The organism is Streptomyces hydrogenans (assembly GCF_014656075.1).
Classification (GTDB): Bacteria; Actinomycetota; Actinomycetes; order Streptomycetales; family Streptomycetaceae; genus Streptomyces; species Streptomyces hydrogenans.
Window position 1 is genome coordinate 564 of record NZ_BNBS01000068.1, and the last position, 45,207, is coordinate 45,770.

At 73.9% G+C, this 45,207-nt stretch carries 42 protein-coding genes; 32 read left to right on the plus strand and 10 right to left on the minus strand.

Translation table 11 applies throughout. The features are described from left to right. Window positions 1–1,165, plus strand: a 1,165-nt coding sequence (locus tag IE321_RS42900) for a hypothetical protein (RefSeq protein ID WP_268257423.1), incomplete at its 5' end; no start/stop codon positions are given. Further along, a complete protein-coding gene (locus IE321_RS25545) occupies window positions 1,105–1,932 on the plus strand; it encodes a tetratricopeptide repeat protein (protein ID WP_194735962.1) in 828 nt (275 codons plus the stop codon). The genes IE321_RS42900 and IE321_RS25545, both read left to right, overlap by 61 nt. 66 nt (window positions 1,933–1,998) lie before the next feature. Here the strand turns inward: IE321_RS25545 and IE321_RS25550 are convergent, their stop codons facing one another. Continuing rightward, window positions 1,999–3,291: a DUF1015 family protein gene (locus IE321_RS25550; protein ID WP_190224680.1), complete on the minus strand. Its 1,293-nt coding sequence runs from the start codon at window positions 3,289–3,291 to the stop codon at window positions 1,999–2,001. A gap of 83 nt (window positions 3,292–3,374) precedes the next feature. On the opposite strand from IE321_RS25550, the gene IE321_RS25555 reads away from it, so the two are divergent. The 4 genes from IE321_RS25555 to IE321_RS25570 all read left to right on the plus strand — a co-directional run bounded on the left by IE321_RS25555 (window position 3,375) and on the right by IE321_RS25570 (window position 7,693). After that, complete coding sequence (locus IE321_RS25555; RefSeq protein ID WP_190224681.1) at window positions 3,375–4,448, plus strand: HAD hydrolase-like protein; 1,074 nt, start codon at window positions 3,375–3,377, stop codon at window positions 4,446–4,448. 253 nt (window positions 4,449–4,701) lie between these two features. Next, a complete protein-coding gene (locus IE321_RS25560; protein WP_107063205.1) occupies window positions 4,702–5,757 on the plus strand; it encodes a FecCD family ABC transporter permease in 1,056 nt (351 codons plus the stop codon). Next, window positions 5,754–6,788 carry a FecCD family ABC transporter permease gene (locus IE321_RS25565; RefSeq protein WP_190224682.1) on the plus strand — a complete coding sequence of 345 codons (1,035 nt, stop codon included), beginning with the start codon at window positions 5,754–5,756 and terminating at the stop codon, window positions 6,786–6,788. The genes IE321_RS25560 and IE321_RS25565 overlap by 4 nt, the downstream gene beginning before the upstream one ends. Window positions 6,789–6,835: 47 nt before the next feature. Next, entirely contained in the window at window positions 6,836–7,693 is an 858-nt protein-coding gene (locus IE321_RS25570) for an ABC transporter ATP-binding protein (protein ID WP_063766001.1), read from the plus strand. Here IE321_RS25570 and IE321_RS25575 read toward each other — a convergent pair. Continuing rightward, complete coding sequence (locus IE321_RS25575) at window positions 7,682–8,029, minus strand: SCP2 sterol-binding domain-containing protein (protein WP_043223779.1); 348 nt, start codon at window positions 8,027–8,029, stop codon at window positions 7,682–7,684. The genes IE321_RS25570 and IE321_RS25575 overlap by 12 nt on opposite strands. Before the next feature lie 42 nt (window positions 8,030–8,071). Here IE321_RS25575 and IE321_RS25580 point away from each other — a divergent pair, with 42 nt between their 5' ends. The 5 genes from IE321_RS25580 (at window position 8,072) to IE321_RS25600 (ending at window position 13,219) form a co-directional block, all read left to right on the plus strand. Then, the gene (locus tag IE321_RS25580) at window positions 8,072–8,380 is read left to right on the plus strand and encodes a hypothetical protein (RefSeq protein ID WP_043223780.1); all 309 of its coding nucleotides are present in this window, start codon (window positions 8,072–8,074) and stop codon (window positions 8,378–8,380) included. A 7-nt stretch (window positions 8,381–8,387) separates the two neighbouring features. Next, window positions 8,388–9,203: a TlyA family RNA methyltransferase gene (locus IE321_RS25585; protein ID WP_043223781.1), complete on the plus strand. Its 816-nt coding sequence runs from the start codon at window positions 8,388–8,390 to the stop codon at window positions 9,201–9,203. Continuing rightward, the gene (locus tag IE321_RS25590) at window positions 9,200–10,117 is read left to right on the plus strand and encodes an NAD kinase (RefSeq protein WP_051841971.1); all 918 of its coding nucleotides are present in this window, start codon (window positions 9,200–9,202) and stop codon (window positions 10,115–10,117) included. The genes IE321_RS25585 and IE321_RS25590 overlap by 4 nt, the downstream gene beginning before the upstream one ends. A 52-nt stretch (window positions 10,118–10,169) precedes the next feature. Continuing rightward, window positions 10,170–11,921 carry a DNA repair protein RecN gene (recN, locus tag IE321_RS25595; protein ID WP_190224683.1) on the plus strand — a complete coding sequence of 584 codons (1,752 nt, stop codon included), beginning with the start codon at window positions 10,170–10,172 and terminating at the stop codon, window positions 11,919–11,921. A 206-nt stretch (window positions 11,922–12,127) separates the two neighbouring features. Further along, window positions 12,128–13,219 (plus strand): glycosyltransferase family 4 protein, encoded by a 1,092-nt coding sequence (locus IE321_RS25600; RefSeq protein WP_190224684.1) that lies wholly within the window; start codon window positions 12,128–12,130, stop codon window positions 13,217–13,219. Window positions 13,220–13,250: 31 nt separating this feature from the next. Here IE321_RS25600 and IE321_RS25605 read toward each other — a convergent pair whose 3' ends face one another. Next, window positions 13,251–14,873, minus strand: a complete 1,623-nt coding sequence (locus IE321_RS25605) for a PucR family transcriptional regulator (protein ID WP_190224685.1) — start codon at window positions 14,871–14,873, stop codon at window positions 13,251–13,253. 159 nt (window positions 14,874–15,032) lie between these two features. Here IE321_RS25605 and IE321_RS25610 point away from each other — a divergent pair, with 159 nt between their 5' ends. Next, complete coding sequence (locus IE321_RS25610; RefSeq protein ID WP_043223786.1) at window positions 15,033–16,556, plus strand: APC family permease; 1,524 nt, start codon at window positions 15,033–15,035, stop codon at window positions 16,554–16,556. Between the two features lie 32 nt (window positions 16,557–16,588). Continuing rightward, window positions 16,589–18,229: a flavin monoamine oxidase family protein gene (locus IE321_RS25615; protein ID WP_190224686.1), complete on the plus strand. Its 1,641-nt coding sequence runs from the start codon at window positions 16,589–16,591 to the stop codon at window positions 18,227–18,229. A gap of 4 nt (window positions 18,230–18,233) precedes the next feature. Here IE321_RS25615 and IE321_RS25620 read toward each other — a convergent pair whose 3' ends face one another. Together IE321_RS25620 and IE321_RS25625 are read right to left on the minus strand one after the other, a co-directional pair. Then, window positions 18,234–19,631 (minus strand): FAD-binding oxidoreductase, encoded by a 1,398-nt coding sequence (locus tag IE321_RS25620; protein ID WP_190224687.1) that lies wholly within the window; start codon window positions 19,629–19,631, stop codon window positions 18,234–18,236. Window positions 19,632–19,722: 91 nt separating this feature from the next. Continuing rightward, window positions 19,723–21,525, minus strand: coding sequence for a glycoside hydrolase family 15 protein (locus IE321_RS25625; protein ID WP_190224688.1), 1,803 nt, complete (start codon window positions 21,523–21,525; stop codon window positions 19,723–19,725). 562 nt (window positions 21,526–22,087) lie between these two features. Here IE321_RS25625 and pyrG point away from each other — a divergent pair. The 14 genes from pyrG (at window position 22,088) to IE321_RS25695 (ending at window position 37,222) form a co-directional block, all read left to right on the plus strand. Next, the gene (gene pyrG / locus IE321_RS25630; protein WP_043223791.1) at window positions 22,088–23,740 is read left to right on the plus strand and encodes a CTP synthase; all 1,653 of its coding nucleotides are present in this window, start codon (window positions 22,088–22,090) and stop codon (window positions 23,738–23,740) included. Between the two features lie 109 nt (window positions 23,741–23,849). Further along, window positions 23,850–24,476 (plus strand): NUDIX domain-containing protein, encoded by a 627-nt coding sequence (locus IE321_RS25635; protein WP_043223793.1) that lies wholly within the window; start codon window positions 23,850–23,852, stop codon window positions 24,474–24,476. A 162-nt stretch (window positions 24,477–24,638) separates the two neighbouring features. Then, complete coding sequence (locus IE321_RS25640) at window positions 24,639–26,624, plus strand: AAA family ATPase (RefSeq protein ID WP_229916536.1); 1,986 nt, start codon at window positions 24,639–24,641, stop codon at window positions 26,622–26,624. 146 nt (window positions 26,625–26,770) lie between these two features. Continuing rightward, window positions 26,771–27,886 carry an alanine dehydrogenase gene (gene ald, locus IE321_RS25645; RefSeq protein ID WP_043223795.1) on the plus strand — a complete coding sequence of 372 codons (1,116 nt, stop codon included), beginning with the start codon at window positions 26,771–26,773 and terminating at the stop codon, window positions 27,884–27,886. A gap of 453 nt (window positions 27,887–28,339) precedes the next feature. Then, window positions 28,340–29,383, plus strand: coding sequence for a ParA family protein (locus tag IE321_RS25650; RefSeq protein ID WP_226651714.1), 1,044 nt, complete (start codon window positions 28,340–28,342; stop codon window positions 29,381–29,383). Beyond that, entirely contained in the window at window positions 29,380–29,883 is a 504-nt protein-coding gene (locus IE321_RS25655) for a hypothetical protein (protein WP_190224696.1), read from the plus strand. The genes IE321_RS25650 and IE321_RS25655 overlap by 4 nt, the downstream gene beginning before the upstream one ends. A 47-nt stretch (window positions 29,884–29,930) precedes the next feature. Further along, a complete protein-coding gene (locus tag IE321_RS25660; protein WP_190224690.1) occupies window positions 29,931–31,103 on the plus strand; it encodes a segregation and condensation protein A in 1,173 nt (390 codons plus the stop codon). Then, window positions 31,100–31,702: an SMC-Scp complex subunit ScpB gene (scpB, locus tag IE321_RS25665; RefSeq protein ID WP_043223798.1), complete on the plus strand. Its 603-nt coding sequence runs from the start codon at window positions 31,100–31,102 to the stop codon at window positions 31,700–31,702. The genes IE321_RS25660 and scpB overlap by 4 nt, the downstream gene beginning before the upstream one ends. Continuing rightward, window positions 31,702–32,832, plus strand: coding sequence for a pseudouridine synthase (locus IE321_RS25670; protein WP_043223799.1), 1,131 nt, complete (start codon window positions 31,702–31,704; stop codon window positions 32,830–32,832). Before scpB ends, IE321_RS25670 begins: the two co-directional genes overlap by 1 nt. A gap of 123 nt (window positions 32,833–32,955) precedes the next feature. Continuing rightward, complete coding sequence (gene pnuC, locus IE321_RS25675) at window positions 32,956–33,609, plus strand: nicotinamide riboside transporter PnuC (protein ID WP_190224691.1); 654 nt, start codon at window positions 32,956–32,958, stop codon at window positions 33,607–33,609. Next, window positions 33,606–34,688: an AAA family ATPase gene (locus IE321_RS25680; protein WP_190224692.1), complete on the plus strand. Its 1,083-nt coding sequence runs from the start codon at window positions 33,606–33,608 to the stop codon at window positions 34,686–34,688. The genes pnuC and IE321_RS25680 overlap by 4 nt, the downstream gene beginning before the upstream one ends. Beyond that, complete coding sequence (locus tag IE321_RS25685; RefSeq protein WP_043223802.1) at window positions 34,685–35,416, plus strand: NUDIX hydrolase; 732 nt, start codon at window positions 34,685–34,687, stop codon at window positions 35,414–35,416. Before IE321_RS25680 ends, IE321_RS25685 begins: the two co-directional genes overlap by 4 nt. Next, the gene (locus tag IE321_RS25690) at window positions 35,413–36,426 is read left to right on the plus strand and encodes an ADP-ribosylglycohydrolase family protein (protein ID WP_190224693.1); all 1,014 of its coding nucleotides are present in this window, start codon (window positions 35,413–35,415) and stop codon (window positions 36,424–36,426) included. Before IE321_RS25685 ends, IE321_RS25690 begins: the two co-directional genes overlap by 4 nt. A 25-nt stretch (window positions 36,427–36,451) precedes the next feature. Then, window positions 36,452–37,222: a nucleotidyltransferase domain-containing protein gene (locus tag IE321_RS25695; RefSeq protein ID WP_190224694.1), complete on the plus strand. Its 771-nt coding sequence runs from the start codon at window positions 36,452–36,454 to the stop codon at window positions 37,220–37,222. Here IE321_RS25695 and IE321_RS25700 read toward each other — a convergent pair. Genes IE321_RS25700 through IE321_RS25710 form a run of 3 tightly spaced genes read right to left on the minus strand, consistent with a single transcriptional unit; the run spans window position 37,202 to window position 38,766 of the window. Beyond that, window positions 37,202–37,891, minus strand: coding sequence for a nucleotidyltransferase domain-containing protein (locus IE321_RS25700; protein ID WP_190224697.1), 690 nt, complete (start codon window positions 37,889–37,891; stop codon window positions 37,202–37,204). The two genes, IE321_RS25695 and IE321_RS25700, sit on opposite strands and share 21 nt — an antisense overlap. A 16-nt stretch (window positions 37,892–37,907) precedes the next feature. Next, window positions 37,908–38,366 (minus strand): Rieske (2Fe-2S) protein, encoded by a 459-nt coding sequence (locus IE321_RS25705; RefSeq protein ID WP_043223806.1) that lies wholly within the window; start codon window positions 38,364–38,366, stop codon window positions 37,908–37,910. Between the two features lie 55 nt (window positions 38,367–38,421). Next, window positions 38,422–38,766 carry a DUF952 domain-containing protein gene (locus IE321_RS25710; RefSeq protein WP_043223808.1) on the minus strand — a complete coding sequence of 115 codons (345 nt, stop codon included), beginning with the start codon at window positions 38,764–38,766 and terminating at the stop codon, window positions 38,422–38,424. Between the two features lie 110 nt (window positions 38,767–38,876). On the opposite strand from IE321_RS25710, the gene IE321_RS25715 reads away from it, so the two are divergent. The 5 genes from IE321_RS25715 to der all read left to right on the plus strand — a co-directional run bounded on the left by IE321_RS25715 (window position 38,877) and on the right by der (window position 43,505). After that, window positions 38,877–39,320, plus strand: coding sequence for a YidB family protein (locus tag IE321_RS25715; protein WP_043223810.1), 444 nt, complete (start codon window positions 38,877–38,879; stop codon window positions 39,318–39,320). A gap of 126 nt (window positions 39,321–39,446) precedes the next feature. Then, entirely contained in the window at window positions 39,447–40,535 is a 1,089-nt protein-coding gene (locus IE321_RS25720; RefSeq protein ID WP_043223811.1) for a prephenate dehydrogenase, read from the plus strand. 130 nt (window positions 40,536–40,665) lie between these two features. After that, the gene (gene cmk, locus IE321_RS25725; protein WP_043223813.1) at window positions 40,666–41,340 is read left to right on the plus strand and encodes a (d)CMP kinase; all 675 of its coding nucleotides are present in this window, start codon (window positions 40,666–40,668) and stop codon (window positions 41,338–41,340) included. Then, window positions 41,295–41,981 carry a lysophospholipid acyltransferase family protein gene (locus tag IE321_RS25730; RefSeq protein ID WP_370531583.1) on the plus strand — a complete coding sequence of 229 codons (687 nt, stop codon included), beginning with the start codon at window positions 41,295–41,297 and terminating at the stop codon, window positions 41,979–41,981. The genes cmk and IE321_RS25730 overlap by 46 nt, the downstream gene beginning before the upstream one ends. A gap of 75 nt (window positions 41,982–42,056) precedes the next feature. After that, the gene (gene der / locus IE321_RS25735; protein WP_043223815.1) at window positions 42,057–43,505 is read left to right on the plus strand and encodes a ribosome biogenesis GTPase Der; all 1,449 of its coding nucleotides are present in this window, start codon (window positions 42,057–42,059) and stop codon (window positions 43,503–43,505) included. Between the two features lie 91 nt (window positions 43,506–43,596). Here the strand turns inward: der and IE321_RS25740 are convergent, their stop codons facing one another. Then, on the minus strand, window positions 43,597–43,875 hold the full coding sequence (locus IE321_RS25740; protein WP_306313407.1) for a hypothetical protein: 279 nt from the start codon (window positions 43,873–43,875) through the stop codon (window positions 43,597–43,599). Window positions 43,876–44,054: 179 nt separating this feature from the next. Continuing rightward, entirely contained in the window at window positions 44,055–44,837 is a 783-nt protein-coding gene (locus tag IE321_RS25745; RefSeq protein ID WP_043223818.1) for a DUF8842 C-terminal domain-containing protein, read from the minus strand. Window positions 44,838–45,207 lie beyond the last annotated feature (370 nt).

The window sequence follows — 45,207 nt, forward strand, 5'->3', positions numbered from 1 at the left end:
GGCGACCAGCGCGGTGGCGGCTTCCGCCGTGACGACAACCGTGGCGGTGGCGGTGACGACCGTGGCGGGGACAACCGTGGTGGCGACCAGCGCGGTGGCGGCTTCCGCCGTGACGACAACCGTGGCGGTGGCGGTGGCTACCGTGGTGGCGACAACCGCGGTGGCGACCAGCGCGGTGGCGGCGGCTACCGCCGTGACGACCGCGGCGGCGACAGCCGTGGCGGCGACAACCGCGGTGGTGGCGGTTTCCGCCGTGACGACCGTCGGGACGAGCGGCCCTCGTCGTTCCGTCGCGACGACCGTCCCTCCTTCCCGCGTGACGACCGTGGGGGCGACAACCGCGGTGGTGGCGGCTACCGCCGTGACGACCGCGGTGGCGACAACCGTGGTGGCGGTGGCTTCCGCCGTGACGACAACCGTGGCGGTGGCGGTGGCTACCGGGGCGGCGACAACCGCGGTGGCGACCAGCGCGGTGGCGGTGGTTTCCGCCGTGACGACCGTCGGGACGAGCGGCCCTCGTCGTTCCGTCGCGACGACCGTCCCTCGTACCCCCGTGACGACCGGCGTGACGAGCGTCGGGACGACAACCGCGGCGGTGGCTTCCGTCGGGACGACCGCGGTGGCGACCAGCGCGGTGGTGGCTTCCGCCGTGACGACAACCGTGGCGGTGGCGGTGGCTACCGGGGCGGCGACAACCGCGGTGGCGACCAGCGCGGTGGCGGTGGTTTCCGCCGTGACGACCGTCGGGACGAGCGGCCCTCGTCGTTCCGTCGCGACGACCGTCCCTCGTACCCCCGTGACGACCGTCCCTCGTACCCGCGCGACGACCGGCGTGACGAGCGTCGGGACGAGCGGCCCTCGTCGTTCCGTCGGGACGATCGCGGTGGCGACCAGCGCGGTGGTGGTTTCCGCCGTGACGACAACCGTGGCGGTGGCGGCGGTTTCCGCCGTGACGACCGCGGCGGCGACAGCCGTGGTGGGTTCCGTGGGCGGGACGACCGGGGTGGCGACCGCGGTGGGTACCGGGGCCGGGACGACCGTGGCGGCGAGCGCGGTGGGTACCGCGGGGACCGGGAGCGGAGCGACCGCGCGCCCCTCAAGCGGCTGCCGATCCCGCCGGAGGTCACCGGCGAGGAGATCGACCCCGATGTGCGCCAGGAGCTGATGAGCCTGCCCAAGGGGCTCGCCGACGACGTCGCGCGCAACCTGGTCATGGTCGCGCAGCTGATCGACGAGGACCCGGAGAAGGCCTACGGCTACTCCCGCGTCGCGCTGCGGCTCGCCTCGCGCGTCGCCGCCGTCCGCGAGGCCGCCGGCTTCGCCGCGTACGCCAACCAGAAGTACTCCGAGGCGCTGGCCGAGTTCCGTGCCGCGCGCCGTATGAGCGGCGGCGTGGACCTGTGGCCCGTCATGGCCGACTGCGAGCGCGGCCTCGGCCGGCCCGAGCGGGCGCTCGCCATGGCCGGCGAGCCCGAGGTGCAGAAGCTCGACAAGGCCGGGCAGGTCGAGATGCGTCTCGTCGCCGCCGGCGCCCGCCGGGACATGGGGCAGCTGGAGGCCGCCATCGTGACCCTGCAGAGCCCCGAGCTGGCGTCCAACGCCCACCACCCGTGGACCGCGCGGCTGCGGTACGCCTACGCCGACGCCCTGCTCGCCGCCGAGCGGGAGCAGGAGGCCCGCGAGTGGTTCGCCAAGGCGCTGGAGGCCGACAAGGACGGCGTCACGGACGCCTCCGACCGGCTCGCCGAGCTCGACGGGGTCGAGTTCGTCGACGCCTTCGACGAGGACGACGAGGACGAGGACCGGGCCGACGACGCGGCCGGCGACCGTGAGGACGAGCGGGACGTCACCGACGTCGCCGACGAGGACGACATCACCGATGAGGACGTCGTCATCGACGACGAGGACGACGACGAGGACGACCGGAGCTGAGGCTCGGTGATCTGAGGAAGGGGCGGCACCCATCGGGTGCCGCCCCTTTCGCGTCGGGTGCCGGGGTCAGTCCAGGGCCAGGCTGCGGAGGACCAGGCCCGTCGCCGGCTTGGGGCCGAAGGACGTCGACTTGCGGGGCATCGTGACGCCCTGGCGGGCCAGGTCGCGGACGACCTCCTCGCGGACCGGATGCATCAGGACCGCCGTGCCGCCCCGGCGTTCGGCCTGGGCGACGGCCGCCGCCGTGTCGTGGATGTAGGCGATGTCCTCGGGGGCGTCCGGTACGTGCCAGACGTGCTCCAGGAGCGTGGCGTGCAGGACCGTCGCGTCCAGGGTGCGCCAGGCCTCCGGACGGTCGGCGCGGACCGTGCGGGCCAGCAGGGCCGGGTCGGGGCGGTCCAGGAGGTGGAAGGCGCCGTCGCCCGCGAGGAGGAAGGCGTTGCCCTCGGCGGCGGCCCCCGCGAGGACCTCCAGGGCCTCCGGGAGGGGGCGCTCGACGCGGCGGACCCGGAAGGAGTCGCCGACCGCTTCGAGGGCGTCCGCGACCGGCAGCCGGCTCAGCAGGCGGTGGATCGCGCGGACCCGCAGGGGATAGCGGACCGTGTCGATGAGGAGGACCAGGCCCTGGTTCCACGGACCGGGGGAGGCGTGCTCGTCGCGGAGCCGCAGATAGGTCGCCCAGCGGTGGTGCCCGTCCGCGATGAGCGCCTGGTGGCGGGCGAGTTCGGCCGCCACGGCCGCCTGCTCGGCCGGGTCGGTCACCGCCCACAGGCGGTGGTGGAAGCCGTCCTCGGTCGTCGTGGCGAGCAGCGGCTCGCGCAGCACGGCGGCCTCGATCACCGTGTCCGCGCCGTCGCCGCCGCCCGGGTAGGTGAGGAGCAGCGGCTCCAGGTTGGCGGCCGTCGTGCGCATCAGGGCGGCGCGGTCCTCGACCACGTGCGGCATGACGTCCTCGTGGGGGAGGACGATCCCCTCGTCGGGCGTGGTGAGTTCGAGGGCGCCGATGATGCCGCGCTGGAGGATGCCGTCGCCGCGCTGCTCGTACACGTACAGCGCCGGGCTCGGGTCGGGGGCGAGGACGCCGTCGGCCAGCCAGCGGTCCATGGTGACGGCGGCCTTGCGGTGGCGGGTGCCGGCCGTGACCGCCTGCGGCAGGATCAGCCGGACGATGTTGTGCGGGTCGGCGGACTCCAGGTGGAGCAGCCCGTCAGGTCGTACGACGACGTCGTAGGGCGGGGACGTGACGGCCGCGAGGCTGCCGACCCGCTCGGGGACGTACCGGATGCCGCGGAAGGGATGCAGGCGCAGCCCCGCCGTGTCGTCGCGGACGGCGTCGGCCGCGTGACCTGAGGTGTTCATCTCGTCATCGTAGGCGCGCGGCGGCGATGAGCGATGATCGGGGGAGCGGGGGATTTACCGGCGGTGAGTGAGGAGCGGTGGTCATGGCGCGAGACGGCCAGGAGCGGCGGACGGAACGGAGCCGGCCCGGCGGCAGCGCGGCCGCGCTGAGCGAGGCGTACGACACGGCCCTGCTCGACCTCGACGGGGTCGTGTACTTCGCGGGCGGGGCGGCGATCCCGTACGCGGTGGAGGCGCTCGGGGCGGCGCGGGACGGCGGGATGCGGCTCGCGTACGTGACGAACAACGCGCTGCGGACGCCGGACACGGTGGCCGCGCACCTCACCGACCTCGGCGTGCCGACGGAGCCGGGGGACGTGGTCACCTCGGCGCAGGCGGTCGCCCGGCTCGTCGCGGAGGACGTGCCGGAGGGGTCCCGGGTGCTCGTCGTCGGTGGCGAGGGGCTGCGGGTGGCGCTGCGGGAGCGCGGACTGGTCCCCGTCGAGTCGGCCGACGACGAGCCGGTGGCCGTCGTACAGGGGTACGGCGGGCCGGACATGGGATGGGGCCGGTTCGCGGAGGCGGCGTACGCGATCGGGCGGGGCGTGCCCTGGTACGCCTCCAACACCGACCTGACGATTCCGGGCGCGCGGGGGATCGGGCCCGGGAACGGTGCCGCGGTCGAGGTGGTGCGGATCGCCACCGGCGGCCGGGTCGAGCCCAAGGTCGCGGGGAAGCCGCGGCCGCCGATGCACCGAGAGACCGTGCTGCGGACCGGGGCGGAGCGGCCGCTGGTCGTCGGGGACCGGCTGGACACCGACATCGAGGGCGCGTTCCACGGGGGTGTCGACTCGCTGCTGGTGCTGACCGGGGTCACCGACGCGGCGAGGCTGCTGTCGGCGGTGCCGGAGCACCGGCCGACGTACGTGGCGGCGGATCTGCGGGGGCTGCTGGTCGGTCAGCCGGAGGTCGTGGCGGACGGCGACGGCGGTTTCCGGTGTGGGGGGTGGCGGGCCTCGGTGAGCGGGGACGCGCTCGTGCTGGACGGCACGGGCGAGGCGGGGGAGTCCGAGGCGCTCGACGGGCTGCGGGCGCTGTGCGGGGCGGCGTGGACGTGGGCCGGGGCCGGCGCGTGCGGGCTCGACGCGGGGAAGGCGCTGGCGCGGCTCGGGCTGTAGGGACCGGGCGGGGCGGGGCCCACGCGGGGACGGTGGGCCCGGTGGGCGCCCGCTGGGCCGGGTGGCTCGGCACGCGGGCAGCGGCCGGCAGTAGGCGGCTCGGGTGGCGGCCGGGGCCTGGTGAAGGCCGGGAGCCCGGAGGCCGGAGGTCGGAGCCCGGAGGCCGGAGGTCGGAGCCCGGAGGCCGGGTGGCCCGGGGGATTCCGGGCCCCGACCCCTGCTAGATCAATATTGGGTAGGCTAACCTAACCGGGTGTTGGTCGAGAGTCCCTCCCGTACGAGCGCGGAGCCGGCGAAGGCCGGGCAGACCCCGAGGCGCCGGAACTCCGTGCGCGCCCTCGGGCTGCTCGCCGCCGTCTGCGTCCTGCTGCTTGTCTGTGTCCTCAGCATCATGATCGGCGCCAAACCGGTGCCGGTCGGCGACGTGTGGCACGGGCTGTTCCACAACAGCGGCGTCGGCAACGACGTCGTCATCCACGACGTGCGGGTGCCGCGCACCCTGCTCGGGCTGCTGGTCGGCCTGGCGCTCGGCCTGGCCGGCGCGGTGATGCAGGGGCTGACCCGCAACCCGCTGGCGGAGCCCGGACTGCTCGGGGTGAACGCGGGCGCGGCCGCCGCCGTCGTCTCGGCCATCGCCTTCCTCGGCGTCACCGACGTCCGCGACTACGTGTGGTTCGCCTTCGCCGGTGCCGCCGTCGTCTCCGTCGTCGTGTACGTGCTCGGCGGCAGCCGCAGCTCCACCCCGGTGCGGCTCGCGCTGGCCGGCACGGCCGCCACCGCCGCCCTGTACGGCTTCGTCAACGCCGTCCAGCTGCTCAACTCGGCCGCCCTCGACCGGCTCCGCTTCTGGACCGTCGGCTCGCTGGCCTCCGCCGACATGGACACCGTCGGCCGGGTCGCGCCGTTCATCCTCGTCGGCGCCGTGCTCGCGCTCGGCATCGCGCGGCCGCTCAACGCCATGGAGATGGGCGACGACGCGGCCCGCGCGCTCGGAGTGAGCGTCAACCGGACCCGGGTTGTCGCCATGCTCGCCGTCACCCTGCTGTGCGGCGCGGCGACGGCCGCCTGCGGGCCGATCGTCTTCCTCGGCCTGATGGTGCCGTACATGGTCCGGGCGATCACCGGCCCCGACATGCGGTGGATCCTGCCGTACGCGGCCGTGCTCGCGCCCGTGCTGCTGCTCGGCTCCGACGTCCTCGGCCGGGTCGTCGTCCGGCCCGCCGAACTCCAGGTCGGCATCGTGACGGCCCTCATCGGCGGGCCCGTCTTCATCCGCCTCGTCCGCCGCAAGAGGATGGCCCAGCTGTGACCACCAAGACCCTGCGGACCGGCGGGGGGCTCTCCCTGCGGTACGAGCCGCGGGCCGCGCTCTGCGGCCTCGGGCTGATCCTGCTCACCCTCGGTCTCGGCATCGTCCTCGTCGGCACCGGCGACTTCCCCATGACGCCGGGCGAGGTCGTGGACACGCTCCTCGGCAGGGGCACGGTCGTCCAGGAGTTCGCGGTGCTGGAGCTGCGGCTCCCGCGGGTCCTCGTCGCGATCCTGGTCGGTGGCGCGCTCGCCCTCGGCGGGGCCGTCTTCCAGTCGGTCTCGCGCAACCCGCTCGGCAGCCCCGACGTCATCGGCTTCGGCCAGGGCGCCACCGTCGGCGCGCTGACCGTGATCGTCCTCTTCCAGGGCAGCGCCGTCGCCACCGCCCTCGGGGCCGTCGTCGGCGGTGTCGTCACCGGCGTCGCGATCTACCTGCTGGCCTGGAAGCGGGGAGTGCACGGCTACCGGCTGGTGCTCGTCGGCATCGGCGCCGCCGCCATGCTGACGTCCGTCATCCACTACCTCATCACCAAGGCCAACCTGACGGACGCCACCCGCGCCACGGTGTGGATGACGGGCTCCCTCGAAGGCCGCGACTGGACGCAGTTCTGGCCGCTGCTCGCCGTCTGTTGCGTCCTCGTGCCGCTGGTCCTCGGCCACGGGCGGGCGCTGCGGATGCTGGAGATGGGCGACGACGCCGCGTACGCGCTCGGCGTGAAGGTCGAGCGCACCCGGATCGTCCTGATGGCCTCCGCCGTGCTGCTCGTCGCCGTCGCCACCTCGGCGGCCGGGCCCATCGTCTTCGTCTCCCTCAGCGCCCCGCAGCTGGCCCGTCGGCTCACCCGCGCGCCCGGCCCCAACCTGGCGGTGTCGGCCCTGATGGGCTCCGCGCTGCTGCTGGGCGCCGACTGGATCGCCGGGAACGCCTTCGGCGAGCGGCAGCTGCCCGTCGGCGTCATCACCGGCATCCTCGGCGGCTGCTACCTGCTGTGGCTGCTCGTCAGCGAACGCAAGGCGGGCCGGATATGACCCCCTCACCCCCGCACGCACCCGTACCGGACACCAGGAGCACCCCCATGAGCGATCGGCAGCAGCAGCGGCTCGGGGCCGAGTCGGTCACCCTCGCGTACGAGCAGCGGGTCATCGCCCGCGACCTGTCCGTCGAGATCCCGGACAACTCCTTCACGGTCATCGTCGGCCCCAACGCCTGCGGCAAGTCCACGCTGCTGCGCGCCCTGTCCCGGATGCTCAAGCCCGCGGAGGGCCGGGTGCTGCTCGACGGCCAGTCGATCCACTCGATGCCGGCGAAGAAGGTCGCCCGGACCCTGGGTCTGCTGCCGCAGTCGTCGATCGCGCCCGACGGGATCACCGTCGCCGACCTCGTCGCCCGCGGCCGCTACCCGCACCAGGGCCTGCTGCGCCAGTGGTCGCCCGAGGACGAGCGGATCGTCCAGGAGTCGATGGAGTCCACCGGGGTCGCCGAGCTGGCCGACCGGTTCGTCGACGAGCTGTCCGGCGGTCAGCGCCAGCGCGTGTGGATCGCCATGGCCCTCGCCCAGCAGACCCCGCTGCTGCTGCTGGACGAGCCGACCACGTACCTCGACATCCAGCACCAGATCGACGTCCTCGACCTCTGCGCGGAGCTGCACGAGACGCAGGGGCGGACGCTCGTCGCCGTCCTGCACGACCTCAACCACGCGGCCCGGTACGCCACCCACCTCATCGCGGTGCGCGGCGGCGAGATCGTCGCGGAGGGCCCGCCGTCCGAGGTGGTGACCGCCGAGCTGGTCGAGCGGGTCTTCGGGCTGCGCTGCCAGGTCATCGACGACCCGGAGACGGGCACCCCGCTCGTCGTCCCGGCCGGGCGGCAGGCGCGGGCCCGGCGGAACGTCCCCGCGCAGGAGGCCGTCGCGGAGTCCGTCCTACAGAAGTGACCGGAGCCGCAGCAGGTCGCGGAAGCCGGCCTCGAGCCGGACCCGGCCGGAGGCCCACGCCTTGGCGAAGTTCAGCCGGCCGTTCACCATCGCGACCAGGTCGTCGCCGGTCATCGCGAGGCGGATCTGCGCCTTCTCGCGGGGCGGGCCGTCCGCCGTGGACTCGACGACCATGCGGCCGCCGGTGAGCCGGCCGGTGAAGGTCGTGTCGAGGTCGGTGAGGTGGCAGCTCAGGGTGCGGTCGAGCGCCGCCGCGCCCCGGACGGAGCCGTCCGCTCCCGCCAGGTCGCCCGCCAGCTTGTCGAGTGCGTCGCGGCACTCCGTGATCGTCGCCATCGCCGTCGACCGTACCCCAGGGCTTCGCGATAGCGTCGGGGCATGAGCGAAGTGATGACGGAGCCGGATTCCGGCCCGGGGACGGCGGCGGACGCCGGTACGGGCTCCGCCGACGCCGGTCCCGGAGCGGTGGACGCGCCCGCCGCGGCCGCGCCGCTGGGGGTGGAGCGGGAGCCCACCGGGCTGCCGGCCGTCGACGCGCTCCTGGAGCGGCTGGCCGAGGCCGACCACCTCACGGCGGACGGACACCTCGCGGTGTACGAGGATGTACACCGAGGACTGCGCGCGGAGCTGACCACGCTCGACGCGCACCCGGCCTCCGCACCCCGTCCGCACGACCCCAGGAGCTGAACCCAACGTGGCAGGAGTGGCACGCCGCCGACTCGACGCCGAGCTGGTCCGGCGCAAACTCGCCCGCTCGCGCGAGCACGCCGGCCAGCTGATCGCCGCGGGCCGGGTGACCGTCGGCAAGACCGTCGCCACCAAGTCCGCCACCCAGGTCGAGACCGCCGCGGCGATCGTCGTCTCCCAGGACGACTCCGACCCCGACTACGTCTCGCGCGGCGGGCACAAGCTCGCGGGCGCCTTCGCGGCCTTCGTCCCCCTCGGGCTGGAGATCGCGGGACGGCGGGCGCTCGACGCGGGCGCCTCCACCGGCGGCTTCACCGACGTGCTGCTGCGCTCCGGCGCCGGACACGTCGTCGCCGTCGACGTCGGCTACGGACAGCTCGCCTGGTCGCTCCAGAGCGACGAGCGGGTCACCGTCAAGGACCGCACCAACGTGCGCGAGCTGACGCTCGACGCGATCGACGGCGTCCCCGTCGACCTGGTCGTCGGCGACCTCTCCTTCATCCCGCTCGGGCTCGTGCTGCCCGCGCTGGCCGCCTGCACCGCGCCCGGCGCGGACCTCGTCCTGATGGTGAAGCCGCAGTTCGAGGTGGGCAAGGAGCGGCTCGGCTCCGGTGGTGTCGTCCGCAGCACCGAGCTGCGCGCCGACGCCGTGAAGAACGTCGCCCGGCAGGCGGCGGAGCTCGGGCTCGGGGTGCTCGGCGTCACCGCCAGCCCGCTGCCCGGGCCCTCCGGGAACGTCGAGTACTTTCTGTGGCTGCGGGCCGGCGCGCCCGCACTCGATCCGGCTGACGTCGACCGCGCCGTGGCGGAGGGACCTCGTTGACAGCATCAGCGGCACCACAGGCACCACGCACCGTCTTCCTGCTAGCGCACACCGGCCGGCCGGCCGCGGTGCGCAGCGCCGAACTCGTCGTCCTGGGGCTGCTGCGCAGCGGCATCGGCGTCCGCGTCCTGGCGGCCGAGGCGGCGGACCTGCCACTGCCGCCGTCCGTGGAGAAGATCCCGGACGACTGCCCCGAGGCGCTCGACGGCTGCGAACTGATCATCGTCCTCGGGGGTGACGGGACGCTGCTGCGCGGCGCCGAGTTCTCCCGCGCCTCCGGGGTGCCGATGCTCGGCGTCAACCTGGGGCGCGTCGGCTTCCTCGCGGAGGCGGAGCGCGACGACCTCGACAAGGTCGTCGACCGGGTCGTCACGCGGGCGTACGAGGTCGAGGAGCGGATGACCCTCGACGTGGCCGTCTACCAGAACGGCGACGTGCTGCACAGCGACTGGGCGCTCAACGAGGCGGCCGTGCAGAAGGTGTCCCCGGAGCGGATGCTGGAGGTCGTCCTCGCCATCGACGGGCGGCCGGTCACCGGCTTCGGCTGCGACGGGGTGATCTGCGCGACGCCGACCGGCTCGACGGCGTACGCCTTCTCGGCCGGCGGTCCGGTGATCTGGCCCGAGGTGGAGGCGCTGCTTATGGTGCCGATCGGGGCGCACGCGCTGTTCGCCAAGCCGCTCGTCACCACGCCCGAGTCGGTCCTCGCCGTCGAGGTCGAGCCGCACACCCCGCACGGGGTGCTGTGGTGCGACGGGCGGCGGACCGTGGAGCTGCCCGCGGGCGCCAGGGTCGAGGTCCGGCGGGGTGCGGTGCCGGTCCGGCTCGCCCGGCTGCACCACGCCTCGTTCACCGACCGGCTCGTCGCCAAGTTCGCGCTGCCGGTCTCGGGCTGGCGGGGCGCGCCGCACTGACCGGCGCCCCTCTCACGGGGGGTGATGTCGCGTCGCGGCACGGAAACCTCGTATGGTCTGGGGCGTGCTGGAGGAGATGCGGATACGGTCGCTCGGGGTCATCGACGACGCGGTGGTCGAGCTGTCGCCCGGCTTCACCGCGGTGACCGGTGAGACCGGCGCGGGCAAGACCATGGTCGTCACGAGCCTGGGGCTGCTGCTCGGCGGGCGGGCCGACCCGGCCCTGGTGCGGATCGGGGCCGCCTCGGCGGTCGTCGAGGGGCGGATCAGCATGCCGCCCGGGGCGCCGGCCGCGGTGCGGGCCGAGGAGGCGGGGGCGGAACTCGACGAGGGTGCCCTGCTGGTGACCCGTACGGTCTCCGCCGAGGGGCGCTCCCGGGCCCACCTCGGCGGGCGTTCGGTGCCGGTGGGTCTGCTGGCCGAGCTGGCCGACGAGCTGGTCGCCGTGCACGGCCAGACCGACCAGCAGGGCCTGCTGAAGCCGGCCCGGCAGCGCGGCGCGCTCGACCGGTACGCGGGCGAGGCGGTGTCCGGGCCGCTCGCCGCCTACACCGGGGTGTACCGCAGGCTGCGGGCCGTCACCGCCGAGTTGGACGAGATCACCACCCGGGCACGTGAGCGAGCCCAGGAGGCCGATCTGCTGCGCTTCGGGCTCGCCGAGGTGGAGGCCGTCGCCCCGCGCGCGGGCGAGGACGTGGAGCTGGCCGCCGAGGCCGAGCGGCTCGGGCACGTCGAGGCGCTGGCCTCCGCCGCCGCGCTCGCGCACGCGGCGCTGGCCGGGAACCCGGAGGACCCCGAGTCCGTCGACGCGACCACGCTGGTCGGCGGGGCGGGCCGGGCCCTGGAGGCGGTGCGGGCGCACGACCCGGCGCTGGCCGCGCTCGCGGACCGGACGGGGGAGCTCTCGATCCTGCTGGCCGACGTGGCGCAGGAGCTGGCCGGGTACGCGGACAACCTGGACGCCGATCCGCTGCGGCTGGCCGCGGTGGAGGAGCGGCGGGCGGCCCTCACCCAGCTCACGCGGAAGTACGGCGAGTCCGTCTCGGCCGTCCTGGCGTGGGCGGAGGAGAGCGCGGCGCGGCTCGGGGAGCTGGACGGCGACGACGAGCGGACCGGGGAGCTGACCGCCGAGCGGGACCGGCTCCGCGACGAGCTGTCCGTCCTCGCGCAGCGGCTCACCGACGCGCGCACCGAGGCGGCGGACCGGTTCGCCGGGGCGGTCACCGCGGAGCTGGCCTCGCTGGCGATGCCGCACGCGCGGGTGTCCTTCGACATCCGGCAGACCGAGGCCGCCGACGAGGAGTCGGGCGTCGAGGTCGGCGGGCGGTGGGTGGCCTACGGGCCGGCCGGCGCCGATGAGGTCGAGCTGCTGCTCGCGCCGCATCCCGGTGCCCCGCCGCGGCCGATCGCCAAGGGCGCGTCCGGGGGCGAGCTGTCCCGGGTGATGCTCGCGGTCGAGGTGGTCTTCGCCGGGGTCGACCCGGTGCCGACGTACCTCTTCGACGAGGTCGACGCGGGGGTCGGCGGCAAGGCGGCGGTGGAGATCGGCCGCCGGCTCGCCAAGCTGGCCCGGACCGCGCAGGTCGTGGTCGTCACCCACCTGCCGCAGGTGGCGGCCTTCGCCGACCGGCAGCTGCTGGTGGAGAAGACCAACGACGGCTCCGTCACCCGTTCCGGGGTGACCGTCCTGGAGGGCGAGGAGCGGGTCCGGGAGCTGTCCCGGATGCTCGCCGGCCAGGAGGACTCCGAGACGGCCCGGGCGCACGCGGAGGAGCTGCTGGCTACGGCCAGGGCCGACGCCTGACCCGAACCGGGTCCCGAGCCGGGGCGGCGTCCCGGGTGGGCCCGGCGGACGGGAGAGGGGCGCGCGCGGTGGTCGCGCGCGCTCACCCGGGTGGGTGAACTCGGGGGCGGGATCAGGACAGCGGTGCCCGTCGGCGCGGGGAACGATGCGGTGTCGGTGCCGGAACGTGCGTACGGTCGCCCGCCGGGGCTGGCATCCTTGGGCGCGTGACACAGCTCCGTACGGTCCAAGTGCTGGGCGGCGGCAGCGCGGGCAGCAGCGCTCACGTCCGATCACTTGCCTCGGGGCTGGTGGCGAGGGGCGTCCGGGTGACCGTGTGCGCTCCGGCCGAACTCGACCGTCTCTACGACTACTCGGGGGCCGGCGCGCACGTCGTGCCGCTGCCCCGCCGCAACGACCCGGCGACCGTCGGCGTGCTCCGCAACGCCTGCATCGGCGCCGACGTCGTCCACGCGCACGGACTGCACGCATCCGTGCGGGCCGCGCTCGCCGTCTCCGGCGGCGTCGGACTCGCCCGCACCCCGCTCGTCACCACCTGGCACGGCCGGCCGCCGGCCGACGGGGCCCGGGCCGGGATCGTCCGGCTCCTGGAGCGCCGGACGGTACGGGCGGCGGCCGTCGTCCTCGGCACCTCCTCCGAACTCGTCGACCGGGCCCGGCGGCGCGGCGCCCGCGACGCCCGGCTCGCCCCCGTCACCGTGCCCACCGCCGGCGGGCCCGTCTGCCTCCGCGACGGCAAGGCCCGGGCCGAACTCGGCGCCGTCGACCGGCCGCTGCTCATGGCCGTCGGCGCGCTCGAACCCGGCCGGGGGTACGGGACGCTCCTCGACGCGGCGCGCGAGTGGCGGGAGCTCGACCCGCAGCCCCTGCTCGTCATCGCCGGCGAGGGGCGCGAACGGGCCGCGCTCCAGCGCCGGATCGTCGCCGAGGGACTCGCCGTCCGGATCGTCGGGCGGCGCGACGACGTCGCCGAACTCCTCGCCGCGGCGGACATCGCGGTGCTGCCCTCCCGCTGGGAGGCGCGGTCCCTGCTGGCGCAGGAGGCGCTGCGGCTCGGCGTGCCCCTGGTGGCCACGGCGGTCGGCGGCGTGCCGGAACTCGTCGGCGACGCGGCGGAACTGGTGCCGTACGGCGACCCGGCGGCGCTCGCGGCGGCCGTGCGCGGGCTGCTGGAGGACGCCGAGCGGCGGATGGACCTCGCGGCGGCGGGGCGCGTACAGGCACGCACCTGGCCGTCGGAGGACGACACCATCGCGCACGTCCTGAGCGTGTACGACGAGCTCGCGGCGACGCGCTAGACCCGCCGCCGGAGGTGCGCCGGGCCCTTACTTACGGGGTGTGCCGGCGGGCCCGCAGCGCCAGGGAGAGGGCCAGGACCGTCTGGGGGTCGTCCAGGTCCGTGCCGAGGAGTTCGGAGATCCGGGCCAGGCGGTTGTAGAGGGTCTGGCGGTTGAGGTGGAGCTCGCGGGCCGTCTCCGCCTTCCGGCCCGCGTGCGCCAGATACGTCTCCAGGGTGGGCAGCAGCGGCGGGCGTGAGGTGCGGTCGTGGTCGCGGAGCGGGCCGATCGCCCGGTCGACGAAGGCCGCCAGGTCCGGGTGGTCGCGCAGCCGCCACAGCAGCAGGTCGATGTCGAGGCGCCGGGCGTCGTACCAGGGGCGGTCCGTCAGGCCCTGCGCCGCCGTCGCCGTCTCCGCCGCGTGCCGCAGCCCCGCCGAGGCCGCGGCCCAGCCGCCCGCCATGCCGACCACGACGACCTGCGGGTGCGCCCCGGCGCCCTCCACGCCGGCCCGCTCGACGCCGGCCCGCAGCGCCGCCGCGACCCGGTCGGCGACCGCCGTCCGCTCCGACTCCGAGCGCAGGCCCAGCAGCAGCGGGACCCGGCCCTCGACCGGGCGGACGCCCAGGAGGGCGGGGACGCCGACGGAGGACAGCTCCTCGTGGACGGCGCGGGCCAGCAGCGCCCAGCTGCCCGAGGGGGACAGCTCGGGGGCGAGGCGCATGACGACCGGGAGCAGCGGGCCCTCGCCCGGCTTGAAGCCGAGGACGCGGGCCTGCGCCGGGGCGTCCTCCGCCGAGATCCGGCCCTCCGCGAGGTCGGTGAGGAAGTCGCCGCGGCCGCGGGCCGCCAGCTCCTCCTCCTGACGGGCCTGCATGAGGACGACCGCGAGGAGGCCCGCGGCCCGCTCGGCGGCCATCCGGTGCAGGGGGGAGAGGGCGCCGGAGACCGCGAGGAGCACCAGCCGGGCCCGGACCGAGCCGGTGCCGGGGCCGCCGCCCGGGACGTCGACGAGGACCGTGCCGACCGGGGGGCCGGACTCGCGGGCGGCGCGCTGGCCGCGGAGCCCGTCCCAGACCTGGAGCGGGTCGGCCGGTCCCGACTCGGTGCCCGCCGCGTACAGCAGCTGTCCGTCGGCGGTCTCCAGGAAGACCGGGTTCGCCGCGAAGTCGGAGAGGATGCGGAGCACCTGGGGCACCCCGCCGCCGCCGAGCAGCGCCTCGGTGCACTGCCGGTGGACCTCCTCGGCCTGCCGCTGGAGGGCGTAGTGGCCGTTGACGATCTCGGTGTGGATCTCCTCGGTGACCGCGACGAACGGCACCTCGCGGTGGAGCTGGACCAGCGGCAGTCCGGCGGCGCGGGCGGTCTCCACTATGGTCGCCGGGAGGCGGGCGAAGCGCGGGCCGAGCTCGACGACGAGGGCAGCGATGCCCCGGTCGGCGAGGCGGCGGACGAAGGCCCGCTGCTCGGCCGGGCGGGTGCCCAGGCCGAGGCCGGTGGTCAGCAGCAGCTCGCCGCCCTTCAGCAGGGAGGCGATGTTCGGCACCTCGCCGGCGTGCACCCAGCGCACGGTCCGCTGGAGCCGGTCGGCCCCGGCGACGACCTCCGGGAGGCCGCTGCGCAGCCCCGGGAGTTCGAGTGCCCGTTGTACGGTGATGCCGCCCTGCGTGTCCATGGGCGGACCGTATCGTCCACGGTGTTTCCTGGACATCTCCCCACGGTCACGGGCGGGGTCCGTTCGCACGGGAGGGCGACAACTCGTCGTGGCGCGGCGGGATTTGTACGACCGAATGTCGCTTGTGGCCTACGTCACTCAGGTGGATGCTCTCCCGCCATGGCAGACACCTCCACTCCACAGCCGGCCCCGCGCGTCGACCGGCTCAAGGCGAACTCCGTCGGGCTCGTCGGCGTCGTCTTCATGGCCGTGGCCACCGCCGCCCCGATCACCGCCATGACCGGCAACCTCCCCATCGCCGTCGGTTTCGGCAACGGCACCGGGGCCCCCGCCGGATACCTCTTCGCCACCCTCGTCCTGACCGTCTTCTCCGTCGGATACGTGGCCATGGCCAAGCGGATCACCGCCGCCGGCGCCTTCTACGGCTACATCTCGCACGGCCTCGGCCGGATCGCGGGCATGGCCTCCGGCATGCTCGCCGTCCTCGCCTACATCGTCTTCGAGGCGTCCATCGTCGGCGTCTTCGCCTACTTCGCGCAGACCACCGTCGCCGACCAGCTCGGCGTCGACCTGCCGTGGATCCTGTACGCGGCCGCCATGCTGGCCGTCACGGCCGTCCTGTCGTACTTCGACATCAACCTGACCGCCAAGGCGCTCGGCGTCATGCTCATCGCGGAGATCGCCGTCCTCTTCGCGGTCGCCACCGCCGTCCTGATCCACGGCGGCGGCCCCGACGGCATCCCCGTCGAGCCGATCAACCCGAAGAACGCCTTCACCGGCGCCTCCGCCGGCCTCGGCCTCTTCTTCGCCTTCTGGTCCTGGGTCGGCTTCGAGTCCACCGCCATGTACGGCGAGGAGTCCCGCGACCCCAAGCGCGTCATCCCCCGCGCCACCCTGATCTCCGTCGTCGGCGTCGGCCTCTTCTACATCTACGTGTCCTGGATGACGATCGCCGGCAACGGCCTGGCCGGCTCGGTGAAGCTGTCCTCCTCCGCCTCCCCGCTCGACCTCTTCTTCGCGCCCACCCAGACCTTCATCGGCGCCTGGGCCGTCGACGCCTTCCAGTGGCTGCTGCTCACCGGCTCCTTCGCCTGCGGCATGGCCTTCCACCAGTGCGCCTCCCGCTACCTCTACGCCATCGGGCGCGAGGGCTTCCTCCACCCGGCGCTCGGCCGCACCCACCCCCGGCACGGCTCGCCCTACATCGCCTCCTACGTGCAGAGCGCGATCGCCGTCGCCCTCGTCGGCGCCTTCTGGCTCACCGGCCAGGACCCCTACGTCCACCTCTACACGCTGCTCGCGATCCTCGGCACGATGGCCATCCTCATCGTGCAGACGCTCTGCTCCTTCGCCGTCATCGGCTACTTCCGCAAGAACCACCCCGAGGACCGGCACTGGTTCCGGACCCTCACCGCGCCCCTCCTCGGCGGCATCGGCATGACCGTCGTCGTCGTCCTGCTCGTGGTCAACATGGAGACCGCGGCCGGCACCGCCGCCGACTCCCTCTTCTTCAAGTCCATCCCGTGGATCGTCGGCGCCGTCTTCTTCGGCGGCCTCGGCCTCGGCCTCTACCTCAAGGCGAAGCGGCCCGAGCGGTACGAGATCATCGGCCGGATCGTCCTGGAGGACGCCGCCGAACGCGACGACGAGCAGGCGGAGCCCGTACCGGCCGCGCAGAGCTGACCCGCCCCCCTTCTTCCCTCCAGGAGCGCCCCATGGCACGCACCAACCCGATGCACCTCCTGAACCGCCTCGCCGCCGACCACGCCGACGCCCGCCGGCTCGGCCTCCCCGTCGACGAGCTGCGCGGCCTGAGGAACGACCCCCTCGGCCGCCGCACCCTCCTCAAGGCCGCCGCCGCGGCCGGGGTCGCCGTCACCGCCGCCTCGGCCGGAGCCGTGCCCGCCGCGGCCGCCGTCCCCGACCCGCCGGTGAAGTCCGACGCCCGGATCGCCGTCGTCGGCGCCGGCATCGCCGGGCTCACCGCCGCCCTCACCCTCCAGGACGCCGGCCTCGCCCCCGTCCTCTACGAGGCCGACCCGGCCCGTGTCGGCGGCCGCATGTGGACCCAGCGGGACCACTGGGCCTACGGGCAGACCTCCGAGATCGGCGGCGAGCTGATCGACACCAGCCACAAGAAGATGCTGGAGCTGTGCCGCCGCTTCGGCCTGCCCACCGAGGACTTCCTCGGCGGCGGCCCCAACGGCGCCGAGGAGGTCCTCTGGTTCGGCGGCGGCTACTACCCGCGCGAGCAGGCCGACATCGACTTCAACGGCGTCTACCAGGCGCTGCGCCGGGACCTGTCGGAGGCGGGGGAGGTCTTCTGGAACCAGTCGACCCCGGCCGGCACCGCCCTCGACGACATGTCCGTGTACGAGTGGATCGAGAGCCGCGTCCCCGGCGGGCACGCCTCCCCGCTCGGCCGGTTCATCGACGTCGCCTACAACGTCGAGTACGGCGCCGACACCACCGAGCAGTCCTCGCTCGCCCTCGTCCTGCTCATGGGCTACCAGACCAATCCCGGCAACTTCAACATCTGGGGCCTCTCCAACGAGCGCTACCACATCACCGGGGGCAACGACCGGCTCCCGAACGCCATCGCCGGAGCCCTGAACCCCGGCACCCTCCGCAGGGGCTGGTCCCTCCAGGCCGTACGGGCCAACGCCGACGGCACCCAGACCCTCACCTTCGCCGAGGGCGGCGCCACCCGCACCGTCACCGCCGACCACACCGTCCTGTGCGTCCCGCTGCCGGTCCTCCAGCGGCTCGACCTCACCCGGGCCGGCTTCGACCCCCGGATGACGAACCTGCTGCGGGACGCCCGGATGGGCTACTGCACCAAGCTCAACATGCAGTTCGGCACCCGCCCCTGGCGCGGCACCGGCGCCTGGCCCGGAGTTTCCGCCGGAGACTGCTTCACCGACCTGGACGTGCAGCAGACCTGGGACACCACCAAGGTCCAGGGCGGCACCGGTGGCATCCTCATCCAGTACAACGGCGGCAGCCTCGCCCGGAACCTGAACCCCGCCGGACCCTTCTCCACCGAGACCGACCCGTACGTGCGGAACCTGGTGAACCGCTACCTCGCCGGCATCGACGCCTTCTTCCCCGGCACCTCACGCGCCTGGAACGGACGCGCCCAGCTCTCCGCCTGGCACAAGAACCCGAACGCGCTGGGCGCCTACTCCTGCTGGCCGGTCGGCTACCTCCACCGGTACGCCGGATACGAGGGCACCGCCCAGGGCAACGTCCACATCGGCGGCGAACACTGCTCCTACGACTTCCAGGGCTTCATGGAGGGCGGCGCCACCGAGGGCGAGCGCGCCGCGAAGGAGGTGATCGCCGCCCTCCGCTAGTTCCTCAGACCGCGGCGGCGGCCGGTGTGATGTTGTGGTTGAGGCGGAACACGTTGTCGGGGTCGTACGCGGCCTTCACGGCGGCGAGCCGCGGGTAGTTGCCGGCACCGAAGCCGGCGACGACCCGCTCCTCGCCCTCCGTCCCGATGAAGTTCAGGTACACCGCCTCCGTCGTCCACGGCCGCATGTCCGTCCGCACGTCGTGCACCCACTGGATCGCGCGCCCGTCGGCCGCCGGGTCCTCCCAGGTGGCGAAGGGGTGGACGGCCCACGGGGCGGTGCGCCACGGCAGCGGCCAGTCGGCCGGGCCGCGGGCCACCGCGCCGCCGAGGGGGAACAGCACGTGCTGGGTGGCCGTGCCCTCCGGCAGCCGCTCCCCGCGGGCGCAGAACACCTCCACGGCCTCGTCCGGGAACGAGCCCAGGTACTCCGCCGACCAGTAGTTCCGCAGCCCCGGCGGGTCGTCCAGCATGCACTGGAGGTCCGCGTAGGGGATCTCCTCGACCAGCTCCACCACCGGCCGCAGCGCGGCCAGCGGGCCCGCCAGGTGCCGCAGGCCCGACCTCGGCCCGGCGAAGGTCACCAGGGCGGCCACCACCAGTTCGCCGACCAGGTGCGCGGGGACGAAGGGCTCGGGCGGGGCCGGGAAGTAGAGCACGCCGCCGCTCGCCTCGTCCGGCATGGTCTCCGCCATCGCCCGGTACGCCTCCACCACCGCGGGTCCGGCGGACGGCGGGAAGAGCAGCAGCGCGAAGCTCATCGCGGGCAGCTCGTGCAGCCGCAGGGTCAGCGAGGTCGCCACCCCGAAGTTGCCGCCGCCGCCGTGCAGCGCCCAGAACAGCTCCGGATTCTCCTCGTCGCTCGCCACGACGTGCTTGCCCTCGGCCGTGACCAGGTCGACGGAGAGCAGGTTGTCGCAGGCCAGCCCGAACTTCCGCTCCAGCCAGCCGGAGCCGCCGCCCAGGGTGAAGCCGCCGACGCCGGTGGTGGAGACCCGGCCGCCGGTGGTGGCCATGTGGAAGGGCTGGGTGGCCCGGTCCAGGTGGCTCATCAGGGCGCCCCCCTCGACCCGGACCGTCATGTGCTCGGGGTCCGCGACCACGGCGTGCATCCGGCGCAGGTCGATCACCAGACCGCCGTCGACGGAGGAGGCGCCGGCGACGCTGTGGCCGCCGCCGCGCACCGCGATCGGCAGTCCGGTCTCCCGGCCGAAGAGGACCGCGTTGGCCACGTCGGCCTGGGTCGCGCACTGGGCGACGACCGCAGGCCGGCGGTCGATCATGCCGTTGTGGATGCGCCGCGCCTCCTCGTAGCCCGGATCGCCGGGTACGAGGACCTCACCGGCCAGATCCTCGCGGAGGCCGGCCAGAGCGGTGTCCGGAACGGTGAACTGGGGAGCCATCAGGTGCCCCCCTTTCGTACGGGGGCCAGGACACTCTCATGGTAGGTCCGGCCCCCGGGGCACGCCGCTCGGCCGCGGCGCGCCCCCGGGCTCAGCCGCCGTACGCCCCGCTCGCCGTCAGCCGCAGGGCGGTGTCGATCAGCGGGACGTGGCTGAACGCCTGCGGGAAGTTGCCCACCTGCCGCTGGAGCCGCGGGTCCCACTCCTCGGCGAGCAGCCCCAGGTCGTTGCGGAGCGACAGCAGCTTCTCGAAGAGGGTGCGGGCCTCGTCGACCCGGCCGATCATCGCCAGGTCGTCGGCGAGCCAGAAGGAGCAGGCGAGGAACGCGCCCTCGTCGCCCTCCAGGCCGTCGACGCCCGCCTCCTCGCCGGCCGTCGGGTAGCGCAGCACGAAGCCGTCCTCGGTGGACAGCTCGCGCTGGATCGCCTCGATCGTGCCGATCACCCGCTTGTCGTCCGGCGGCAGGAAGCCCATCTGCGGGATGAGCAGCAGCGAGGCGTCCAGCTCCTTGGAGCCGTACGACTGGGTGAAGGTGTTCCGCTCCTTGTCGTAGCCCTTCTCGCAGACGTCCCGGTGGATCTCGTCGCGCAGCTCGCGCCAGCGCTCCAGCGGGCCGTCGGCGTCACCGGACTCGATGAGCTTGATCGTGCGGTCGACCGCCACCCAGGCCATCACCTTGGAGTGGGTGAAGTGCCGGCGCGGGCCGCGGACCTCCCAGATGCCCTCGTCGGGCTGGTCCCAGTTCTTCTCCAGGTAGTTGATCAGCTTGATCTGGAGCAGGGCCGCGTAGTCGTTGCGGGACAGGCCGGTCATGTGGGCCAGGTGCAGGGCCTCGGTGACCTCGCCGTACACGTCGAGCTGGAGCTGGTTCGCGGCGCCGTTGCCGACCCGGACGGGGCCCGAGTTCTCGTACCCCGGCAGCCAGTCCAGCTCCGCCTCGCCGAGCTCCCGCTCGCCCGCGATGCCGTACATGATCTGGAGGTTCTCCGGGTCGCCGGCGACCGCGCGCAGCAGCCAGTCCCGCCAGGCGCGGGCCTCCTCGCGGTAGCCGGTGCGCAGCATCGAGGAGAGGGTGATGGCGGCGTCCCGCAGCCAGGTGTAGCGGTAGTCCCAGTTCCGTACGCCGCCGATCTCCTCCGGCAGCGAGGTCGTCGGCGCGGCGACGATCCCGCCGGTCGGGGCGTACGTGAGCGCCTTCAGGGTGATCAGCGAGCGGACCACGGCCTCCCGGTAGGGGCCGTGGTAGGTGCAGTGCTCCACCCAGTCGCGCCAGAAGCCGGCGGTGGCCTCCAGGGAGCCCTCCGGGTCCGGCAGGGCCGGCGGCTCCTTGTGCGAGGGCTGCCAGGAGAGGGTGAAGGTGATCCGGTCGCCGGGGGTGACGGTGAACTCGGAGTAGGTGGTGAGGTCCTCGCCGTGGGTCTCGGCGTCGGTGTCGAACCAGACGGAGTCGGGTCCGGCCACCGCGACCGTGCGCTCGCCGACCTTGTGCACCCAGGGCACGATCCGGCCGTAGCTGAACCGCATCCGCAGCGCGGAGCGCATCCGCACCCGGCCGCTGATCCCCTCCACGATCCGGATCAGCTGGGGGGCGCCGTCGCGCGGCGGCATGAAGTCGGTCACCCGGACCGTGCCCCGCGGGGTGTCCCACTCGGACTCCAGGATCAGCGAGTCGCCCCGGTAGCGGCGGCGGTCGGCGGGGGCCGGCTCGGCGTCGTCCGGGCCGGCCGGGCCCACTCTCCAGAAGCCGTGCTCCTCGGTGCCGAGCAGCCCCGCGAAGACCGCGTGCGAGTCGAAGCGGGGGAGGCAGAGCCAGTCGACACTGCCGTCCCGGCAGACCAGTGCCGCGGTCTGCATGTCCCCGATGAGTGCGTAATCCTCGATACGCCCGGCCACGTGCTTCACTCCAGTCGAACGGCCTGTCCGCCCCTCGGGGCGCGTGCGCAGATGTTGCGGGTTGCGGGAGGTGCCCGCGGTGCCAGTGTGCGGGATGCGCGGCTCCGGCAGCGGGTCGGGGGGAAGCGACACGGGCTCCCGGTCCGGTTCCACGGGCGGGGGTGGTGCCGGCGGCCGGGCCGCCCGGCGACGGGGCCGGGCGGGATGGTCCGCACAGTAGTGACCGTGGTGATCACCCGCGTAACGCGCTGCTCCATACGGGTGAACGCGACGGTGAACAGGGTGTTCTCCGGAAGTTTGCCCGAACGTTTCCCCTGGATGGTCTCCCCCTTCCGCCCCGGAAATCGGCTCCTCGGGAGCCCGCCCCACCCGGTCGGCCCATGCGCCGGGCGTGTGGCCGGAAGCGGTCTCCGGATGTCACTGATACCCTGGTACCCCGTGGACCGGTGGGAAACGGCGCCAGCCGAAACCCCCGAAACCGCAGCGACGGCACCCCCGATTCTTCCGGAGGACCTGCCGCTTCGCACCTCCAGAACGCGACCACGGGAGCCCCCTCTTGGCGATGCCGCCCAAATCCACGACGACCAAGCACATCTTCGTCACCGGGGGTGTCGCCTCCTCGCTCGGCAAGGGCCTCACCGCCTCCAGCCTGGGTGCGCTCCTCAAGGCCCGGGGCCTGCGGGTCACGATGCAGAAGCTCGACCCGTACCTCAACGTCGACCCGGGCACGATGAACCCCTTCCAGCACGGTGAGGTGTTCGTCACCAACGACGGCGCCGAGACCGACCTGGACATCGGCCACTACGAGCGCTTCCTCGACGTCGACCTCGACGGCTCGGCCAACGTCACCACCGGCCAGGTCTACTCGCAGGTGATCGCCAAGGAGCGGCGCGGCGAGTACCTCGGCGACACCGTGCAGGTCATCCCGCACATCACCAACGAGATCAAGTCGCGGATCCGCCGCATGGCCACCGACGACGTCGACGTCGTCATCACCGAGGTCGGCGGCACGGTCGGCGACATCGAGTCGCTGCCCTTCCTGGAGACCGTCCGCCAGGTCCGCCACGAGGTCGGCCGCGACAACGTCTTCGTCGTGCACATCTCGCTGCTGCCCTACATCGGCCCCTCCGGCGAGCTGAAGACCAAGCCGACCCAGCACTCGGTCGCCGCCCTGCGCAACATCGGCATCCAGCCCGACGCGATCGTGCTGCGCGCCGACCGCGAGGTCCCGACCGCCATCAAGCGCAAGATCTCGCTGATGTGCGACGTCGACGAGGCCGCGGTCGTCGCCGCGATCGACGCCCCGTCGATCTACGACATCCCGAAGGTGCTGCACACCGAGGGCCTGGACGCCTACGTCGTCCGCAAGCTCGACCTGCCCTTCCGCGACGTGGACTGGACCGTCTGGGAGGACCTCCTGGACCGCGTCCACAACCCCGACCACGAGGTCAGCGTCGCGCTCGTCGGCAAGTACATCGACCTGCCCGACGCCTACCTCTCGATCACCGAGGCCATGCGCGCCGGCGGCTTCGCCAACAAGGCCCGCGTCAAGGTCAAGTGGGTCACCTCCGACGACTGCAAGACCCCGGCCGGTGCCGAGAAGCAGCTCGGCGACGTCGACGCGATCCTCATCCCCGGCGGCTTCGGCGACCGCGGCGTGAACGGCAAGATCGGCGCGATCCAGTACGCCCGCGAGAACAAGGTGCCGCTGCTCGGCATCTGCCTGGGCCTCCAGTGCATCGTGATCGAGGCCGCGCGGAACCTGGCGGACATCCCGGACGCCAACTCCACCGAGTTCGACCCGGCCACCGCGCACCCCGTCGTCTCCACGATGGAGGAGCAGCTGGCCTACGTGGAGGGCGCCGGCGACCTGGGCGGAACGATGCGCCTGGGCCTCTACCCGGCGAAGCTCGCCGAGGGCTCCGTCGTCCGCGAGACCTACGACGGCGAGCCGTACGTCGAGGAGCGCCACCGTCACCGCTACGAGGTGAACAACGCCTACCGCGCCGAGCTGGAGAAGAAGGCCGGCCTGGTCTTCTCCGGCACCTCCCCGGACAACAAGCTCGTCGAGTTCGTCGAGTACCCGAAGGAGATCCACCCCTACCTGGTCGCCACCCAGGCGCACCCGGAGCTGAAGTCCCGCCCGACCCGCCCCCACCCGCTCTTCGCGGGCCTGGTCAAGGCGGCCGTCGAGCGCAAGACGGGCAAGAAGTAGCAAGGCGTTAACGTAGCCGGGGTACGGGTCCTCACACGGGGGGCCGGTACCCCGGCTTTTGTACGCGGTCGTTACGCGGTCGTATGGGTCGTACGTGGGAGGACTACCGATGCAGGTGCAGGACACCCCGGAGGAGTGGCGGGTCGTCGCCACCACCACCCCCTTCACGGGCAACAAGACGAGTGTCCGCACGGACGAGGTGGTCATGCCGGACGGCTCCGTCGTCCGCCGTGACTACCAGGTCCACCCGGGCTCGGTGGCCGTCCTGGCCCTGGACGACCAGGACCGGGTGCTCGTGCTGCGGCAGTACCGGCACCCGGTGCGGCAGAAGCTGTGGGAGATCCCGGCCGGACTGCTCGACGTGCCCGGCGAGAACCCGCTGCACGCCGCGCAGCGCGAGCTGTACGAGGAGGCGTACGCCAAGGCGGGGGAGTGGCGGGTGCTCGCGGACGTCTACACCACCCCGGGCGGCTGCGACGAGGCCGTACGGATCTTCCTGGCGCGCGACCTCGCCGAGGCGGAGGGGGAGCGGTACGCGGTCGCCGAGGAGGAGGCCGACATGGAGGTGGCGCGGATCCCGCTGGACGAGCTGGTCCGCGGTGTCCTCGCCGGCGAGCTGCACAACAACTGCCTGGTCGTGGGCGTCCTGTCGCTGGTCGCGGCCCGCGCGGGCGACGGCGTCGACGCCCTGCGGCCGGCCGACGCCCCCTGGCCGGCCCGTCCGTTCGAGGCGTAGCGACCCGCCCCCTCAACCGGTGTGACTGTCTGTTGATCCGATCGGGGGATGTGTCCGCCACGCTCCGCCGGGTCCGTGCGGAGGGCTGAACTACGCTCGTACACGCCCGTGCGGAGTCCCCCGCGGGATCGGCTCGTGCGCAGGTGGACGGGAGTGTGGCCCGTGACGGATCAGGCGGTGGCGGCGGCCGGCAGCCGGCAGTTCTACGGCCGGCAGCGGGAGTTGAAGGCCCTCCGCGCCGACATCGAGCGGACCGGTCTGGACACCCTCACCGGGCGCAAGGCGCCCCGCGCCCGCGTCCTGCTCGTCGCGGGACGGCCCGGATCCGGCCGGACCGCGCTCGCCGAGGAGCTGATCGCCTCGGTCGCCGACCGCTACCCCGACGGCGTCTACCGCGCCCGGCTCACCGAGCCCGGCGGGGAGCCGGTGCCCACCGCCCGGGCCGCCCGCGAACTGCTGCGCGACCTCGGTGTCGCGGAACCGCCCGGCGCCACCGAGGACGAGCTGACCGAACTGGTCCGCGAGGCGCTCGGCGGACGCCGGGCGGTGCTGCTGCTCGACGGCGCCGTCGACGCCGAGCAGGCCGATCCACTGCTCCCGGACAACCCCGACGCGCTCGTCGTCGCGGTCTCCGAGGGGCCGCTCACCGGCATCCCGGACGTCCGGCCCTGCACCCTGGGCGGGCTCGACCCGAAGTCCGCCATCGAACTGCTGACCTCCGCCACCGGCTCGGTCCGCATCACCGTCGACCCGCAGGCCGCCGAGGCGCTGGTCGAGGAGTGCGGCGGACTGCCCGGCGCGGTGGTCCTCGCCGGCGGCTGGCTGGCCGGCCGGCCCGAGACCTCGGTCGCCGACCTGGCCAAGCGGCTGCGCGGCCTCAACGGCGACCCCCTCACCCGCACCTTCCTCCTCGCCCACCAGGCGCTGCCCCAGCCGGCCGCCCGGATACTGCGCTACCTGGCGATCGCCCCGCTCGGCCGGGCCGACGCCCACACCGCCTCCGCCCTGGCCGGCTGCTCGGTCCAGGCGGCGGCGACCACGCTCGCGGACTTCGCCCGCCTGGGCCTGGTCTCCGAGGCCGGGGACGGGGAGTACGAGGCCCCCGGCCATCTCGTCCCCCTCCTTCGCGCCCAGCTGGAGGAGCGCGACCGGCCCGCCGAGGTGCAGCTCGCCCGGGCCCGGATGCTGGAGCGGACCGTACGGCTCCTCCAGTCCTGCCGTGCGGTCACCGAACCCGAGGGCTCCCCGGCCCGGCGCAAGCTCGCCGGCCTGCCGCGGGCCCTGCGCTTCCCCGCTCCCGAGGACGCCGCGCGCTGGCTGGCCTCCCGCCGCCCGGCGCTGCTGGCCTGCGCCCCGCTCGCGGTCGCCGACGGCGAGCTGGACACCCTCGCCCGCCGGCTCATCGCCTCCCTGGTGCGGGCGCTCACCGCGCACGGCGGCGCCGAGGCGGCGGCGCCCGACCTGTACGGGCTGCACCGGCTCGTGCTGGACGTGGCCGAGCGGCGCGGACTGCACCGCGAGCGGGCCGCGGCCCTGCTGAACCTCGGCGACCTCGACGCGCGGACCGGTCGCGCCAAGGACGCTCTGCTGCGATATCGGTTGGCATGGGAGGCCGGAAGGCAAGCAAATGATCCGTACGCGACGGGTCGCGCAATGGAATCCGTAGGTGGCAGCTATCAGGAGCTCGGCGACTGGCAGCGGGCCGGCGACTGGTACGGCCGTGCCCTCGCCCAGCGCCTCGCCCACGACGAGCGGGCCGACCAGGCACGGCTGTACGCCCGCCTCGGCGCCGTGCAGACCTACGCGGGGCGGTACGGCGAGGCGCTGCGGCACTGGCGGGCGGCGGCCGCCGGATACCGCAGGCTCGGCGATCTCCCGGGCCACGCGCGGGCGTTGAGCGAGGCGGCGCGGGTGCAGGAGTACGCGGGCCGGCCCGAGGAGTCGCTGCGGACCTGCGAGGAGGCCGTCGAGTGGGCCCGCCGCGCCCAGGACACCCGGCTCCAGGCGGCGCTCCAGCTGCGGCTCGCCGACACCCTGGACCGGCTCGGCGACCCGGCCGCGGCGCGTCTGCACCGGGCCGCGGCGGACCGTCTACTGGAAACCGGACGTCCTGCCTACGAAATCCGCAGTGGCTCCGCAGAAGATTAGTACTTTGAAAGGCTAGACAGCGGGAACTCCTTCATTAGACTGGTTCCGCCGCGTTCGAACGTGGTCTGCCCCGGTGCGCCGCAGTGCATCCGGGTATGTATCGCAGTGCACCAGTTATCCCCCTGATTCAAGGACCGTGATCGACGATGAAGGTCGGCATCCCCCGCGAGGTCAAGAACAACGAGTTCCGCGTGGCCATCACCCCCGCCGGTGTCCACGAGCTCGTCCGCAACGGCCACCAGGTCTTCATCGAGCAGAACGCCGGCGTCGGCTCCTCGATCACGGACGAGGAGTACGTGGCCGCCGGTGCCGAGATCCTCGCCACCGCCGACGAGGTCTGGGCCACCGCCGACCTGCTCCTCAAGGTCAAGGAGCCGATCGCGGAGGAGTACCACCGCCTCCGCAAGGACCAGACGCTCTTCACCTACCTGCACCTGGCCGCCTCGAAGGAGTGCACGGACGCCCTCCTGGAGTCCGGCACCACCGCCATCGCCTACGAGACGGTCGAGACCGCGAACCGCGCGCTCCCGCTGCTCGCCCCGATGTCCGAGGTCGCGGGCCGCCTGGCCCCGCAGGTCGGCGCCTACCACCTGATGCGCCCGGCCGGCGGCCGCGGCGTGCTCCCCGGCGGCGTCCCCGGCACCCACGCCGGCAAGGCCGTCGTCATCGGCGGCGGCGTCTCCGGCTGGAACGCCACCCAGATCGCCGTCGGCATGGGCTTCCACGTGACCCTGCTCGACCGCGACATCAACAAGCTCCGCGAGGCCGACAAGATCTTCGGCACCAAGGTGCAGACGATGGTCTCCAACGCCTACGAGCTGGAGAAGGCCGTCGTCGAGGCCGACCTCGTCATCGGCGCCGTCCTCATCCCGGGCGCCAAGGCCCCGAAGCTGGTCACCAACGAGCTCGTCGCCAAGATGAAGCCCGGAAGTGTCCTTGTCGACATTGCGATCGACCAGGGCGGCTGCTTCGAGGACTCGCACCCGACCACCCACGCCGAGCCGACCTTCCAGGTCCACAACTCGGTCTTCTACTGCGTCGCCAACATGCCCGGCGCGGTCCCGAACACCTCCACCTACGCGCTCACCAACGCCACGCTGCCCTACATCGTGTCGCTGGCGAACAACGGCTGGGTCGAGGCGCTGCGCCGCGACGCCGCCCTCGGTCTGGGCCTCAACACCCATGACGGCAAGGTGGTTTACAAGGAGGTCGCCGAGGCGCACGGCTACGAGCACGTCGAGCTGAGCACCCTCATCGGCTGACCCGAGCCGCCCCTGGCGACGGCTCCGCGGACGGCCCCGTCAACGCCTGCCGTCAATGTCACGCACCCGGCCGGACCTTGTTCGACAAGGTCCGGCCGGCTGTGTCTCCGGCCACGCCAAAACGTTCGGTCAACTCGCCTCGAACGTAACCCTTTAACCGTTTCGCACACCCCTGAAACGTGTGGATGCATGGCTGCGCACCCTTGACAGAGGCGTGTTCGGTTGCCGACACATCGGGCCGGGTCCGGGCGATTGTGTTGCTGCGGACCGGTGACACGCCATAGAGTCGCCAACCGTCGGCATGGTGCCACGCTGACCTATCGATAAATGTTCCTGGTCACGTCCAAGGAGGTAAGACGACTTGTGAATGAGTCGACATTTACTCCCGGGAGCGCTGCGCCAGGTGCCCCGGTCGGCTCCGTCGCGGTGCGGACCTTCGCGACGCGCCGCCCCATGACGACAACCCACACGCTGAAGACGATGGACGGCCTACACGTGAACGCCACGGCCGGCAACGAGATGGGCCGAGAGTCCACCCACTTCGCCGCCTACGACGAGCTGCCCGAGGGGCACTTCTACGACCCCGACGCCGAGTACGAGCCCGACCCGGAGTACGCGGCCACCCTCGCGCCCGACGCTGCCCGCCAGCGCCGCGAGCGGATCGGCCCGACCGGACGGCCGCTGCCGTACTTCCCGATCCCGGGCCCGCTGACCGACCACGGTCCCGCCAAGATCATCGCGATGTGCAACCAGAAGGGCGGCGTCGGCAAGACCACGTCGACCATCAACCTGGGTGCCGCGCTCGCCGAGTACGGCCGACGGGTGCTGCTCGTCGACTTCGACCCGCAGGGCGCCCTGTCGGTCGGCCTCGGCGTGAACCCGATGGAGCTCGACCTCACCGTCTACAACCTGCTCATGGAGCGGGGCATGTCGGCGGACGAGGTGCTGCTCAAGACGGCGGTCCCCAACATGGACCTGCTGCCGAGCAACATCGACCTCTCCGCCGCCGAGGTGCAGCTGGTCTCCGAGGTCGCGCGCGAGTCCACGCTCCAGCGCGCCCTCAAGCCGCTGATGAACGACTACGACTACATCGTGATCGACTGTCAGCCCTCGCTCGGCCTGCTGACCGTGAACGCCCTGACGGCGGCTCACAAGGTCATCGTGCCGCTGGAGTGCGAGTTCTTCGCGCTGCGCGGTGTCGCGCTGCTCACCGAGACCATCGAGAAGGTCCAGGAGCGGCTCAACCCCGAGCTGGAGCTCGACGGCATCCTCGCCACGATGTACGACTCCCGGACCGTCCACTCCCGCGAGGTGCTCGCGCGCGTCGTCGAGGCGTTCGACGACCACGTCTACCACACGGTGATCGGCCGGACGGTGCGCTTCCCGGAGACCACGGTCGCCGGCGAGCCCATCACGACGTACGCCTCCAACTCCGTGGGCGCCGCCGCCTACCGCCAGCTCGCCAGGGAGGTGCTCGCCCGGTGTCACGCCGAGTGAGTCTGCCCGGAGCCGACGAACTCTTCCGTACGACCGGGGGGATGGCGCTGCAGTCGTCCTCGCCCCGCCGAACCGTTCCCGCTCCGGCGGGTGAGAGCGACACGGCGGCCGGCGCGGACGGCGGTGCCGCCGGCTCCGCCGAGCACGCGGCGGCCTCCTCGGAGGCGGCCGAGGCGCGCGCCCGGGAGGCCCAGCCGGCCCCCGCGCAGCAGCCCGCCCCCGTGAAGCCGGCCGCCCAGGCGGGCGCGCCCGCTCGCCGCCGCGGCCGGGCCGCCAACCGGCGCCCCAGCGGCCGGGAACGGCACGACGAGAAGATCACGGTCTACGTCTCCGCCGAGGAACTGATGGACCTGGAGCACGCGCGGCTGGTGCTGCGCGGCGAGCACGGCCTCGCCGTCGACCGCGGCCGCATCGTCCGCGAGGCGGTCGCCGTGGTCCTGGCGGACCTGGAGTCCCGGGGCGACGCGAGCATCCTCGTCCGCCGTCTGCGCGGCCGCTGACGGTAGCCTGCGGGCGGCCCCGCCCCCGCACTCCTGGAACCGCCCCGATGCACCAGCACGCCGACGAAACGCCCCGCCCACCGCGCCGCCGCGCGCTGGGACGGGGCGGCGGCGTTTCCGGGACCGGACAGGAGCCCCCCACGACCGCCGCCCCGGCTCCCGAGCCGCCCACCGGGCCCACCCGGGCTCCCGAGCCGCAGCCCGCGCCCACGGAGCCGGAGCCGGAGCCCACGGAGCCCGAGCCCACGGAGCCGCAGCCCGCGGCGACGGCGTCCGAGCCCCCCGCACCGCGGCCCGGGAGCGAGCCTGACGAGGGCCCTGGAGGCGCGCCGGCGTCCGAGGGGCCCGAGGGCGTCCCCAGAGGCGCGCCGGCGGCAGAGGAGCCGGAAGGCGCCCCCGGAGACGCGCCGGCGGCCGGTGGTGGGGTCGCCGGGGGGCGGTTCACCGTGCGGCTGGCCAATTTCGAGGGGCCCTTCGACCTGCTGCTCCAGCTGATCACCAAGCACAAGCTCGACGTCACCGAGGTCGCGCTCTCGCAGGTCACCGACGAGTTCATGGCCCATCTGCGCGGGCTCGGGCCGGACGGGGACCTCGACCAGACCACCGAGTTCCTGGTGGTCGCCGCCACCCTGCTCGACCTCAAGACCGCCCGGCTGCTGCCCGCCGCCGAGGTGGAGGACGAGGCCGACCTCGCGCTCCTGGAGGCCCGCGACCTGCTCTTCGCCCGGCTCCTGCAGTACCGGGCGTACAAGCGGATCGCCGAGATCTTCGCCGAGCGCTGGGAGGCGGAGGGTCGGCGCCACCCCCGGACCGTGGGCCTGGAGCCGCACCACGCCGAGCTGCTGCCCGAGGTCGTCCTCACGATCGGCGCCGAGGGCCTCGCGAAGCTCGCGGTGAAGGCGATGCGGCCCAGGGCCGCGCCGCAGGTCTACGTGGACCACATCCACGCCCCGCTGGTCAGCGTCCGGGAGCAGGCGGGGATCGTCGCCGCCCTGCTGCGCGAGCGCGGCACCCTGGACTTCCGGGAGCTGGTCGAGGACGCCGCCGGGGACACCCTGACCGTCGTCGCCCGCTTCCTCGCCCTCCTGGAGCTGTACCGGGAGAAGGCCGTCGCCCTCGACCAGGAGGACGCGCTGGGCAGGCTCACGGTCTCCTGGACCGGCGGGGACGGCGAGACCCGAGTGACCCAGGAATTCGACCAGGAGGACCCGTCCGCATGAGCGACCTCAAGCCCGCCCTCGAAGCCGTCCTCATGGTCGTCGACGAGCCCGCCGGCGAGGCCCACCTCGCCAAGGTCCTCGACCGCACCCCGCGCGAGGTCGCCGACGCCCTGCACGAGCTGGCCGACGAGTACACCGCCGACGGGCGCGGCTTCGAGCTGCGCCGGGTCGCCGGCGGCTGGCGCTACTACACCCGCCCCGCGCACGCCGCCGCCGTCGAGGCCTTCGTCCTGGACGGCCAGCAGGCCCGGCTGACCCAGGCCGCCCTGGAGACCCTGGCGGTGGTCGCGTACCGCCAGCCGGTCAGCCGTTCCCGGGTCTCCGCCGTCCGCGGGGTCAACTGCGACGGCGTGATGCGGACCCTCCTCCAGCGGGGTCTCGTGGAGGAGGCGGGCGCGGAACCCGAAACAGGTGCGATCCTGTACAGGACGACGAACTACTTCCTGGAGCGGATGGGCCTGCGCGGCCTGGACGAGCTCCCGGAGCTCGCGCCCTTCCTCCCCGAGGCGGACGCGGTCGAGCCGGACTCCCTGGAAGGCGTTCCGTCGTTCGATCCCGACAGGGACGAACCAGTGGACGAAGAGACGACGGAAGCGTGATGCGAAGCAGCAGCGGCAGGAACAGCGGAAGCAACGGCGGGAGCCGTGGTGCCAAGAGCGGCGGCCGCGGCAACAACTACCGGGGCGCGGGCAACGGCCGCGACGAGCGCGGCCAGAGCGCCGGCCGCCCCCGCAAGGCCCGCCCCGAGGAGCGCAGCTACGACGTGAGCATGCCCTCCGACGGCCCCCAGGGCGGCTCCGGCGCCCGCAAGGGCCGCGGTGACGCGGCCCGCGGCGGTGCCAAGGGCGGCCCGAAGCAGTCCCCGAAGCAGCAGCAGTCGCGGGGCGGCGGCCGCGCGGCCGCTCCGGCGCGCTCGCGCGAGTACGACGCCCGGGCCGAGGAGCGCAATCGGGAGCGGTACGCGAACAAGCCCCAGGTCAAGACCCCCAAGACCTTCCCGGGCGCCGAGCAGGAGGGCGAGCGGCTGCAGAAGGTGCTGGCCCGCGCCGGTTACGGCTCGCGCCGTGCCTGCGAGGAGCTGATCGAGCAGGCCCGCGTCGAGGTCAACGGCGAGATCGTCCTGGAGCAGGGCCTCCGGGTGCAGGACAGCGACGAGATCCGGGTCGACGGCCTCTCCGTGGCGACCCAGTCGTACCAGTTCTTCGCGCTGAACAAGCCGGCCGGCGTCGTCTCCACCATGGAGGACCCCGACGGCCGCCAGTGCCTGGGCGACTACGTCACCAACCGCGAGACCCGGCTCTTCCACGTCGGCCGGCTCGACACCGAGACCGAGGGCATCATCCTCCTCACCAACCACGGTGAGCTGGCCCACCGTCTCACCCACCCGAAGTACGGCGTGAAGAAGACCTACCTGGCGGCCGTCACCGGCCCGCTGCCCCGCGAGGTCGGCAAGCGGCTCAAGGACGGCATCGAGCTGGAGGACGGCTACGCCCGCGCCGACCACTTCCGCGTGGTCGAGCAGCTCGGCAAGAACTACCTGGTCGAGGTCGTGCTCCACGAGGGCCGCAAGCACATCGTGCGCCGGATGCTCGCCGAGGCGGGCTTCCCGGTGGAGAAGCTCGTCCGCACCGCCTTCGGCCCGATCGGGCTGGGCGACCAGAAGTCGGGCTGGCTGCGCCGCCTGTCCAACACCGAGGTCGGCATGCTGATGAAGGAAGTCGGTCTGTAGGACCCGCCTCCTTCCGGAAGGGGCCCGTATCCGCGTCGCGGATACGGGCCCCTTCGCGTCGTCCGGCCTTGTGCGCGGCCCCTGCCACCTTTTATAGTCACAGTGACTCTTAAGGAGGCGGGCGTGAGCCTCGCGGACGTACTCGAACCCCTCCAGCGGCCCCTCTTCACGCTGCTGGACACCCCGGTCGCCTGGACCGAGGTCCTCGGCTTCGGCACCGGAGCCCTCTGCGTCTGGCTCGTCGCCCGGCAGCACCTGGCCAACTGGCCGGTCGGCATCGCCAACAACCTCTTCTTCGTGCTGCTCTTCACCCAGGCCGGGCTCTACGCCGACGCCGGCCTCCAGATCGTCTTCATCGTCCTCGCCGCCTACGGCTGGTGGACCTGGACCCACGGGGGTGGACCAGGCTCCGCCGGGGCCCTTCCGGTGCGGCGCACCACCCGCACCGAAGGGGCCTGGCTGCTCGCGGCGGGGACGGTGGGGACCCTCGCCCTCACCCTCCTCCTGGACCGGGCCACCGACTCCACCGTCCCCTTCTGGGACGCCCTCACCACCGGGCTCTCCCTCGCGGCCACCTACGGCCAGTGCCGCAAGCGCCTGGAGTCCTGGTGGCTGTGGATCGCCGCCGACGTGGTCTACGTGCCCCTCTACGCCTACAAGGGGCTCTACCTGACCTCGCTGCTGTACGTCGGCTTCATGGCCCTCTGCGTGGCCGGCCTGCGCGGCTGGAGCCGCGACCTCGCCACCGCCCGCCGCCCGCTGGGGGCGACCGCGTGAGCACCCGCCACGGCCACGGGCTCGTCCTCGGCAAGTTCTATCCGCCGCACGCCGGCCACCACCACCTCGTCCGCACCGCCCTCGCCGCCTGCGAGCGCGTCACCGTCCTCGTCTGCGCCTCCTCCGTCGAGTCCCTGCCGCTGGAGGACCGGGTCGCCTGGATGCGCGAGGTCCACCCCGACGCCCTCGTCGTCGGCGCCGTCGACGACATCCCCGTCGACCTCACCGACCCCGCCGTCTGGGACGCCCACATGGCGGTCTTCCGGGCCGCCGTCCCCGAACCCGTCGACGCCGTCTTCACCTCGGAGCCGTACGGCGAGGAGCTCGCCCGGCGCTTCGGCGCCGCGTCCGTCCTCGTCGACCCCGACCGCACCGCCTTCCCCGTCTCCGGCACCGCCGTCCGCGCCGACCCGGCCGGCACCTGGGACCACCTGGAGGCACCCGTCCGGGCCGCCCTCACCCGCCGGATCGTCGTCCTCGGCGCCGAGTCCACCGGCACCACCACCATGGCCCTCGCCCTCGCCGACCACTACCGGCGGCGCGGCGGGATCTGGGCCCGCACCCGCTACGTCCCCGAGTACGGCCGCGAGTACAGCGAACTCAAGCTCGCCGAGCTGCGGGCCGTCCGCCCCGGCGCGGACTGGTCCGAGGTCGCCTTCCACACCGCCGACTTCCCCGTCATCGCCCAGCGCCAGGCCGAGCTGGAGGAGGAGGCGGCCCGGGCCGGCTCGCCCGTCCTCTTCTGCGACACCGACGCCTTCGCCACCACCATCTGGCACGAGCGCTACCTGGGCACCACCAGCGCCGCCACCGGCGAGATCGCCGCCCGCGGCCGGCAGCACCTCTGGCTGCTCACCGACCACCGGGGCGTCGACTTCGAGGACGACGGACTGCGCGACGGCGAACACCTCCGCCCCTGGATGACCGCCCGCTTCCTCGCCCAGCTCGCCCACAGCGGCCGCCGCACCGTCGTCCTCACCGGCCCCCACGAGGAGCGCCTGGCCGCCGCCGTCGCCGCCGTGGACGCGCTGCTCGCCGAGGGCCCGCACCTCACCGACCCCCTCCCGGAGCGCAGATGACCACCCGCCCCGAGGGGTACGACCCCCGGGCCTTCGAGCCCTTCGCCGTCACCGTCGACCTCGCCGTCCTCACCGTCCGCGGCGGCCGGCTGCACGTCCTCCTCGTCCAGCGCGGCCAGGAGCCGTACGCCGGGGCCTGGGCGCTCCCCGGCGGCTTCGTGCTGCCCCGCGAGTCCGCCGGCACCGCCGCCCGCCGCGAACTCGCCGAGGAGACCGGGCTGCCCGGGGCCGTCGTCGCCGGACTCCACCTCGAACAGCTCCGCACCTACACCGAACCGGACCGCGACCCGAGGATGCGGGTCGTCTCCGTCGCGTACACCGCCCTCGTCCCCGACCTGCCCGAACCGCGCGGCGGCGGCGACGCGGCGGAGGCCCGCTGGCTGCCCTACGACGAGGTGCCGGCGCTCGCCTTCGACCACGACCTGATCCTCGCCGACGCCCGCGAGCGGGTCGGCGCCAAGCTGGAGTACACCTGCCTCGCCACCGCCTTCTGCCCGCCCGAGTTCACCCTCGGCGAGCTGCGGGAGGTCTACGAGACGGTCTGGGGCGTCCCGCTGGACCGCCCCAACTTCCGGCGCAAGGTCCTCACCACCCCCGGCTTCGTCGAGGCCGTGGAGGGACCGCCGCGCCGCACCGGCGGACGGGGGAAACCGGCCGCGCTCTACCGGGCGGGAGGGGCCACCGCCCTCCACCCGCCGCTGCTCCGACCGGAAGGACGATCCGCATGAACAAGCAGGCTGCCACGGGGACGCTGATGGGGCTGGCGCTGGGGGACGCGCTGGGTTTCCCGACCGAGTTCAACGACGTGCCCGCGATCCTCGCGAAGTGCGGGCCCTGGCGGGAGATGGAGCTGCCGGTGACGCGGGGGACCGCGTACATCACCGACGACACCCAGATGACCCTTGCCTTCGCCCGAGGGGTCCGGACCGCCATGGAGAGCGGCCTGCTCACCCCGCACCGGCTCGCCCGGCCCGTGCGCGACGAGTACGTCGACTGGTACCACTCCCCGGAGAACAACCGCGCCCCCGGCAACACCTGCCTGCTCGCCTGTCGGCTCCTCGACAGCGACCGCCGCTGGCAGGACGCCAGCCAGATCGGGTCCAAGGGCTGCGGTGCCAACATGCGCGTCGCTCCCATCGGGCTCGTCCCCGGGCTGAGCGACGAGCAGCGGGCCGGCGCCGCCCAGCTCCAGGCCGCGCTCACCCACGGGCACCCCACCGGGCTCGCCGCCTCCGACCTCACCGCGCGGGCCGTGTGGCTGCTCGCCCAGGGGGTCGACCCGGCCGGGCTCGTCGGGCAGCTGCGCTCGTACGCGTACGAGAACCGGGACCGGTACCACGAGCGCTGGCTCGGCGACCTGTGGACCCGCTCGCAGGACCCGGACGCCGGGCACTTCGTCCGGCGCGGCTGGGACGAGTGCCTCGCCGTGCTCGAACGGCTCGACTCCGTGCAGCGCACCGCCGACCCGGAGCTCGACCCCTGTACGTACACGGGCGACGGCTGGATCGCGGAGGAGGCGCTCGCCACCGGGCTGCTCTGCTTCCTGCTCTTCCCCGGCGAGCCGCTGACCGCCCTGCGCCGGGCGGCCTGCACGCGCGGCGACTCCGACTCGATCGCCGCCCTCGCCGGCGCCTTCGCGGGCGCCCACCTGGGGGCGGACGCCTGGCCCGCCGAGTGGACCGCGCGGATCGAGCACCGGGACGAGCTGCTGGAACTCGGGGCCCTCTGGGACGCGTGAGGCGGTTCTGGAAGGCTGGGGCCCCATGACGCTCACCCTTGAGGCCCACCAGGCCGAACTGACCGCCGTGGTGGCCGGGGAACCCGACCCCCTCCTCTTCGCCACGGTCTCCGGAGCCCACCTGTACGGCTTCCCGTCCCGCGACTCCGACGTGGACCTGCGGGGGGTCCACCTGCTGCCCGCCGCGGCGCTGGTCGGGCTCCGGGAGCCCGAGGAGACCCGGGACCGGACGTGGGACCGGGACGGGGTCGAGATGGACCTCGTCACGCACGACCTGCGGAAGTTCGCCCGGCTGATGCTGCGCCGCAACGGCTACGTCCTGGAGCAGCTGACCTCGCCGCTGGTCGTGCACACCAGCCCGGCGCACGCCGAGCTGACCGCCCTCGTGCCCGGGGTGCTCACCACCCACCACGCCCACCACTACCGGGGCTTCGCCGCGACCCAGTGGCGGCTCTTCGAGAAGAGCGGCGAGCTCAAGCCGCTGCTCTACACCTACCGGGCGCTGCTCACCGGCATCCACCTGATGCGCTCCGGCGAGGTCCAGGCCCACCTGCCGACCCTCGTGGAGGAGGTGCCGGAGGCCCCGGCCCGGATCCCCGGCCTGGTCGCCGCGAAGACGGCCGCCGAGCACGGCGCCGCCGCGGTCGTGCCGGAGGACGTACGGGCCGAGGTGGAGGTCCTGCACGGGGTGCTCGACGCCGCCCAGGAGGCGTCGGGCCTCCCGGACGCGGTCCGCGCCGGTGACGCCCTCCACGACCTGGTCGTACGGCTCCGGCTAGAGCACCTGGAGGGCTGACGCGCGGCGGGCGCGGGCCAGCAGGTCCTGCACGCGCGCGTGGTCCGGGGCGGCGGGCAGCGGGCTGCTGTCGAGGGCGGTGTCGGCCTCGTCCTGGAGGCGGTTCATCCAGCTCTCGACCTCGGGCCACGGGACCTCGCCGCGCTTGACGGCGAGCAGCCGCTCCCGGTCCCCGCCCACGTCGATCCGCAGCTCGCCGGTGCGCAGCAGGTCCCGGCAGCTGCCCAGCAGCCGCAGCAGGTGCATGGCGTGCTTCCAGCGCGGACGCCCGTACTGGCGGACGTCGGCCTCCAGCTTGCGGCGCTGGCCGCCCGCGTAGCGCACGAAGGTGCCGTGGGCCTGGCGGGAGAGGAAGGCGCCGCGCAGGTCGAGGAGTGCGCGGCCCCATTCGGTGGTGTGGGTGACGAGCGGGGAGTGGAGGCACTCCAGGACGTTCGGGTTGTTGCGCAGGGCCAGTTCGCAGAAGCGTTCCAGCTCCCAGCTGAACTGCTCCGGGGCCGGTCCCTCCACGTGCGCCGGGGGCTTGTCGAAGTGCCAGAAGAGCGGGGTGGGGGCGAGGTAGACGCCCCGGACGTCGGTGTCGCTGTCCTCGGTGGCCAGGCCGAAGGCGCGCGAGCCCATCACACAGGCGTAGACGGTGTGCTCGCGCACGAGGGCCTCGGGGGACATGTCCATGGCGGCCAGGCTACGCGAGGGTGATCGTCCCCCCGGAGACGGTGATCTCCTCCGCGGGCAGCGGGCGGGGCGCCGGACCGGCCGCCACCGAGCCGTCGGCGATGCGGTACTTCGAGCCGTGGCAGGGGCAGTCGATGGTGCCGTCCGCGACCTTGTCCACCAGACAGCCCTGGTGGGTGCAGACCGCCGAGAACGCCTTGAACTCGCCCTCGGTCGGCTGGGTGACGACCACCTTCCGGTCCTTGAAGACCGTGCCGCCGCCCACCGGGATCTCCGAGGTGGCGGTGAGCGGGGTGCCGCCGGCCGTCCCCGGCGCGGAGCTGGGTTCGGCGGAGGCCGGGGCGCTCGACTCCGTGCCGCCGCCCCCGCCGTCGTCCGAGCCGCAGCCGGTGGTCGTCGCGGCGGTCGCCGTGGTCAGGGCCGCCGTGGCGAGCAGGACCGTTCGGCGGGGTGTCGTCCGTGAAGTCATACGGGCCAGCTTCCCGCCGTCCGCGCCGCCGCCCCCGCAACACGCCGGGCCCGGGCTACACCCAGGGCACCAACTCCCCCGCACGGCCGTCCGTGTCCCGCAGCACCTCCAGGACGGCGGTCACCGCGGCCCGCTCGACCGGCCCGTACACGTGCGGGAAGAGCCGGTCCTCCGACCCCTCCCAGCGGACCTCCCCGGTGAGCAGGGACTCGTCGATCACCAGCACGAGCAGCGGGCCCGGCGCGTCCCGGTAGTGGGCGTCGGCGACCGCCAGAGCGGACGGCTCGTCCGCCGAGCAGTGCACGAAGCCCTCGGCGGAGAGCGACGGCGGGGCGTAGGGGCGACCGGGGTCGGCGGACCAGTCGGCCCACTCGTCGAAGGGGATGACATGGAGCAGCATCCGCCCTTTCTACCCGCTCGCGGGCCGGCCCTTACACCGGGTGGCGGAATGGGGCGGTATGAGTGAGATTGAGACGATCGGGGCTGTTCACCGGACGAAAGGCAGAACCCATGGCGGGCAACGATCTCGGCAGTCTCCTCGGCTCCCTGCTCGGCGGCGGAGGCGCGGGACAGGGCGGATCCGGCGGCGCCGGCGGCATCCTGGGCTCCCTGCTCGGCGCCCTCGCGGGCGGCGGCCAGGGGAGCGGCGGCGCGGGCGGCGGGCAGAACCCGCTCGGCGGGCTCCTCGACATGCTCACCAGGTCCGGCCTCGCCGACCAGGCCCAGTCCTGGATCGGCACCGGCGACAACAAGCCCGTCGACGGCGCCCAGATCGCCCAGGCCCTCCCCGACGAGACCCTCCAGCAGGTCGCGCGGGACGCCGGCGTCAGCCCGCAGCAGGCCGCCGACGAGATCGCGCAGTCGCTGCCGCAGGCCGTGGACAAGCTGACCCCGGGCGGCACGCTCCCGCAGGGCGGGTCGCTGGAGGACATCATCCGCGCGCAGAAGCTCTGACGCGCCCGGACGCCTCCCCGGAACCGTGCCCGTCCCGCGTCTCGCGGGACGGGCACGGGCGCGGACGCCCCCGGCGGCTGACTAGGCTGGGGCCTCTCCGCCCCGCGCCCCCAAGGACACCGCCCCGTGAGAACAGCGCTCGTCATCGGAACCGGACTGATCGGCACCTCCGCCGCACTCGCCCTCGCCGGCCGGGGCGTCACGGTCCACCTGCGCGACCACGACCCGGCGAGCGCCCGGACCGCCGCGTCGCTCGGCGCGGGCACCGACACGGAGCCCGAGGGCACCGTCGACCTGGCCGTCGTCGCCGTACCGCCGGCCCACGTCGCCGCCACCCTCGCCGAGGCGATGGGCGCGGGGACCGCCCGCGCCTACCTCGACGTCGCCAGCGTCAAGGGCGGCCCCCGGCGGGAACTCCAGGCGCTGGGCCTCGACCTCACCCCGTACATCGGCACCCACCCCATGTCCGGCAAGGAGCGCTCGGGCCCGCTCGCGGCCACCGCCGACCTCTTCGAGGGCCGGCCCTGGGTGCTCACCCCGACCAGGGACACCGACACCGAGGTCCTCAACCTCGCGCTGGAGCTCGTCGCCTTCTGCCGGGCCGTGCCCGTCGTCATGGACGCCGACGCCCACGACCGCGCCGTCGCCCTCGTCTCCCACACCCCCCAGCTCGTCTCCTCCCTGGTCGCGGCGCGGCTCGAGGAGGCGGAGGAGTCGGCCGTACGGCTCTGCGGGCAGGGGATACGGGACGTCACGCGGATCGCCGCGTCCGACCCGCGGATGTGGATCGAGATCCTCTCCGCCAACCCGGGGCCCGTCGCCGACGTCCTCTCCGGCGTCGCCGCCGACCTCGACGAGACGGTACGGGCGCTGCGGGCGCTGCAGTCGCCGGACGAGGAGCGGCGGCGGGACGGGGCGGCGGGCGTCGAGGACGTGCTGCGCCGCGGGAACGCGGGGCGCGCGCGGGTGCCCGGCAAGCACGGGGCGGCGCCGACGGCCTACGAGACGGTCGCGGTCCTCATCAGCGACAAGCCCGGCGAGCTGGCGCGGATCTTCGCGGACGCCGGGCGGGCCGGGGTGAACATCGAGGACGTGCGGATCGAGCACGCGACCGGGCAGCAGGCGGGCCTGGTCCAGCTCATGGTCGACCCCAAGGCCGCTCCCGCCCTCTCCCACTCGCTGCAGTCCCAGGGCTGGTCCCTGCGCACCCCCTGAGCCCCGGCGGGCGGGCGCCGGTGCCGGGCGCGGGGGCGGAGGGAGAGGGCGGTGCGGGGGACTCGGTAACCTTGTAGGGGTTCCGGGCTGCCGCCGGGACCGCCACCCACCCCAGGAAGGCCCCCTCACCGTGGAATCCGTGATCGTCGCCATCGACGGCCCCTCCGGCACGGGCAAGTCGAGCACCTCGAAGGCGGTCGCCGCCAAGCTGGGCCTGCACTACCTGGACACCGGGGCCCAGTACCGGGCGATCACCTGGTGGATGATCGGCAACGGGGTGGACGTGACCGACGCGGACGCCGTGGCGAACGCCGCCGGCAAGCCCGTCATCGTCTCCGGCACCGACCCGTCCCGCCCGACGATCACCGTCGACGGCGTCGACGCCTCCGGTCCGATCCGGACCGAGGAGGTCACCTCCCGGGTCAGCGCGGTCAGCGCCGTCCCCGAGGTCCGCGCGCTGATCACCGAGCTCCAGCGCGGCATCGCCCGCGAGGCCGACCGCGGCATCGTCGTCGAGGGCCGGGACATCGGCACGACCGTCCTTCCCGACGCCGACCTCAAGGTCTTCCTCACCGCCTCGCCCGAGGCCCGCGCCGCCCGCCGCTCCGGCGAGCTGAAGGGCGTCGACGTGCGGGCCACGCAGGAGGCCCTGGTCAAGCGGGACGCGGCGGACTCCAGCCGCAAGACCTCCCCGCTCGCCAAGGCCGGGGACGCGGTCGAGGTCGACACGACCGAGCTCACCCTCGACCAGGTCATCGAGTGCGTCGTCACCCTCGTCGAGGAGAAGCGGGCGGCCGCGAAGTGACCCAGCCCTCGGCGAAGGGCGCCGCCGTCGGCCGTCGCATCGGCATCGGGCTGATGTACGGCTTCTGGAAGCCGCGCGTCCTCGGCGCCTGGCGGGTACCGGCCTCCGGTCCCGTCATCCTCGCCGTCAACCACGCGCACAACATAGACGGCCCCATGCTCATGGGCACCGCCCCGCGCCCCGTGCACTTCCTCATCAAGAAGGAGGCGTTCGTCGGGCCGCTGGGCGGCTTCCTGGAGGGCATCGGCCAGCTCAAGGTCGACCGGGACTCCACCGACCGCAAGGCGATCGGCAACGCGCTCGGCGTGCTGGAGCAGGGCGGTGTCCTCGGGATCTTCCCCGAGGGGACCCGCGGCGAGGGCGACTTCGCCTCGCTCCGCGCCGGCCTGGCCTACTTCGCCGTCCGCAGCGGCGCCCCGATCGTGCCGGTCGCGGTGCTGGGCAGCACCGAGCGGCCCGGACGGCTGGTGAAGGGGCTGCCGGCCCTGCGCAGCCGGGTGGACGTCGTCTTCGGCGACGCCTTCGAGGCCGGGGACGGCAGCGGGCGGCGTACCCGCAAGGCACTGGACGAGGCCACGCTCCGCATCCAGGAGCACCTCACCGACCACCTGAAAAACGCCAGGCGCCTCACCGGGCGCTGAGCGACACTCTCAGTAGTGGGCCCGCGGCTCCGGCCGCCGGGACCACCGACCACGAATGATCAAGGAACGGACTTCATGAACGACCAGCACGACCACGGGGCACTTGGCGACGCCGAGTACGCGGAGTTCATGGAGCTCGCCGCGGAAGAGGGCTTCGACGTCGAGGCCGTCGAGGAGGCGATCGAGGAGGCCGGCCACGGCCCGCTCCCCGTCCTCGCCGTCGTCGGCCGCCCGAACGTCGGCAAGTCGACCCTGGTGAACCGCATCATCGGCCGCCGCGAGGCGGTCGTCGAGGACAAGCCGGGCGTCACCCGCGACCGCGTCACCTACGAGGCCGAGTGGGCGGGCCGCCGCTTCAAGGTCGTCGACACCGGCGGCTGGGAGCAGGACGTCCTCGGCATCGACGCCTCCGTCGCCACCCAGGCGGAGTACGCCATCGAGGCCGCCGACGCCTGCCTCTTCGTCGTGGACGCCACCGTGGGCGCCACCGACACCGACGAGGCCGTCGTCCGGCTGCTCCGCCGCGCGGGCAAGCCGGTCGTCCTCGCCGCCAACAAGGTCGACGGCCAGTCCGGCGAGGCCGACGCGGCCATGCTCTGGTCGCTGGGCCTCGGCGAGCCGTTCCCCGTCTCCTCGCTGCACGGCCGCGGCACCGGCGACCTCCTCGACGAGGTCCTGAAGAAGCTGCCCGAGGCCCCCGAGCAGCGCTTCGGCAACGCCGTCGGCGGCCCCCGCCGCATCGCCCTCATCGGCCGCCCCAACGTCGGCAAGTCCTCCCTGCTCAACAAGGTGGCCGGCGAGGACCGCGTGGTCGTCAACGAGCTGGCCGGCACCACCCGCGACCCGGTCGACGAGCTGATCGTGCTCGGCGGGCAGACCTGGAAGTTCGTCGACACCGCCGGCATCCGCAAGAAGGTCCACCTCCAGGCCGGCGCCGACTACTACGCCTCCCTCCGCACGGCCGCCGCCGTCGAGAAGGCCGAGGTCGCGGTCATCCTGATCGACACCACCGACAACATCTCGGTGCAGGACCAGCGGATCATCACGATGGCCGTCGAGTCCGGCCGCGCCATCGTCATCGCGTACAACAAGTGGGACGAGCTCGACGAGGAGCGCCGTTACTACCTGGAGCGCGAGATCGAGACGGAGATGCAGCAGGTCGCCTGGGCGCCCCGGGTCAACGTCTCCGCCAAGACCGGCCGCCACATGGAGAAGCTGGTCCCGGCGATCGAGACCGCCCTCGCCGGCTGGGAGACCCGCGTCCCCACCGGCCGGCTCAACGCCTTCCTCGGCGAGCTGGTCGCGGCCCACCCGCACCCGATCCGCGGCGGCAAGCAGCCCCGCATCCTCTTCGGCACCCAGGCGGGCACCAAGCCGCCGCGCTTCGTGCTCTTCGCCTCCGGCTTCCTGGAGGCCGGCTACCGCCGCTTCATCGAGCGCCGGCTGCGCGAGGAGTTCGGCTTCGAGGGCACCCCGATCCACATCTCGGTCCGCGTGCGCGAGAAGCGCGGCAAGAAGAAGTGACCCCGCGCGGGGCAGACCCCGCGCCCGGAACACGGCCGAGGGCCGGAGTCGTGCCGACACGACTCCGGCCCTCGGCCGTTCTCCGACCCGCTCAGGGGCTTCTGCGCGGCCCCGGCGGCAGCGCCGCCTGCGGAGGGTGGTGCTGCTGCGCCGGCCAGGCCGGCGGGTACGCCGCGTACGGCTGGCCGTGGACCCCCGAGAATCCCGAGAGGCCCGTGCTCCTCGCCGTGCCGAAGGCCCGGAACGCCAGCTGCTCCTCGCCGCTGCGGTCTCCCGGAAGCGTGCGGAACGACCGGCGGTACTCCGAGTACAGGGCATCGAAGATCGGCGTCGCCGAGAATCCCGCCGGTCCGTCCTGCGCCGGGCGCATCGCGGGGATCGGACTCGGATACGGCTGGGGGGAGGGGTCGTATGGGTGCACGTAGGTGCCAACGACCCCGCCGTCCGTCGGATGCGGGCGGCTCTCCGAAAGAGGGGCCCGCCGGGGACGGGGCACGGTCGGGACCCGCGGCCCGCGCGCCGGCCCTATCCCCGGACGCCCGCCGTCCATCAGGTCCCGGCCAGCGGCATCGCCGCGGCGACCAGGCGCCCGTTCGCCGCGGCCTTCTCCAGGGCGTCGCGCAGCAGGTCCTCGCGCGGCTGCTGGCCGATGGAGCCGACCGGGGCGGCGAAGACCAGCACCGTGTGCGACTTGTTGGCCGCCGCGCGCCAGCCCTCGGTGACCTGGAGCGGCTGGTGCGCCTGCCACCAGGCGGTCTGGCCCGCGCCGCCCGCGCCGGGCTGGAGCACCGAGTGCAGCTGGCCCATGGCGACCAGGACCGACCAGCCGGGCAGCGCGGCCGGGCGGGTGTTCAGGTCGTCGACCCGGTGGAAGCCCTGCTCGGCGAGGAGCGGCAGGAACTCGTCGGTGAGCCGGTCGGAACCGGGCCGGGCGACCGGCGCGGTCGGCTCCACGACCAGCGCCGGGTGCAGCTCGCCGTCGATCAGGACGAGCCCGCTGGTGACGCCGAGCACGGCCTGCTCGGGGTGGGCGGCCGTGAGCGCGTCGGCGGCGTCGGCGGCCGTGATGGAGGCGACGGCGCCCTGGAGCTGGTCCTCGGCGACCCGGACGACCTGCGACGGGATGCAGCTGGCGTGGGCGAACGCGAGGACCGCGGTCTCCTCGCCGACGAACAGCACCGTGCTGGTCCGCTCCTGCTCGGAGTCGCCCGGCGTGCGGCAGGAGGTGCAGTCGTAGCTGCCCGGGGCGTTGTCGCCGGCGAGCAGCCGGTCGGCTTCTTCGTCGCCGATCTCGGCGCGTACGTCCTCGCTGACGTCGAGCATGCGCGGCACGGAGGGCTCCCTGGAGTCGGTACGGACGGGCCCCGGGCCTTTCCCGGGCGTCTCATGCCGAGTTCAACGGGTCAGGCGCGGGCGGGGTCACGCGTGGAGGCCGGGCAACTTGCCGCCGGCGCGTGCGGAGGAGCGCGGGAGACGGGTGCCTCCGACCGGGTGGGAAGTGAACAGTGTTCCGCGCGGCACGGGGCCGGGCCCCCGGAGACCGACCTAGCCTGCGGCGATGTCGATGATCCGATTTTGGACAGCCGGCTCGCTCGCGGCGGCCTCCGCGGCGGCGCTGCTCGCCCTCCACCAGGCGCCCGTCGCCTCCGCCGCGCCCGGCGACGACGGGCCCGGCACCGCCGGAGCCCCCGGGGCCCCCGGC

What these genes read in the sequence shown, in the direction of transcription:
- IE321_RS25550 (WP_190224680.1), bottom strand. Translation starts at nt 3,291, where the DNA reads ATGAACACCTCAGGTCACGCGGCCGACGCCGTCCGCGACGACACGGCG.
- IE321_RS25555 (WP_190224681.1), top strand. Translation starts at nt 3,375, where the DNA reads ATGGCGCGAGACGGCCAGGAGCGGCGGACGGAACGGAGCCGGCCCGGC.
- IE321_RS25570 (WP_063766001.1), top strand. Translation starts at nt 6,836, where the DNA reads ATGAGCGATCGGCAGCAGCAGCGGCTCGGGGCCGAGTCGGTCACCCTC.
- IE321_RS25575 (WP_043223779.1), bottom strand. Translation starts at nt 8,029, where the DNA reads ATGGCGACGATCACGGAGTGCCGCGACGCACTCGACAAGCTGGCGGGC.
- IE321_RS25580 (WP_043223780.1), top strand. Translation starts at nt 8,072, where the DNA reads ATGAGCGAAGTGATGACGGAGCCGGATTCCGGCCCGGGGACGGCGGCG.
- recN (WP_190224683.1), top strand. Translation starts at nt 10,170, where the DNA reads ATGGTCTGGGGCGTGCTGGAGGAGATGCGGATACGGTCGCTCGGGGTC.
- IE321_RS25605 (WP_190224685.1), bottom strand. Translation starts at nt 14,873, where the DNA reads ATGGACACGCAGGGCGGCATCACCGTACAACGGGCACTCGAACTCCCG.
- IE321_RS25610 (WP_043223786.1), top strand. Translation starts at nt 15,033, where the DNA reads ATGGCAGACACCTCCACTCCACAGCCGGCCCCGCGCGTCGACCGGCTC.
- IE321_RS25615 (WP_190224686.1), top strand. Translation starts at nt 16,589, where the DNA reads ATGGCACGCACCAACCCGATGCACCTCCTGAACCGCCTCGCCGCCGAC.
- IE321_RS25620 (WP_190224687.1), bottom strand. Translation starts at nt 19,631, where the DNA reads ATGGCTCCCCAGTTCACCGTTCCGGACACCGCTCTGGCCGGCCTCCGC.
- pyrG (WP_043223791.1), top strand. Translation starts at nt 22,088, where the DNA reads ATGCCGCCCAAATCCACGACGACCAAGCACATCTTCGTCACCGGGGGT.
- IE321_RS25635 (WP_043223793.1), top strand. Translation starts at nt 23,850, where the DNA reads ATGCAGGTGCAGGACACCCCGGAGGAGTGGCGGGTCGTCGCCACCACC.
- ald (WP_043223795.1), top strand. Translation starts at nt 26,771, where the DNA reads ATGAAGGTCGGCATCCCCCGCGAGGTCAAGAACAACGAGTTCCGCGTG.
- IE321_RS25650 (WP_226651714.1), top strand. Translation starts at nt 28,340, where the DNA reads ATGACGACAACCCACACGCTGAAGACGATGGACGGCCTACACGTGAAC.
- IE321_RS25660 (WP_190224690.1), top strand. Translation starts at nt 29,931, where the DNA reads ATGCACCAGCACGCCGACGAAACGCCCCGCCCACCGCGCCGCCGCGCG.
- scpB (WP_043223798.1), top strand. Translation starts at nt 31,100, where the DNA reads ATGAGCGACCTCAAGCCCGCCCTCGAAGCCGTCCTCATGGTCGTCGAC.
- IE321_RS25670 (WP_043223799.1), top strand. Translation starts at nt 31,702, where the DNA reads ATGCGAAGCAGCAGCGGCAGGAACAGCGGAAGCAACGGCGGGAGCCGT.
- IE321_RS25685 (WP_043223802.1), top strand. Translation starts at nt 34,685, where the DNA reads ATGACCACCCGCCCCGAGGGGTACGACCCCCGGGCCTTCGAGCCCTTC.
- IE321_RS25690 (WP_190224693.1), top strand. Translation starts at nt 35,413, where the DNA reads ATGAACAAGCAGGCTGCCACGGGGACGCTGATGGGGCTGGCGCTGGGG.
- IE321_RS25695 (WP_190224694.1), top strand. Translation starts at nt 36,452, where the DNA reads ATGACGCTCACCCTTGAGGCCCACCAGGCCGAACTGACCGCCGTGGTG.
- IE321_RS25700 (WP_190224697.1), bottom strand. Translation starts at nt 37,891, where the DNA reads ATGTCCCCCGAGGCCCTCGTGCGCGAGCACACCGTCTACGCCTGTGTG.
- IE321_RS25705 (WP_043223806.1), bottom strand. Translation starts at nt 38,366, where the DNA reads ATGACTTCACGGACGACACCCCGCCGAACGGTCCTGCTCGCCACGGCG.
- IE321_RS25710 (WP_043223808.1), bottom strand. Translation starts at nt 38,766, where the DNA reads ATGCTGCTCCATGTCATCCCCTTCGACGAGTGGGCCGACTGGTCCGCC.
- IE321_RS25715 (WP_043223810.1), top strand. Translation starts at nt 38,877, where the DNA reads ATGGCGGGCAACGATCTCGGCAGTCTCCTCGGCTCCCTGCTCGGCGGC.
- der (WP_043223815.1), top strand. Translation starts at nt 42,057, where the DNA reads ATGAACGACCAGCACGACCACGGGGCACTTGGCGACGCCGAGTACGCG.
- IE321_RS25740 (WP_306313407.1), bottom strand. Translation starts at nt 43,875, where the DNA reads ATGCGCCCGGCGCAGGACGGACCGGCGGGATTCTCGGCGACGCCGATC.